The sequence below is a fragment of the Dyella acidiphila genome (genome assembly GCF_014863405.1).
Lineage (GTDB): Bacteria > Pseudomonadota > Gammaproteobacteria > Xanthomonadales > Rhodanobacteraceae > Dyella_B > Dyella_B acidiphila.
In genome coordinates this window covers 227,281-284,951 of the sequence record NZ_JACZZA010000012.1, presented here as the reverse complement: position 1 = coordinate 284,951, position 57,671 = coordinate 227,281, and the positions used below count along the sequence as shown (strand labels likewise).

Below are 57,671 nucleotides of genomic sequence, written 5' to 3'. Positions count from 1 at the left end.
TCCTTCGGAAGACCGGTCTGGTTTCTAAGCATCCGCAAGAGAGGCTTCTTTGCTATGGGGGATACGCTTCCTACTGACCACGAGCGAACTCCGTCCAACACAGCTCGAACAACCGCAGTATCCTTTTGAGTGTGGATCGTGCGTCGATACTGTTCGCTTCGTGCGACGAGCTTCGATGCAAGCATGGGAGCGTGGTAACGCAGCGCACCGACTGAAACACCCAGCTGCCGTGCAACTTCGCGCAAGGATACCGGTGTAACCCCATCGTCTAAGAACAGTTCCATCTGCTTTACCAGAATCGGCGCATCGATCACGCCTTGACGATGCGCTGCTCGCATAGACCGAGGCAATGGGCAGGTTGCCGCAAACCCGAATGATTGGTTGGCTCCGTCAACGCCTCGCAAAAAATCTGCTATCGGGATTTCGAGTTGGTAGGCAAGCCTGCGCACGACGCCCAAAGTCATCGGTTCCTCCGGATTGCAATATCTGATGCAGTCATCCCGGGGCACCCTGTTCCACAGTTCACCCTCTTTCTCATGTTGCCAGGCTTCGTCGAACACCCGGTTCAAGTACCGACATGCGGCGCCTACTTGGAACGGACCGGTCGCAACGGCTATTTCACCAACCAATGCGATCAGATCGGACGCCAGAAGCTCCGGGTCATGTGTAACCGCGTCCGAAGTGGTTACTACATCCATGCGCTCATTGCAGTTCTGACAACGATCGAAGCGAGTCCATTCGCTCCAAGGTTTTGGGCATTGCCCACAGTGCGGGCAGCAATCGCGCAGGATAATTCTATGCCGATCACATGCTCCTATGGCTGCGAGGAACCAGGCAAGCTTGAAATATGCATTTCCCGCCTCTAGCCGTTGCTCGCGGAAACAAGCAGGACACCAGCGTAATCGATGCGTAAAAGTGCTTGGTGACCGAGCTAATGCTGGGCTAAGCAACGCAAACGTCCCTCTTTCTAGGTTATAGATGTTTTCGGCGCGTGTTTCAGCGATGACCGAAGCGAAAAGTACGGACGTGGCATTGGGTCGCACTAGCGTGGAGATCGGCTGGCCGCGAGACGCCGCCACCAACGCATTCTCTTCCAGCGTGCCGCGGGCAACGTGTCGTATGAGGTCCCCGAGAGTTACGCCATGCACAGCCGCTAGCCGAAGCATGTACGAAGGCAATGCCTCAATGTCTTGGGTATGGCAGCCCTCCATCGCTAGTGGAAGCAGGCTTCGCACTCGCTAGGTCCGGCCACCCAAAGGATTGCGCCTGGACTTGCGCTGGAAGGGCTTACGCGCCTGCTCCTTGCGCTTGATTTCCTTTTCGTTACTCGCTTTCCTGGCGCCACCATCCTCAGTATGTGTTTCGCATTGTGCGGAGGCGCGCTTGACGCGTACCAACTGCAATTCACCCTTCACGATTTCTGCAAGAATCGACGCCTCTTGAGCCGCCGGTTTGCGCGTCCGCTCCAGCACGTCACGCGTCATCACCACTCCGTTGGTGGTCAAAAGGACAGTCAGAGCAGCTTTGAGCCACGATAGAAGCTGACCAACACATCCTTGGGAACCCTCGAACAAATAGTCACCCCAGTCAGACAGCGACTCATCGTTGTCGAAAGCCAGATGCTTGGAATAGGTCCGTAGAACCTGCTGCCACGCTGCGACATCATTGCGTACGTCCGCATGGTATCGAGGAAATTCGAGCGGAATCTGGCGACCCAGCAAATGTGGCGCAAGCACCAGCAGATCGAGCAATTGGTACGACCCGGTGAGAACGAGCTTTATGTTGGTACGGTTCGCAAGGCATTTGTAGGAATCCAAGATTCGTGCGGCGGCAGCATCTCCACCCGGCGCGTACCTGACGTGGTGAGCTTCATCGAAGACGATGAGTTCGGTTCGACGAAGTGCTATGGCTGTCTCGAACGCGGAACGAAGTGTACCTTCCGGAGTCCTGTGGATTTTTGCCTGCAGTCGCTCCTCCCAAGGATCATCTTCATCAGAAATGCCGTAGATAGGATGGTGAATCGCACGTAAGCACGCAGCCATGAAGGCTTTGGTGGAAAATTCGCCGTTCTTGCTGTCATTGCTGGCTTCGACTATCACGACAGGCATCCGTTGATCGTCGCTTGGCCAATTCGGTTCGTGAACGTTGAAGGCATCTTTCACACAGCGCGTTTTCCCAACGCGAGATGGCCCAACCTGAACAATGAGATCTCCCTTCATGACTGCATGGTGCGCTCCGGTGAGTTGTTTGCGTGCGAACTCGTAATTTCGGTGCAGAACCTTCGTCGTCTTCAATGCCTCGAGCGCTGCTGGGATCCAATCAGCCGCGATCACCATGTCGCCTCCGCAAGTTCCGGTAGCGAGTCGTCAAGCACATCCGCAAAAAAGCTGGAGGCTTCCGCGTTGTGTGAGATTCGCTGTGGTACGAAACCCGCCGCTTCCACCAAAGGTGTCGAAGGCCCGGTGCTGCGCCGCTGGATTGCCCTGGCGAGTAACCTATCCGAATCTTCACGAATAGCTTTGTTCAGCTCATATCGATCGAGTTGCAGCACGCCCTCAACTACTTGTTGCAAACCCGACTTCAGTGCATACGAGGGCTCGGGGGAAGCAAAACAAGCTACCCATGTACCGGCCACCTGCGCGTAGATGCGGTACGGATCTTGTGGATCGGGACGGACCGGAATCTTCGGTCGATCAGCCCGGACAAGTGTGGGACTCCAGTAGTGAAATGCACCTATGTGCAAGCCGCGTTGCGGATCGAGCGTGTACTCACCGGCGTCAACGGCCGTTGCGATCAGAAAGTTGTCGTCGAACGTCGTGGGGAGTCCCGAACAGCCAAATCTCTCAAGACCGCTTGTCATGCGCTCGGCCGGCGACCCAAGTGCGGAATCCGTCGCGTACCCTTTTGACCAATCGGCAAACGTCGAAAAATCCTGCCACAGATCGAACAAAGACATAGTGGCGACTGCCTCCGGGCGATGGGACCCCGAGACGCACCGGACCTCCTTGAGGTTCACCAAGTTTCCTGGGCGCGCCGCCAACCACAAGGTCTTGTACTGCCCGAAGAATCTTTCCGCCTCCGCCCCATATCGTGGGTGTCCGACGGGGCGGAATATCAAATTGAAGCCGCAATGAGCTGCAAGCGCTGAGAAGTACACCGACCGGAAATCGGAGCCGCTGTCCACCACGATGCCTTCTGGCAGGCGGCCGTGCAGGCGCACGCACTGGCGCAGAATCAGCGCAACGCTGCGCTTGCTCGGAGCGCCCAAGCGCAACCAAAACGCGAGCGGGAAGTCGCTATAGATGTCTCGAAGTATCGTAAGCCAGGGCCGCATCGCATATTCCATACCGTTTGCGGTAAGCACGACACAGTACTGGTCGCACAGATAGTGGTCACAAGTGGCCAGTTCGAACGGTCGCTCCGGTCGTAATGCGCGCATGGCGACATCCGTGGGCGGCTCGGCCGCATGACAAGCGCGATTGCCTCCGCGCTGGTACGCGAGAGATGGCCCGGCGCGATCCAGCAGGTTATAAAAGCTAACCTTCGACAACGGCTTCGCCATCGGCAGCGCTTCCTCAGCCGCCAGTTTGAAGCCGCGATACAGAGCAGGCGGGGACGGTTTTTCTTGTCCAGCCCATTGAGAGCGGATGTACTCAGTCGCGAGCTGAACTTGTTCGGGACGCTTTGGATTCCGGTTGCCACGCTTCATGTATTCCCGCGATAGCGCGACGACTGCATTAACCCCTTCAGCCTCGGCTTCACGGATCTTCAGCCGCCATCTACGCGCGGACCGACCGTTCTCGCCCGCTTTTAGTTTTTCTACGGCAGCCAAACCTTTCTCCAGATGCTTTTCCAGGGGGAAGTCATACTGCTGTGCTGTACCGTCGCACCGCCCCTGGAACTCAAGCTTGAGGTGCTGCCACGCCTCGACATAGTTTTCATTGAGCAGCGCCGGCTCGCGCGCGACGAGGCATGTCTCTGGATGGGTCAGTGAATATCGGCCAATGTCGGTGTAGAGGAGGTGGCGTGCCACCAATCTGATCAACGGAGTCAGATCGTGCTGACCGATCGCATGCGCGAGATCCGCCAACGGTGATAAACCTCTCTGTTCCATATGTGCTGAAACGCTCCTCTCCAGCACCGCCTCGTCAATGGCTACTTCGCGCATGGCGCGACGCATCAGACCAAGATTGGCTGCGCGTAGTTGATCCACTTCATCGATTGCCACCACGACGTGCGGAAGGCCCATAGTCTCGAACGCTTCTGCGGCGACCACGTCTTGGAATGATCCGTCCTCTTGCCTTACCCAGTCTTGCTTGTCGGCAAAGATGCGCTCGAGTTCGCTGCGCAGTTTGACCTGTACCACCCTGGGTCCGTCCTTGGTTAGCACGAGGAAGTCGGGTGTATATCGTGTGAGTCGCCGGTATCCGCGTTTGGTATGACGACTCACCTCGACGGCAGGCGGTTGTTCGTAGTACGCCAACACAGAGTTGTCGTAATCGAGCTCGAACGCGTACGGCAATTCGCCAGTTCGACTCTCTGTCGATACAGTGACGCCGTTTTTGAGCGACTGGAACTCCACCACACACGAAGAGTGCTTGCTGGGGCGCACATCACGCGATAAGCCTGCAGCGCTCCGCCGAATGTAATCGGATGCCGGCCCGATGATCTGCCACGTCAATAAGTACTGGTCCAGTTCCAACTCACCGAACGGCTTTGCTGGTATTGGCATGGCGCCGTGTTGCAATTGGCATATGTGCTCTTCGGCGTGTTCTGACGATTGACCTGTTTGAGGGCACTGCCCACGGTCTTGCGCAGTGAAAGACATCCTGAATCCTCCATGTGCCGAAATACGTGGCGGGGCGCACCGACCGCAGAACTGCCTGAGTTTCGGCGCGCACCTATCCCAGCACCGCTTACGCGGTGCTTGATTTCGAGAGAGAAAGGGGGCACAGTGGAATCAGGCGTGACTCGCAAGCGCTGATTTAGCAAAGCCCCGGTCTAGACACCGGGGTTTTGCATTTGTGGCCCCAGACGCACTTATGTAGTCATGGGGACACCTCCTTCTCTAACGTAGAAGAAACAACCAATGGCCCTGCTTCAGTTAAGAGAGGGCCATTCGTGTTGACGGGCCTTCGACCCTGTTGCCTACCTTTCAGTCCAAAGCCAAGTGATGCGTCCGCTTTCATCCCGAGCGCAATGGCGATTTGATGCCCGCGGCCGCGAGTGCAGCGCGACCGGCCTGATAACACCGCATACACGGCTTGCCGTGGGTAGCCGTGTTCTCTCGCCCAATCAGTCATCGAGACCCATAACCCTTCTTATGGCGCTTGGCCATGGAGTCGATTTTCGTGCGAAGACCGGCGAAGTACCAAGGCAGATGGTACGACTCGCTGTTGTTGCCGCCACCACCGCCTTCCAGAAACATGGCGGCCAGCTGTTCTGCGATACGCAGATCTGCTTCGAACTGAGTCACCTGCAGTGGCGCACGATCAAAGAACGCATCGCCCACGCCCATGAACATCAGGTGCGGATCGGTAACGGGCTTGCGACTGTAAACCTCTTCAATGAACGTACCCAGGCTGCCTTTGATCAGCGCCTCCGGAATCGTGCCCATCGATCCGGTGACATCGAGCGCAACGATCAGCGGCGTCGACTGTGGATTGACGTCGGAATCAACCGACTCGCGCATCGTTATCGTCTTTGGATCGAAAGCAGAATTCATCCCGCGCGAAGCGAAAATGGCATCGCGCGACTTGGTGCTGGTCGTGGCGGCGTAACGGTCCCAATCGGCAGGATTCCAACGTGCTGAGCCCATGTCAGTTCTCCGGATAAATGACGTTTGTGGGGAGGTCCCAGGCAGAAAACCGAGAGGGACCGAAAGTGGCCTCTACAGCCTTTTTCCAAGACCGGTATTGATCGACGGCGGTGCCCGCGGCAGGACTGCGAGCGAAGGCCACCAGTGGCGCGGGGGCAGATGGCGGCACAGGACCCATGCCGGTGATGTCGCCAAGCAATTCTCTTAGTAAGCGCCGAATCTTGATATGCCCCAGAGCGCTTCGTTGAACGGGATCAGCGCGCCAGACAGGTGTGACGTCCGCCAAAGCGTTCGCGGGAAGAGCCGCCCAGCGCTCTCCGATAGCGCCGGCGTATGCCCAGCCACCAAGCAGCGATACGCGATGGCGACCAACGTCGATCCACACCGTTGACCCGTCGATGACCGGATGCGCACGCTGCGCGTATTCCAGATAACAGGCCACATTCCACAGCCCACTGCCGATCCAGGCTACGTGTTCGGGAGGCACGGTGCCGACATGGGCCATCACGTCCGCAAGGCGCACCAAGTCTGGATCGCGCGGACGCACAACGAGTACCGAATCCGCGGTTCGATGCAGCGTGGCAGGCGCGGGCAGGCACGGACGGATCTGGCTCTCCATGTCGCTGGAGACGAACATCCAGCGAGCGGATTGCGCGGCGCTGCGTTCGGCCAAATCAGCAAGACCCAGCGGGAACACTTCTAACAACGTGCGTTGGCCAATGTAGACCGCGCCCAGCTCATCGGCATAGGTAGCCAGATAGCGCATGGTCCAATGTCGACCATCGACTGCCATCGTGCTTTCAAAAACCGGATGAGCCTCGGTTGCACAGCGATCGGAAGCAAGAACCCGTGAGGCTCCACCTAGCCGCCGGCGCTGCCATTGGATCCGGGAAAATACGGCGCCCGCATCAGGGTCAGCGCAATGATCGGGATGCCAACGGCCAGCAAGGCGACGCAGTGTTACCAGCCGATCGGAAGCCGCGGCAATAAGCCCCTCATCCCAAACCGCGTCGGAGGCGGCGAGTAAATCAGCAGCAGAGGCAGTAAGGAGGTCCATGGAGATATGCTATCAAATATTTGTTATTTGCAATTAAATAATTAATAGAGGAATATGCTCCCTAAAGCTGTTGTTTTAGTTACCAAAAGTACCCACTTCTTTGCAAAATGAAAGAAACTGGAGCGTCGTTCCATGATCGACGATTTCCCCAACCCGATCGTCACCACCGATGTGGTCGTCCTCACCCTGAAGGACGGGGTGCTGCGGTTGCTGCTCGCCCAGCGGGCGGCTGACGCGGCTGTTGCGCCCGGCGTTTGGACGCTTCCCGGCGGATTCGTTCACATGGATAAGGACCGTTCGCTGGAGGACACGGTACGCAGGGTGTTCCGTACCAAGACCGGCGGGGAAGTGGCCTATCTGGAGCAGCTTTGTACCTTCGGCAGCACCGATCGTGATCCGCGTGGCTGGTCGCTATCCGTGGCCTACCTAGCGCTGGTCCCGGAGCACAAGGTCACTGGGCTGGATGAGCAGCGCACCCGATGGGTGCCAGTGCGCCCTTGTCCAGATCTGCCTTTCGATCACCGAGCCATCGTGACCCAAGCGCTTGAGCGTGTTCGCGGCAAAGCTGCCTATTCGTCGTTGCCTGCGTTTTTGCTACCCGACACTTTCACCCTTCCCCAGCTCATGGCGGTATACGAGGCCGTGCTGGATCAGCAGCTGGATCAATCGACCTTTCGGCGTAAGGTGGCTGAGCAAGGAATGATCGTTAAGGCGCGGGGGGCACGAGCACATACGGGTGCAGGGCGGCCTGCCGCGCTTTATAAGCTTTCGAGGCCAGCACTTCAGGATTTTGGGCGAGTGTTGTTGAGTACACGGGACTAAAAGGGAAACGTTCACGAATGGCTTCGCCTTCCCTGGCACCCCCACCCGAGACCACAAGCAGCCTCACCATTTCCTGTTGCACCTTAGGCAAAGCAACAGCCAATGGCTCTGATCTTACGCTCGGATGTGGCCAAACTATGTGAGATCGCGCACACGGAACCATAGTTTGGCCGGCGCGGCCAAACTATGAGATTCGAGAAGCAAAGTTTGGCTAGAAAGCGTTTTGCCTCAATGGGCAAAACCAGGGCTTCTATTCCGGCAGGCTGACCACCGGCACGAAACCGCCAAAGATCATGCGCTTGCCATCGAAGGGCATCTCGCTGGCGGCGTCCATGCGTGGATCTTTCATGACTTTCTCCATGCCCGCATCACGGGTGGCTTTGTCGGGCCATTCAATCCAGGAGAACACCACGGCTTCGTCCTCCTTCGCCTGCACAGCGCGGCGAAAGTCGGTGAGCTTGCCATCGGGCACGCTATCACCCCAGCATTCCATCACTCGAATGGCGCCAAACTCCAGGAAAATATTGTCAAAAGCGCCGGCGTATCCAATGAATCGCTCGCGGTTGGCATTGGGTACGGCGATCACGAAACCATCGATGTAGGACATGGCAATTTCCTCAACGGGAAGAGGCGGCCGACATAGGCGCCTTCATGCATGCGACGAATTAGCCGGCCTGGAATCGACACAGGAGCATTCTTCGACTAATGGCCGCAGGAACGGCTAACGGACTCCTGTTTGCGGTGAAGACTCCCTTCACGGCGACGCGCCCGATCAAGCGGTTACGGCAGGTTGAATGCGCCCATGCCGCCACTTATTACGTAAGACGCAAAATTCCGGGACGAGAACGGTGCAACTTACCGCGCCTATGTCGCACCGGACGTAACACGCCTATATTCGCTGACTGTTTCCGTCCTGGCAGGGCCTCCGTTATAGGAATTCGCCACCTCTTCGTGGATGGCGTTGTGATCCTTGCTCATGGTGGCGCGTATTACGGTATGTACTTTCTCGCCGTTGGCCTCGCCATCCATTTCCACTGTCCAGGAGTTGCCATCGACTGCAGTGGTGAATTCCACGCAGCCTTGCATGTTGTCGCACCACACACTCTTGTACGCCTTCGCGTTGGCATCCCACCACGTGTAGCTTTGGCCTACGGTGTATCCGCCGGTTCCGCGCGACCAAAAGTCCTGGACGATAGAAAAACCACCGGGACCTTGCTTGATTGTCGCGACACCCTTATCAAGACCGCCCTTCGGAAGACTTTTGCTCGGCACGGTTCGAATGACCACCTGCCAGGTGCCGATTCGCGGATAAAGCAGGGACATTTGCGATGGAGCCGTGGCGCTTGTTGCCACTGGCGCGGTCGATGTATCCGTTCCACCGCCATGAGAGGCCATGGCGGCTGAGCACGCCGACATCACTAGGAGGCCGATAAGCGTCGTTGACGTCTTCATGCTTTCCTTCCCGTCGCGTGGTCGAGCGCGGAAGTCTAGGCCTGCCTGATCTTCGTGTTCAAGTGAACTAGTTGCCTAGCAGGCAAGTTGACCTAAGCAGGTCAGCGTCCCCTCTCTCCCTTGGATGCTGGAAGAACTATGCCATTAGGAACAGACAAATCGGGGCTGCTTCGCTCATTTGACGCCACGCTTGAGCCGGGTTGTCCAATACCCGAACAAGGTCGGGTGATACCACTGTCGAGACGGTCCCTCGCCGGCGCGCGACGTTAGGCGCCCCGCGGCAACATCGCGCAAAGCAGCCCGCATCAGCGGCACACCTTCTGCCAACTGCAATACCGGATAGGTAGCGAAGTTGTCCTCCATCTCCGGTTTGATCAGCGCTTGATACAGCACGCCGCCAGTATCGACACCTGGGTCCACCAGATGAACGGTCACGCCGCAGTGCGCGAGGTCATCGCTGGCCAAGGCCCAATAGCCGCCATGCACGCCGCGGTAGGTCGGCGTGATGCCCATATGCGTGTTGATAAAGGGCGCTTCCACCGAAGCAAGCAGCTTTTTCGACAGGATGCGCGTGCCATTCACTACCACGGCGTGCGGCGACAGTTTTTGCAGGCGCTTTGCCACCCCGCGCTCGTTGGCGCTGGCGATATGGGTAATCACCTGCTCGGGAATCGGCGCATCCGATAATTCATGCTTTTGCAGCAACTGCTCAATGCGTGCATGCGAAGCGCGACCTAGCAGCCGGCTGTAAATAATAAAGCCGAGCTGCCCCAGGGTCTGGAGGATGCCGAGGGTACGCGCACGATAGCGCAGCATCTTCAGCGCGGAGGGTTTCTGTTCGAGCACCACCGCGACGATATCGAATTCATCCTTCAGGCCGTGATACATCCCACGTGTAGACAATCCATCGCCGGCAAGCAGCACAATCCTTGTCTTAAGCGACATGCATGCGTTCCAGCGCGTGCGCTATCTCGCCCATATTGCACGACTGCATGCCGTAGCGCTTATGGAGCTCGTCGTAGTAAGCCAGGATCTTCTCCAGGAAGGCCAGGTTCTCGCTTACGTCGGCACCGAAATTATGCGGATGCCACCAAAGGTGGAACAGCCGGTTTCCGATCGCCGCATCGCGCATGGCGCGTTTGATGCGATGCAGACGCAAGCCATCCAGCGGCGCCAAGGAGCGTGAGTAGGGACGCAAGAAGCGGCTGGCGGGAACATTGAACGGGCGGCTATGCGCACATTCTTCCAGGTTGTAGGTGTTGTAGCCGCTCAAGTTTACGTAGGAATCGAGCAGGCGCAGCGCACGCACCCACGAGCTCTGTTCCTGCTGGTTTCTCGGCTTGTAAAACGATGCAGTCTCGTTGCCGCGATAGCAGGAGATACCCAGTTCCTCGAGCACCGCCAGATAAGAAGGATTGCCTTGGTTACGCGGAAATACCAGGCTGCTGGTGGGAATGCCCTTGGCCTTGGCGGCCTCCACGGCCGCCTGCAGATCCGCACGGAAGGATTCGATGGTCTGTCCGTCTTCCAGGCAGTAGTAATGCGAAAAGGTATGTGTGCCGATTTCCTGGCCGGGGCGGCTGCGTATCAATTCAATCATGTCGGGCGCGAAATGGTAGGCGTCATCATGGCCCCAGCTGCGCTCGTCGATATAAAGATAAGAAGACAATTGCCGGCGACGATAGTCGGGCAATACACCAGGCAGGTGTTGTCGCAATTCGACAATGTCGTTGAAGAACAAAAAGCCGATAGTGGCCCAGGTGGCATGCACGCCATGCGCATCGAACAGGTCGAGCATGCCGCGAATGGCTTCGCGCTCGCCGCTCAAGTTGGCTTCGTAATTCTCGAAGCTGCGGCTGTCGCGCACACCCCAATACAACTCAAGATCCAGCGAGATAGTAAATATGCCCGGCATATATAGGCCACGCCTCATTAGTCAGGATGCCACCCCCTTGAAGCATCGAATACCGACGCAGCATCAAGGGCGGACAGCCATCCTGGCAGCTCACCTTCCCTGGCTACCCTTGCGGTATGCGTCGAACGAATTGGACTGATTCTTATGTCAGAACTCTGAAGGGTTGATGAGGAAATGCGCCGAATTGGAGCAATGATGTTAAACAGGGAATATCAGCCAGCCTGGAGCTGGCTGAAGCAGTTATCGAAAGAGCTGCGAATATTCACGCTCTGCCTTGTAAGTAAATGATTTACATGGGTCCAGCAGGCCATTGCCAGCGGACCATCTCAATTGCCATCAGCAACATTCAAAGAGGACTGCCAAGCGCGGGCTACATCGAGCTGCAGTGCAGCAAGTGTTGTGGCCGACGATTCAGCTGCAGACAAGGACCGCAGCCCTCAGCCGTAATACTCGCGATACCAGTTCACGAAGTTCGCCACGCCCGCCTCCACCGATACCTGCGGGCGATAACCGACGGCCTCGACCAGGGCCGAGACATCGGCCTCGGTATCCGGCACGTCGCCCGCCTGCAGCGGCAACATCTCCATCTTTGCCTTGCAGCCGAGGCACTGCTCCAGCACTTCGATGTAGCGCAGCAGCTGCACCGGCTGCTCGTTGCCGATGTTGTAGATGCGATATGGCGCTACACCACTGCTGGCCGGATCGGGGTCGTTGCCGTTCCATGCCGCCGACTTGTCCGGCACCACGTCCAGCGTCCGCACCACGCCTTCGGCAATATCGTCCACATAAGTGAAGCTGCGCTTGTGCTTGCCGTGATTGAAGACCTTGATCGGCTCTCCGGCCAGCATCGCCTTGGTGAACAGGAATAGCGCCATGTCCGGCCTGCCCCACGGGCCGTATACCGTAAAGAAGCGCAGGCCGGTGCATGGAATACCGTAGAGATGCGCATAGCTATGCGCCATTTGCTCGTTCGCCTTCTTGCTGGCCGCGTAGAGCGTCAAGGGGTGCTCGGTGGATTCGTGCTCGGAGAACGGCATGGCCGTGTTGGCGCCATATACCGAGCTGGTGGATGCAAAGACCAGATGCTCCACCCCGTGATGCCGGCAGCCTTCCAGAATATGCAGGAATCCGGTGACATTGCTGCTTACGTAGACATGGGGATTCTTTGCGGCATATCGCACGCCGGCCTGTGCAGCAAGATTCACCACACGCTGCGGCTTGTGCGTCGCAAAGGCAGCTTCGATGGCGGCGCGATCGGCCAGGTCGGCATACACATGGGTGTAATTGGCCCGATCGGACAAGCGCGCCAGCCGCGCCTTCTTCAAATTGACATCGTAATAGTCGTTGAGATTGTCGATACCTATGACATGGTCACCGCGGTCAAGCAGTTTGGCGGCGACATGCGATCCGATGAAGCCGGCGGTGCCTGTGATGAGTACTTTCATGTTGGCTATCTCTATCCAGTTGTAGGTTTCGACACTTTTCCCCCTGGACTCGTGTAGCGATGTGGATTACCGCATCAATGTCACCGATCAAGCATGGATGGCGACGGAACGATTGCGCCGCGTGACGGCGCCTTGATCATGAATAAGCTGGTGTCGGCACGGCATACACTGCCGAAAAGCACGACGGCAGCATTCGCAGCAAAGTGCCACGCCCGGCCTTGGCTGATGCATGGCATACGCATTCATCTTGATGGCCAATACTTCTTGCGCATCGGCCTTGCGAATTCAACGCTCCGTCGAGTGTGATCTCTCAATGAAAGCACGACTCGCATCGCTACGGACGTCTATTTCTATTGTTCTTCCGATCTCATTTTCTCGTGGTTCACGTATGAGAAGACGCTTTGACCACGGCGCAAGTTGCATGCCGCATCGACGACATTTTTCCGCGAAGCGTAAATGCTCTGTTCACGACACCTATGGCATCAAGTACCGCCCTTTTGATATCCCGCTTACATACACGCGGTCGAAATCACTAGCGAAGGGACTCGGGGAAGTTTTTTGAAGCGCCGTTCGATTGTTGTCGACGGCGTGCTTCACAAAGCTGAACTCGATGGCAATTCACCGACATGCCGGTGAATCCTTGCCTTGGTGGCACACCTTCTCAAAAGGATCCCGCTAACCGTGAAAATCCTACCCCCCTTGCTCGTTCTCAGCTCTGCACTTCTGCTCCAGAGCTGCGCCATAGCGCCCGGACAATACGTAACAGACAAAGGATTGGTGCGCGGCACACCCACGGACAACAGCCAGGTTCAGCTGGTGATGATCACGCCGCAGCTGCTTGCGACGAACAGTCCCGTATCGCTGAGCGCAGCGGTACCTGACGCCTTGCTGTCGTATCGGCCAGAGCCCTATCACATCGGCGCAGGCGATACGCTTTACATCACCGTGTGGGATCATCCGGAGCTGACGTCGCCTGCCGGCGTGCAGCAGCAGACCGCTGCCAATGGCCGCCTCGTGCGCTCGGACGGTACGCTGTTCTATCCCTATATCGGCGCGGTCCATGTCGCCGGCATGACCATCGAGCAGCTGCGGCAATCCATCACCAGCAAGCTCTCCACCTTTGTGAAGGACCCCCAGGTAGATGTGAACGTGGTTGGCTACAACAGCCAGCACGTGATGATCCAGGGCGCCTTCATCAAGACGGATCCGCAGCCGATCAATGCCGTACCGCTGACGCTGTGGCAAGCGCTCGGTACCGCCAATATCAATATTACGCAGGCCAATATCACCGACTTGATCCTGAGCCGCGACGGCCACGACTACCATCTGGATCTGGCCGCCCTGAACGGTGCCAGGAGCCTCTCGCGCGATATCTACCTGAAGGATGGCGATCGCCTGTTCCTGCCCTACAACGACACCCGCGAGGTGTACTTGATGGGTGAAGTCATACGGCCGATGGCGGTCAACTTCGGTACCTCCGATGCGCTTACGCTGACCCAGGCCCTGGGCCGCGCCGGCGGCCTCAATCCACTCACGGCCAGCGGCAAGCAGGTCTATGTGATCCGTGGTGCGAACGATCTGGACAATGCACCCGCGAAAGTCTTTCAGCTCGATGCTCGTTCACCTGCCGCGTTCACATTGGGCGACGAGTTCAGGGTGAAGCCAGGCGACGTGGTGTTCGTCGGCCCTGCAGGCATTACCCGCTGGAACCGTGTGCTGAGCCAGCTGCTGCCGTCGGCCAGCCTGATCAGCAGCGCGGCCTACACCAACTATTCCGTGAGCGAGAGCCACTGATTTGCTGCAATCTCGTTACCAGCTGAGTACTGGAATCTTTTTAACAGCGCGTTGACCTAATCAACAACTAGATGGTTACGCACTGAACACATCCGTTTGCCGCAACACAAATTGATATCCAGAGGTGATAGGTTCCAGAAGTGGCGGTTAAAGCCAGGCCTGTTGTCGCAGCAGTCGATGCAGGCCTGTGTGCTTCAACCTCACATGTTTCATGCAGGAGATGGCAGCGATCTGATGATCGCGGATGGATAGACGCAGCTGGTTGTGCCTTGCAACGCTCGCTGGCTGTACCACTTACCAAGTAAATCGCGCAGGCCCGGGGGGACCTTCTGACCGCGACGGGAATCAAAGTGCCATGTTAGAGCCACGCGTAATTTTCGACTGTCTGGTCGGCGCCTGCACCTCGGCCATCGCCATCTTCATGCTGCGAAGATATGCCGTCATGCTTGGTCTGATGGACCATCCCGACCAACGCAAGCAGCACAACGGCGACGTCCCGCTGGTGGGTGGCATCGCCATCTTCATGGGCGTAATCGTGGGCGCCGCCGCCTACGGCCAGTTCCACTGGTTTGTGAAGATCCTGATCGACACCGCCATGATGCTGACCTTGCTCGGCGCGCTGGATGACCGCTTCGACCTCAGCGTGCGCGATCGCCTGCTGATCCAGGCGCTGGCCACCTTGACCGTCATTGCCAGCACCGGTGTCTACATTCACACGCTGGGGCACATCTTCGGCTATCAGGTGGAACTCGGCTGGTTCGGGCCGCCGTTGACGGTGGTTGCAGTGATCGGCCTGATGAACGCATTTAACCTGATGGACGGCATCGACGGCCTTGCCGGCAGCCTTGAGCTGGTGAGCATTGCAGCCATGGTCTTGTTCGCCCATCCGCCGGCACTGCAAGAGATGATGCTGCTGCTGGCCTTGCTGGCAACCGCTTCGCTGCCTTACCTGATCGCCAATCTCGGCTTCGCCGGCCGCAAGATCTTCCTCGGCGATGCCGGCAGCATGCTGATCGGCTATCTGCTGGCGTGGTCGCTGGTGCGCATCAGCCAGACCTCGCAGACGCATCTGTCGCCGGTCGATGTGCTGTGGTGCGTGGCACTGCCGGTGTTCGACACCTTCGCGGTGATGCTGCGGCGTATTCGCCAAGGCAAGTCGCCGTTCAAGCCCGATCGCGGGCATGTCCATCACGTTCTTATGGACGCTGGCCTGGGTCCGCGCAAAACCCTGCTGGCACTGATTGCCCTGGCCGTCGGCATCGCCACCATGGGCGCGCTTATCAGCCACTCGGCGACCTCTGCCGGCCTGAACCTTACGGCGTTCTGCCTGACCATGATGGTGTACATCCTGACCGTCACCAGCGTGCGGGCACGTCAGGATGCCCATCGGAATCGCCAAGCCACGCGCCTTGTCGCGCCCGCGCGGGTCAGCAACAAACCCATCCGTACCTAAACTGCGTTTTCCCCGATGACCCTCGACGCCGCAGCCTTTGCTGCGGCGTCGTTTTTCATGCGGCGCCTATCTCGTACCCATGAACTGGATATCCGCCGCATCCTCGATTTCCACAATGCCCTGCTGGATATCGTTGTCGTAGTTGAAGGATCCCTGCAGGCTCATATTGCCCTTGACCACCCGCAGCTGGTTGTTGGTACCCAGAAACGACATGGGAATGGCACGGCCTGAGCTGAGCGTGCCGGCACGCCGGACCTTGTTGCCGGAGATGATCACATCGCCGATATAGCGGCCGGCATCGTCGGATTCGTCTTCGGCGAAGCTCACACAGGGTCCGTAGATGTCGATAAAGGTGTTGCCTGCGCACACCAGCCCCTTCGCACCATACACGCCGATTGCCCCCATCTGCGGGCGTATGCCGTTGAAGGTGTTGCCGGTAATGACGGTGTTGATCGCGTTCTTGTTGGTTCGCCAAGTATTGGAGCCCAACCGGATCGAGTCCCCACCCGGCCCCGATCCCGGCGGCGAGCGCTCGAACGTGCATTTGCTGATCTGTGTATAGCTCAAGCCGCCGAGGGTGATGTCGAAGCGCACCGAATTGAGGAACTGGCAGTTCAATACCGAGAGATTGTCCGGCACATCTTCCGCTGTCTTCGGCTTGGTTGCGCAGCAGATACCCCAGTAGCAATTGGTGAACTGGCAGTTCGTCACCTTCCAGTCGTGGATGTTCTCGCCACTCTGGTGCCCGTTGAAGAATGTGATCCCCGCCGTGTTCACGGTATCGATGTCGGTGAACTTGCACTGCGAAATAAGTACGTTCCGGTAGATGCTCCAGTTGTGATCCGGCTCGAAATCGATCGCCCCGACCGAATGGGACAGCTTGCTGTTGCCGATATTGGTGAAGGTGCAACCGGTCACGGTCAGCTGATCGCAGTCGATGATCGACAAGCCGTTGCGGTTGTCCTTCACCGCCCCGTCGAACAGGCAGTCGCGCACGATGACGCGCTGATTGTGTCGTTCCGTGGTCTTCAGGGTCCCCGACCCTACGTACATGCCATCTCCGCGGAAGCCATAAAACACCACGCGCTCGACCGTCAGGTCCGAGGTGGCGTTGACGGCAAAGAGATAGAAGTACTGCGAGTAGGTAAATTCGCTAACGCGCCCGTTGAGCTTGAGATCATGCACGAGGATGTTGCGCATGTTGTCATCCACGTTGGGAGTGCCCCCATCGCGCACATAGGTAACCAGCATGAATTCGCAGGCTACCGAACTGTCATACGCGATCAACTCGCTGGTCGGCCCCTCGCCATACAGCTCCAGGTTGGATTTAAGATTCAGCTGCCTGACGTGATAAATCCCGGCAGGAATAAGCACCTTGTCGCCGCTGTCGATCGCCGCCTGGATGCCGCTCGTGCAGTCATAGGTGCTGGTGCCCGCGCGGATACTGGCGCGCTCGGCCTCCGGAAGAAAATTCAATACGTTGACCGTGTGTGGCGACGCTGGCATGGCAATTCCTCCCATTGAAGAAGACGTCGGCGGCAAGCGCGCCGACGAGTGACCTAATGCGATAGGTGCCTGCCCTGGCTGTCCGGCTCCGGCTGCTCCTGCGGATGGCAGAGTTCCGTGTAAACATCGATGGTGCATTGAATGACGATGCGTTCGTCGAACTGTGCACGCGCCTTGCTGCGCGCCGCTTCGCCCAGCTTCCGCGCCAGCGCAGGATCGTCCTGCAGCCGCCGGATCGCATCCGCCAGCGCCGCGCCGTCCTTGACCGGCACCAGCAAGCCGTCGACACCGTCGGACACCACTTCGCGGCATCCGGGCACATCGGTCGTAATCAGCGGCAAGCCGCAGGCGGCGGCTTCGATCAGGCTTCGCGGCAGGCCTTCGCGATAGCTCGGCAACACCGCAACCTGCACGGATCCGAGCAGTTGACGCATATCGTCGACATGACCCAGCCAGGTGATGGCGCCTTCGTCCACCCAGCGGCGCACGGTGGAATCCGGAATCGCTGCTGGATTGCCCGGATCCGAATTGCCCGCCAGCAGCGCTTCGATCGGCCGGCCTTGTTTGCGCAGTTGCCGCGCGGCCGCGACATACTCATCGACGCCCTTATCCCATAACAAACGGCACGCCAGCAGTACGCGCAGGCGTCCGCCGGCGGCAGGTTCGGGCGCAACGCCAGCAAATTGAGCACAGTCCACGCCCGAGCCGCGGATCAGGCGGATATGTGCCGGATCGACCAGACCGGCCTGCTTGAACAACGTCGCGTCATCCGCGTTCTGCAAGATCAGTCGCGCACCCTTTCCGCCAAGCGCCAGCCGCAGCAGGCGGCGCACCACCGGACGCAGAATCCGCGCCTTCAGCTGATTGCTGGTAAACACATAGCCCATTCCCGCCACCGCGTTCACACGTGCAGGAATGCCGGCCATGCGCGCTGCCAGCGAACCGTATACGGCACATTTGATGGTGAAGCCGTGCACGATATTCGGCTGCTCGCGGCGCAACAGCCGCACCAGGTACCCCAGCAAGGCCAGCTCACGGAACACATTCAGGCTGCGCCGCTCCATCGGCAGCGGCTGCCAGCGCAGGCCGAGATTGCGCAGCTTCCGGCCATACGGGCCTTCCGGCGAAATCAGCAGCACGTCGTAGCCGGCGCGACGCAAGGACAGCGCGAGCGAGCGCCGGAAGTTGTAGAGATACCAGTCGGTGTTGGCAAACAGAACGGCTTTCATACACCCTCTTCATGTCCTGGCGCTTCGCCTGAAGCGGAACGCGCTTGACCATGGCAGACAGTCATCACGCCGACTGCTGGCTGGCCTCCAGCCATGCCTGGAACATCAGCACCGTCCACAGTGCGTACTGCCAGTTGCGCCGGCCGCTCAAGTGTTCTTCCCATTTCTGCCGGATCGAATGCGGCTCGAAGTAGCCTTCCTGGCGCAGCCGGCTTTCACTGAGCAGGCTTTCCGCCCAGTCACGCAGGGGGCCGCGCAACCAGCGATCCAGTGGCACGGCAAAGCCCATCTTGGGGCGCTCGACCAATTCCTTTGGTACATGCCGGTACAGCACCTGGCGCAGCAGCCACTTGCCCTGCCCGTGGCGGATCTTCTGATGCAGCGGCAGCCGCCAGGCCAGTTCCACCACGCGGTGATCGAGCATCGGCACCCGCGTTTCCAGGCTATTGGCCATCGCGGCGCGGTCGACCTTCACCAGGATGTCGTCGGGCAGATAGCTCTGCGCATCCATCGCCATCATCCATTGCGCCAGATTGCTCGCTTCCGGCCACGCCTCTGCATCGGTCAGCAAGGTCGACGGTTCGCGCGAGCCGATCACCATATTGGCCGGCTCTTTCCAGCGGCTGGCGACGTTGAGAAAGAAGGCCTGGCCATTGGATGCCATCAGCGCTTCGGCCAGCTTGTGGGCCTTGTCGCCCGGCGCCGCCAGGCGCCATTTCTTGGGCAATAGCGGCCCGGCATGCTCCATCATCCGATCCCAGGCAACCGGTGGGATCGTGCGCAAGGTGCCGGCCACCGCCTTCCGCGCAAAGCGCGGCATATGCAACATGCGTTTCCAGGTGGTGCGTGCCGTCAGATAGCGGTTGTAGCCGCCGAACAATTCATCGCCGCCGTCGCCACTCAGTGCAACCGTCACTTCGCGCCGGGTCAATTCGCTGACCAGGAAGGTCGGGATCTGCGAGCTGTCGCCAAACGGCTCGCAGAAAATCGAAGGCAGGCGCGGGATAACCGCCAGGGCGTCTTCGGGGCTGACATACAGTTCGGTGTGTTCGGTGCCCAGATGCCCCGCCACCGCGCTGGCATGCACGGCTTCGTCGTAGCCGTTCTCGTCGAAGCCGATGGTGAAGGTTTTGACCGGGCGGTGGCTCGATGCCTGCATCAAGGCAACGATGGTGCTGCTGTCGATACCGCCGCTGAGAAATGCGCCCAGCGGTACGTCGGACAGCATCTGCGATGAAATGCTTGCACGCAACCGTTGCTCCAGCGCATCGGCGGCCTCGCTGTCGCTGCAAGCCAACGGCTCGCTCAGGCCCTGGCTCACCACATCGTTGTAATGCCAATACGGCGTCGGCTGCGCATCGCGCGGCGCGTCGAGAGAGATCTGCAGCAGGTGGCCCGGGCGAAGTTTCAGTACCCCCTGGTAGATGGTGTAAGGCGCGGGCACACAGTCATGGCGCAGGAACAGGGTCAGCGCATCGCGGTCGATCTGCGCGTTGAAAGCGGGATGCACTTTCAGAGCCTTCAATTCCGAACCGAACAGCAGCGTGTCCTTGCACCAGCCGTAATACAGCGGCTTCTCGCCCATGCGATCGCGTCCAAGCACCAGCGTGCGCTGCTGCCGATCCCAGGCGGCAAAGGCGAACATGCCGACGCTCAGCTGCAGGGTTCGCTCGATGCCCCAGGCGACAAAACAGGCCAGCATGGTCTCGGTGTCGGAGTGTCCGCGCCATGTCGGCGCCGCACCCTCCGCCGCCAGGCGCTGGCGCAGCTCGAGATGGTTGTAGATCTCGCCGTTGAACGCGATGACGTAGCGGCCGCAGGCCGAATGCATCGGCTGATGGCCGGCCTCCGACAGATCGAGAATCGAAAGCCGTCGCTGCGCCAGCACGATGCCGGCCGCTTCGTCGCACCACACGCCACTGTCGTCGGGGCCGCGATGCGTCAACTGCCTCGACATCTGTTCCGCTTGGCTACGCAGGATTTCACGGCTCGCGCCGCGCAAATGCCAGAAACCGGTCAAGCCGCACATGCGCCCTGCCCTGCGTTGCGCAGTACTTCTGCAAGTCGTGGTGCCTGTGCCTTGAGGCTGTATTCGTTCTCCACGCGCATGCGGCCAGACCTGCCCATGCGCGAACGCAAGGACCAGTCCGTAATCAACTGGCCCAAACGCTCTTCCCATGCGGACGGCTCGTCGGCGAGGAAGCCGTTTTCGCCATCCTGCACGATCGCGTTATTGGTGCCGACGGCCGATGCCACCACCGGCAGGCCGCAGGCCATGTACTGGATGATCTTGTAGCCGCATTTGCCGCGCTCCCACGGCCCGTCGCGCAGCGGCATGATGCCGATATCCATGCGGTTGATCAGCGCGACCTCGCTGTCTTCGGACCAGGTCGTCACTTCCGGATCCAGGCCGTTGAATTGCTGGGCAACTCCCGGATGCGGCCCGACCAGCATCAGGCGTGCACCGTGCTTGGTGCAGACACGCTCCAATACCTCGCGATTGTCCAGCACATAGCTTTCGGTGGCAGGCGAGCCGATCCAGCCGATCACCGGCTGCCGGTCATTGCCATGCGTCACCGTGGTATAGCGCTGGTCATCCACCACGGTGGGAATGATGGCCGTGCGGGTCGCGCCCGCCTGCAGGGCACGTGCGGCCAGATAGCCGTTGCCGGCGATCACGCAGGTGGCGCCGCGCATCACATGATCGATCTTTCTGCCCAGCATCCGCCTGATCAACGGGCTCTGCGAGAGATCGTATTTATGAAACAGTGCATCGTCGTAATCGACCACGTACGGCGTGACCGAGCGCGCCAGTGCCGATTCGATCCAGTTGGGCAGGTAGGGAAACAGCTCGCCTTCGATCCACGTCAAATCGTGGTCGCTGCGCCGGAGCAGCTGCATGAGGCGCTGCATGCCGTGCCACCAGGCGCGATACCAGGCAGCCGACGAGCTGCCGCGATAGAGCTCCTCCAGATAGGCATCCGGAAACAGCGCGTGCACCTGCACGTCGATGCCGTATTCCTGCAGTAATGGCAGATACTGCAGGCTGCGCAGCCGGGAACTTGGACCAAGCCTGGAATACTTGGAAAACAGCAGCACCTTGATGCGCTTCATTAGGACACCCGTCGCAGGATCAAAGGATATTCGATGTACCAGAGCACCAACGGGATGACGTACATCCACTGCAGCGCGAAGGCTTCGATATAGGGATTGGTATTGGTGGCGAGAAACGCACACACGAAGCCGCTGAACAGGAATTTGTGCCGCACCGGCAGCAGGCGGGCCAGCGCCATGCGGGTCACCCCGATGGCGTAGAGCAGGAATGGCATCACATAGATCAACGACCCCACGATGCCGACACGGTAGATGGTGGCCAGCCACACCACTTCGTAGCGCCAGGGATGCAGCGGATCACTGACAAACGAAACACCCACACCATGGCCAGCCCCAAGTCCCCCGTTGTCGAAAATACCCGCGTACAAGGAACGCGACATGTCGGCACGCGCCCTGCCGCCACCGGAGGCAACTTTGTCAAACACGATGTTGAGTACGGATGAAAGGCTGATCTGGGTATAAGCCTGCAGCAGATACAACGCTGCGATAAACGCGATCAGCAGCGGCAAGCCATATTGCAGAAGACGGGCCATCGCCGACTTGCCCACATGCTCGACCGTGCGCGACGACAGCATCCAGCCGATCAGCAGACCGATCGGAACCGAGATGATCAGAGCCGAGCGGCCGGAGGTGATCGCGCAGATCAGCAGCGCCATCAGCAGCGAGAATCGCAGCAGCTTGTTCTTGATCAGCTCGGGCGAACTGAAGAATCCGCCGGCCAGAAAGATCAGCGACCCGTATACATGCATGGTCGCACCGGAGAAGCCTTCGGCCAGATTGACGTTGGCGCCCTGGAAGAAGAACGATACCGCCGCTGCACCGCGGGTAAGGAACAGGTAGAAGAACGCCGCCACGCTCACCACGCACAGGATGCTGAGCACGATGAACCAATCGATCAGGCGCTCGGTACCAAGCTGGCGGTGCAACGCCTCGGCAATGACCATCCAGGCCAGCGGCGCGGCGATATAGACCGCCGATACCTCGACCATGGCCTGTAGCGGCGCACCGTGCAGACCGCCCACGATGATGTAGATGACGGTCACCATCACCGTGCAGGCATATAGCGCCAGCAGGTTCCTCAGCGACGCGCTGAAGCGGATGCCCGGCACGGCCAGCAGAAATGCCATGGCCATGGTCACCGCGGTGGTCACCGGCAGCGAGTTGGGCACCACCACGGTGAACAGCAGCAACAGCATCGCCACGCCGAGGAACATATGCCGCACGGTAAATTGATAGGCATTGGCCCTAGGCAAGCGCGCCTGCTGCATGGTTGGCGGCATCGGTGGCACCAGCGAGCGATTATCGGCGGGACTCATGTCAGCACCATTTGGGAAATCCAGTTATCCAGCATGCCGGCCTGTTCAACCTTGCTATAGGCCTTGATGTTGCGGCTTGCGCGTTCGGCGGGCGGCGCCAGCAACTTGCGCAAGGCGCCGGCATCGCCGGCAAGATCGCGGGTCAATAGCGTCTGTCCGGCGCCGGTCTCTGCAAGGATCTCGGTAGCCGCATTGCGTACCGCCGAAATGCACAGGATGTCGGCGCCGGCGGCCAGGTATTCGAAGATCTTGCCGGTGGCGCAACTTGCGCGCGAACCGGTGAGCAGCAACAGCTTGTCGCATTGCTTCATCAGCTGCAGCGCCAGCCTGCGTTCGACCGGCTCCAGTACGCTGATGGAAAACTTCGCCCGCTCCATCGACGCGCGCTCGGATGGCGTCAGTGCACCGACGAACATCACGTGGACATTCGCCATCCCGGCGACCGTGTTATTCATCGCATCGATAAAGCAGTCCAGGCTGGTCGATGCCGAGGCATCGCTGGCGCCGATCCGCCCGAAGTGCCCGATCAACGTAGCGCCCGCGGGCACATAGCGGGCCATGATTGCCGCCGCCTGCTTTTCGCTGTCGGCATCGTTGACCAGGCCGGCAAAATCCGACGGGTCGTAGCCGTTGGGCAGCACTTTCGAGGTTTTGTCCGGATAGCGGCGGCGAAAATCGTCGACCAGCGGACCGCTGACCGACGTGATCAGATCGCTGACTTCCACCACCCGGCGCTCGACCAGCTTTCTGATCGCGGTGCGCAGCCAGCCCGGCTTGCCCAGCGGCTCGAACACCAGGCCATCGCGGAAGTCCTGCAGGCAGACAATGCCATATCGATGCGCCAGGGTTGCCGCGGCAATCAGCGCGTCGATGGGGGAATAGGTACCGATCGCCACACAGCGTTCGCCCATGGCCAGCTTTTCGCGACACAGACGATCGGCTTCTTTCAACGCCGAGATAAACCAGGGACGCGACGGTGCATCGAAGCGCGCAAGCAGCAAGGGCAGCGGGCGTATGAAGGCGGCAGCCAGCATCAACAGCGACGACGACACCGAGGATTCGCTGCCTACGCAATGGCCGGCCAGGGGAAACACCGTGACATCCAGCCCGGGCGGCAGATCGGCAGCATGCGCAGCCGCGGCGGGCTCGCGCGTAAAGATAAACACCCGGTACTTGGCCGGATCGAGGTATTTCAGCAGCCCTTTGAAGCGCTGGGCCGCGACATTGTTCGACAAATGATGTGTCGCAAAGACAAATAAATTGATCCGCTTCATTGCCTGACCCTCAGCCAGCCTGCATGTCGCACCCCCTATGCGTCAGTGAAATGAAAGTTGGTATGCCGCGTTCCAGCACGGCGATGGGCTACGCTATAAACACCTCCGGGCGGGCGCCTGCAACGCGGCAGAGAATCGAATACTCAGGAGCGAACATTCGGCCCCCTACCCGCCAGCAAGGGCGTGCCTTCCGCACTCGCTGCCCGATGCAGCGAGCGATACATGTCCAGCCATTCGGCGCGAAAATGCCAGCCGACCAAAGGCAACATGGCCAGCCACACGAAGCCAAACGGCACCGGCAGCTTCGGACCGAACACCAGCGTAGCGATCGACAGCCCCACGGCAGCGGTAACAAATAGATAGAGCCGGGTGCGCGGAAACCGTCGCCACACATGGGCCGATGCCTCGGTCCTGGCGACGAAAAAAATGAGGAACGCCAGCGCATTCGCAACCACCGCGCCGGCCGCGCCATGCCTGGGCACGAGCCATACGCTGACGGCAACATTCACCACCAGCGCAGACAGCGTAGACCACAGCGACAGCATCGACTTGCGCGTGATGCCAATGCCTACACATGTCACCTCGGACAGCGTGTAGAGCAAGGGTTGTCCAATGCAGCACAGCATGAAGTACTTCACCTGCACGTAGCGCGCCGGAAGAATCAGATCCGCCACCCAGGAGAACACGCCGCTCAGAATCCATATCGCGCATACCACTGCAAGTGCCTGCTGGGCGATATGGTCGACCCGCCGCATGTCCACGCCATGCGCCACCCACTTATAGACCATCGGCGCCCACAGCACGGTAAAGATCGTCTGGAACACGATGCCTACACCGGCGAAGCTCATCGACACCGAATACACCGCCAGTTCCGAGAAATTGGATAGCGAACGGAGCACCAGGCTGCTGGTGGCATCCAGTCCCCAATAGGCGACGCCAGCGAAGATCAACGGCACGCCGAAATGAAGCAAACCACGGACCTCGCTGCGCGAGGCGGCGGCATTCAGCGCCGGCACCCAGTCACGCCGCGTGTTCCAGGTGTACAGGGACAGCACCGACAGCAGCGACACCAGATAGGCCACTTCCAGCTCGGCGAATGACTTGGCAAACGCCGGCCATGCCAACACGCAGAGTGTCAGCAGCAGCACGATCTTTGGCATGACCTGACTCATGGAAAAGGCGAGACCTCGACTCTGCATACGCAAGATGAGTGACAGGAACCGTGAAATGAAACTCACAATCACGCATGCAACTAAAACCCAGTAGTAGGCGACGTGATCCAGACCGAACAGCCACATCGAGATCCGTCGTTCGAACGGAAGCGTGATCAGCATCACCAGCAGAAGTAATGCGAAGCCGGGCGCGAAACAGGATTTCAACAGCGCGCCACGATCACTCCATTCGTGGTATTCCCGGACGTATGCCTGGTCCAGGCCGAGGTTGAAGAGTAGTACGCCAAACGATACCGAGATCTGAACAATATTCAGTCGACCTACGTCAGCCGGCGGAAAGATCCATGCAATGACGGGAACCGTCAACAAGCCGAGGCCTGCAGCAGCGACAGGGCCGAAAGCGAACGCCATGATTGTTTTTATATTCACGTATCTACCTTTCAAAACCTGACGTTTTCCAGCTGAATTTGCTTAGTCTCCATTTACGTATGTGGAAATCAGTTTCACCTTGCAACGCTGTCAACGCAGGTCAGCTCGCTCCGATCGCAAGCACGTTCGCAACAAATCCCGCATAGTTTTTGTCGGAGCTGAATTTTTCTTCGACCATCTTGCGCGCATTGGTGCGCAACACTTCTTTCTTGTCGCCAAGCGCCACTTTGGCGATCGCTTCGACAATGTCATCGATGCTCGGGCTCTTGCCGAGCAGCACGCCGCACTGGTTCGAAACCAGATTGGAAATACCGCCGACATCCGGCGCAATGGCCGGCACACCCGCGCTCATCGCTTCCATGATGGAAACCGGCACGCCCTCCGATTCGCTCATATTGATAAACAGATCGACAGGCGTATTCAGGTAGTACTTCTTGACCGTGCCATTCACCATCTCGCCGAGAAATTCGAAAGCGACATTGCTGACGCCGGCAAACTGAGCCGCGGCCAAGTCCCTGGTCTGCTGCAGCAGCGGGCCGCCACCGATATGCGTCCAGCTGAGGGCAACGTCTACATGCCGCTCGGCAAACAGGCGCAAGGCTTCGATGATCCGATCCAGGCGCTTGACCGGAACACAGAAGGACACCGATACGATATGCACCGTGCCTGAGCCGCTGGGCTTGGAAAGTGCCTCGGCCAGCGGCACTCCCAGCGGACTCACCGAAATACTGTCGGCTGACGCGCCGTAAGTCTGTTCCAGATAAGCCTGGGCTTCGCGCGAGGTGGTGAAGACCCGGTCATAGGCGTGAATAAACTGGCGCTTGAGCGGCATGTAGTTATGCGGTCTGCGCATCTCGTGCAGATCGATGCCGTGGATGCGCGAAATGACCTTGTTGACGCCACCCATGGCCCGGACCGTGATGGCGGCATAGGACTGCGTGTCGTTCCAATAGCAATAGGCCACATCGATATGGCCATGGCGCTCGATGTAGCGACGCAGGCTGGCGGCCTGCGCGACAACTTTCGATGTATGCAGCAAGGCACGCGCGATCGTATACAGGTCCAGTTTTCCCGAGCGTCGCAGATATGCCAGCTCACGCCAATACGTGGCAGAGAACAGCGCCGTCGACATGGCCAGCAGCCGCGCGCCAAGTCCGCCGTTTGCCATGCACAGATCGAGTGCCACGCCGTCCGGCAAGGACCGCGGCTCGCCCCGTGCCACCGCCGGCAATACGGTGACGTGCGCAGCCGGGTTCTTCGCCCAATATTGGATCTCGTCCTCGATAAATTGCTCACCGGGGTGATAAGGGTAGGCGTTGGTCAGCAGGGCGATTTTCATGACCTGACGATCGCTCGTGTCGTAGGCGGCGTGTGCATGCGAGTCAGTTCGCGGCCAGTTCGACCATCACGCCTGATACCAGCGCGTCGGCAATGACACTCTGCGTAGCGGCATCGAGATAGGGCGACATCGGCAGGCTCATTACTTGCTCTGCCGCTTCGTCGCTTTTCGCCATGTGCCAGGTGCGGCCGTCGGCGAGCGCCGGCTGCCGATGCAGGGGCAATGGATAGTGCACGGCCGTCGGAATGCCTTGCTCCAGCAGTTGGGCACGCAAAGGCTCCCGGTTGGGCACGCGCACGGTGTACTGCGCCCAGGCGCAGGTGTTATGCGCTTCGATGCGAGGCAGACCAATGTGATCGATGCCGTCGAGCAAACGCGCATAACGCTCCGCCACCTGATTGCGCAGCGCCATTTCTTCGTCGAGGATTTCCAGCTTGGGCAGCAGGATCGCCGCCTGCAAGGTATCCAGGCGGCTGTTCACGCCGATGCGGGAATGGTGGTAGCGGCGATCCTGGCCATGCCGGGCAATCAGGCGCAGTGCTTTGGCCAGGGTAGGATCGGCGGTGAAGATCGCCCCGCCATCGCCGTAGCAGCCAAGTGGCTTGCTGGGGAAGAAGCTGGTGCAGGCAATCGCGCTGAGGTTGCCGCTCTTGCGGCCCCTATAGGTCGCACCAAAACTCTGCGCACCATCCTCGATCACCGTAACGCCGTGCTTTGCCGCCATCGCGTTGATACGGTCGAAGTCGGCGCACTGGCCATACAGCGACACCGCGATGATCGCCTTGGTACGCGGCGTGATGGCCGCTTCCAGCACGTTGACATCGAGGTTGTAGGTGGCCGGATCGATATCCACATACACGGGCTTCGCGCCCAGCACCGGCACCACTTCGGCCGTGGAAATATGGCTGAAGCTGGGTGTGATCACCTCATCGCCCGCACCGACGCCGAGCGACATCAGCGCAATCTGCAAGGCATCGGTGCCGTTGGCGACTGAAATGCAATGCGGCACGCCCGCATAGGCCGCCAGTTTCTCCTCCAGCTCGGCCACTTCCGGCCCGAGGATGTACTGGCCATGGGCGAGCACGCGGGCGATGCCGGCGGCGATGCGATCCTTGAGGCGTACCTGCTGTGCCTTCAGGTCGATAAAGTCGATCATGTCTTGGGCTCCTCTTTGCTCAGCGTGCGCCCCCTCAATACGTAGCGAGTACCGGTATGCGGACAGATCTCTTCCGCATGGCCCTCCAGCGGCAGCTTCAGGCGTTCGCCGAACTCGCTCATCCAGCCGGCTTGCCGCGCGGGCACGCCCACCATCAAGGCGTAGGCCGGCACGTCGCGATTGATTACCGCGCCAGCGCCGATAAAGGCGAATTCGCCGATGGTGACGCCGCACACGATGGTGCAGTTGGCGCCCAGCGTGGCGCCGCGGTTGACCAGGGTGTCGCGGTACTCGCTCTTGCGATCAATCAGCGAGCGCGGCGAATAGACATTGGTGAAGACCATGCTCGGCCCGCAGAACACCGCTTCCTTGAGTGTCACATTGTCGTAGACCGACACGTTGTTCTGGATCTTGCAGTTGTCGCCGATCTCCACCTTGTTGCCGACGAAGACGTTCTGGCCGAGCGATACGTTCTTGCCGATGCGTGCGCCACCGCACACATGCACGAAATGCCAGATGCGCGAACCCTCGCCGATCTGGGCGCCTTCGTCGACGATCGCCGATGGATGCTGGTAGTAGTCCATATCGCTCATTTCTTCCTCAAGAACGGATGACCATTGTCCGTCGGGGCAACCACCTTGCTGCCGCGGATTGCCGCCACGGTCTCGATCGCAGTGCGGTTCTCCTCCAGGCTGAAGCCGCGGCCGGCGAGGATCTCCTCGTAGCTGCGGTTGTGCAGTTCAGTGAAGCCGCCGGAAAACTCGATCTCTTCGCCATCGACCGTGATCGAGCGGAACGTGCGCTGGCCGCTTTCGCGCTGCGCATCCGGCACGTCTTCGAGGTCCACCGATAGAAACCAGCGTACGCGGGCGTTCTGGTATTCCAGATAGCCGGCAGCCTTGGTGTCGTCGTACCGATGCACCACGTTGTCCTGCAAGTCACCGAAGATGTAGTGCAGCATGTCGAAAAAATGCACGCCGATATTGGTGGCGATGCCGCCGGACTTCTTCGCATCGCCCTTCCAGCTCTGCAGATACCAGTGGCCACGCGAGGTGATGTAGGCGAGGTTCACTTCATGCTTGCGCGCACCCGGCGCGCTGCGGACCTTGTCGCGCAGCGCGATGATCGACGGATGCAGGCGCAGTTGCAGAATGGAACTCACCTGCTTGCCGGTCTCGCGCTCAAGCTCCTGCAGGCCGTCGATATTCCAGGGGTTGAGCACCAGCGGCTTTTCGCAGATGGCATGGGCGCCGGAACGCAGGGCAAAGCGTACGTGCGAGTCGTGCAGATAGTTGGGCGAGCAGATCGAGACGTAATCGATCCTGCCGCCGTTTTTCGCGCGCCGGCGCATGTCCACATGCCGGTCGAAGCGCTCGAACTCGGTAAAGAAGTCGGCATCCGGAAAATGACTGTCGATGATGCCCACGGAATCGTTCGGATCCAGCGCGGCCACCAACCGGTTGCCGGTGGCCTTGATGGCCTGCATATGGCGTGGCGCGATGTAGCCGCCCACCCCGATAAGCGCAAAGTTCTTGACCTCAGACATTCAAACCGCTCCCGATCTCGCCTAATCCCGGACACCGCTGGAGATGCGCACGCGCTTGCTGCGCAATCAGCCTCATGTATTGCTTCGTCGGTTTGTGGCCCGTTTCTGTGCAAAACGGCAAACCGGAGAATCCAGCCTGCTTCAGAGTGACGACGATCGGCCCATGCTTGAGGCCGATCGTCAGGTTCTGCTCTCGTATGTGCTCTGAGCTGTGCGTCGTCCTCATGTAGTCGCCGGGTCGACAGCGTAGTAGGCATACGAGTAGTAACCCGTACTGCGCTTCTCCACGGCATTGAAGATGGCGCCCTTGATGGCGACGCCGTTCTGTTCGAAACGTTGCTTGGCCAGACTGAGTTCGCGCGGCTGGTTGACGCCGAAGCGGGCCACCATCAGGCCGGTGCCGGCGTGATTGCCGATGATCGCCGCATCGGTCACCGCCAGGATCGGCGGCGTATCGATGATGATCAGGTCGTACATCGGCTTGAGGCGATCGAGCAGCATCGAGAAGCGCGCATTCATCAGCAACTCGGAGGGATTCGGCGGCACTCGGCCGCGGCTGATGAAGTACAAGTTGTTCAGCGGCGCAACCGGCCGCATCACTTCCATCAGCTCGGCCTGTCCGGAAATCAGTTCCGACAGGCCGACATCGGCGCGACCGCCCACCACCGAGTGCAGCGTGCCCATGCGCAGGTCGCCGTCGATCAGCAGAACCTTCTGGCCGCTCTGCGCGACCACCGCAGCAAGATTGGCGGAGACGAAGGTCTTGCCGGTATCCGGGCTGGCGCCGGAGATCATCAGCACATTGTTTTTGGCTTCCAGGCGCGCGAAGTGCAAGCTGGTGCGCAGGCTTCGCAGCGCTTCGGCGGCCAGGTCGGCGGGGGCGTCGGTCACCAGCAGATGCTGCCTGGAGCCGCCGTGGCTGCGCTTGCTCTCCAGCGCCAGTTCCCGCGTGCTGACCGGGATGGTGGCGTACACCGGCAGGCCCAGGTTTTCGATGATGGCCGGATCTTCGATGCCGCGGTTGAGCACCTGGCGGATGAAGACGTACATCAGTGCGATCACGAAGCCGAGGATCGCGCCGCCCAGCACCACGATGATCTTCTTCGGCCACGCCGGGTTGGAAATATCCACCGCCGCATTGTCGACAATGCGCACATTGCCCACGGTGCCGGCGCGCGCGATGTCCAGCTGCTGCGCCTGGTTCAGCAGGCTGCTGTAGGTCTGGTTGGTGACCTGCACGTCGCTGTTGAGCTTCAGCAAGGTCTTCTGCGCATCCGGCAGGCTGTTGATCTGCTTGTCGATCTGCGCTTTCTTGCCTTCCATTTCGCCGATCTGCTGCGCCAGCGCCTTGTACTGCGGATGCTCAGGCGTGAATTGGCGTTGGATGTCGGCCTGTTGCAGACGCAGCTGCTCGATGCTGGCCTGGATGGAAACATTCTGGTTCAACAGCGCCTGGGTCTGCATGTTGATGTCGACCGAATGCATCTGGTTCTGGAAGGCATTCAGCGCGGTGGTGGCCTTCTCCAGCTCCATCCGCACGCCAGGCAGCTGCTCCTTCACGAACTTCAGGCTGTTGGTGGCTTGCGCGGAATTGCGGTCGACGTCCTGGCGTACGTACAGCTGGCCGACCTGTTCAAGCACATCGGTGGCCAGCTTGGGATCGGGATTGCTATAGGTCATGCGCAGGATGCCGGAATCCTTGCCGTCTTCCTTCACATCGATTTTCTTCTGCAGATCGCCGATCACCGTCAGGTCGCGATGGCGCAGAACACGGAAACGCATGCCCGGATTGGCAGCCAGCGTCTGCACTTCGATGGTCACGCCGTGGCCGCGTGAAGGTTGGCCCACCCGGCCGATCACCAGCACGTTGTGGTCGTCATCCTGCAGCACGTAGATGCCGCCTTCGCCAGCAGTCAGTTCCAGCGGCTTGTCCAGCAGGTCATCCGGAACATCGAGCTGAAAGATCTCCAGCTTGGAGCCGCCCCAGTCGTAGCCGGACAATCCCCACGGTGCGGGGGCGACCTTGCCGGGATTGTTTTTGGCGTAGCGGCGCGCGAAGTAATTGCCGAACAGCGGAAAGCGCCGCGGATTGCTGTCGATGGCCAGCTTGAGTTTTTCCACCGCCGCACCGACCACCATGCGCGAAGTGATCAGATCCGACTCGGTCGTTGCCACCGGATTTTCCGCGCCCAGCATCTGGGTCAGCGCACTGAGCCCGGGCAGGTCCGGCACCTTCTGCTCGACCTGCACCATGGCAGTCGCCTGATAGATCGGCGTGGCCACCAGGGCGTACACGATGCTGAGGCCGATGAATACGGCCGTGATGATGGCGATGCGCCAACGGTTGTCCTTGAGCGTACCGAGCACTTCGCCCAGTCCGATCTCACCGTCACGCTCCAAAGGGATTTGAGTATTGAACATGCGAGCGATCAATCCATCACGTGAAGGAAAAGGGGAATCACAAATAGGCCGCCCAACTATCCACGCCGCCGCTGATCATTTCGTAAACGCGCTCGAAGATGGAGCGGGAGTGGCCGTAGGGATCGGGAACGTCGCGTCCACCCAGCCACTTGTCGAGCAGGTAGACCTTGCCGCGCGCTTCGGGCGCAAGTTTGACGATCGCATCGACATGCTTCTGCTCCATGCCGAGCACAAGATCGGCCTGAAGCAGCATCGAAGGCGTCAGTTGATGAGCGCGGTGCGGCGTGCCGTCGACGCCGCTTTCACGCAGAAGTTGCAGTACGGTCTTGTCCATGGGATCGCCGACCATCGCCACGATCCCTGCACTGCAGAGCTCGATGCCGCGTTCGCCCATGCGCTCGCGGAAGAGGTACTCCGCCGCGGGACTGCGACAGATGTTCCCCATGCAAACGATCAATATCCGCTTGAACACGATGCTGGCACACTCCCGGACTTAGGCCGATCGGCGCCATGACGACGCCAACGATTGAAGCCCCCTGTCCGATCTGGAATCCGCGTGCTTGGATGGATTCCGGAATCGCGCTAGCTACTGCAAAGAACATGTGCATCGACCTTGAAGCGGCTTGCGTCCTGGCACTCGCGGAACAGATGTGATGCACGCCATCCGTTACAGGAGCCATTGCCAGAACAACGCATCAGGGACTTTTGAATCATTGCATGATCGAACAGCTTCACAGTGAACAGCGCCGAAACGTTCACCTGCTGACACCACGCAGAAACATCATTCAGGTCAGCATGACATTGGCAAGACATCGGCCACGCGATGCGTGCAATGTGCGCGAGTTCACATCGCGCAATTGTCGCGCCAGCTTTCGACAGAATGGCGTCAGACAACGGCAAGCAATTACGATTAACAGCCGATTTATGTTCATCAAATTCACATACACAAACAGCGCCGTACATCGACTACTCGACAGTTACGGACTTGGCCAGATTTCGCGGCTGATCCACATCGGTGCCACGCAAAACCGCAACGTGGTACGCGAGTAGTTGTAGTGGCACGGTGAAGACAGCCGGTGCGATGAAGTCGCCGCCTGCGTCGATGCGCAGGATGCTGCCGCCCGCGGTCGCGCCATCAATATGCGCCGCCTTGTCGGCGAACACGATCAGCTCGCCGCCACGTGCACGTACCTCCTGCAGATTGGATTTGAGCTTGTCGAGCAGCGGGCCATTCGGCGCCACTGCAATCACCGGCATGTCCTCATCGACCAGCGCCAGCGGCCCATGCTTGAGTTCCCCCGCCGGATAGGCTTCGGCGTGGATGTAGGAAATTTCCTTCAGCTTGAGCGAGCCTTCCAGCGCTACCGGATGATGCATGCCACGGCCGAGGAACAGGGCGTGGCGGCGATGGACGAATCGCTCGGCCAGTTGCACGATCTGCGGCTCGATCTGCAAAGCCTCGTCGATCGCCCGCGGCAGACGTTGCAGCTGTTCGCATAGTTCGCTGTAGCGCGCAGCATCCATACCTTGCTCGTTGGCCAGATGCAGGGTCAGCAAAGCCAGCGCCGCGAGTTGCGTGGTAAACGCCTTGGTGGATGCCACGCCGATTTCCGGGCCAGCCCGCGTCATCAGCTTCAGATCCGCTTCGCGCACTACCGAAGATTCGGGCACATTGCAGATGGCCAGCGTGCCCAGGTAACCGCGTCGACGCGACTCGCGCAAGGCGGCCAGTGTGTCGGCGGTCTCGCCGGATTGAGAAATGGCGATCAGCAAGGTGCCTTGCGGCACCACCGCTTCGCGATAGCGGTATTCGCTGGCCACCTCGACACTGACCGGCAGCCGCGCGTAGTCCTCGATCCAGTATTTGGCCACCATGCCGGCGTGGTAGCTGGTACCGCAGGCGATGATGTGCAACCCCTTCACCTTCGCCAGCAGTTTTTCACCATCCACGCCGAAGATATTGGACAGCACGCCGCCGGAGCCGATGCGTGCTTCCAGCGTGTCGGCCACCGCACGCGGCTGCTCGAAGATTTCCTTCTGCATGTAGTGGCGGTATTCACCGCGTTCCACCGCATCGGCCGAAAGCTCGCTCTCGTGCACCGCGCGCTTCACCGGCATGCCGTCGCCGGTATAGATCTGTGCGCTGGCGCGACTGATCTCCACCACATCGCCTTCTTCAAGATAGACGATCTTGCTGGTGACCTGGATCAGTGCCTGCGCATCCGAGCCGAGGAAATGTTCGCCGATGCCCATGCCGACCAGCAGCGGCGCACCGCGACGGGCGCCCACGACGCGCCCTGGCTCGTCGCTGCTGATCACGGCGATGGCGTAGGCGCCTTCCAGTTCCTGCACCGTGGCCAGCACTGCTTCGCGCAGGCACATGCCCTTGGACAGATGCGCATCGATCAGCGCCGCCATCACTTCCGTATCGGTCTCGGAAGTGAATGCATAGCCCTTCGCCTGCAGCCGGGTGCGCAGCGATGCGTGGTTTTCGATGATGCCGTTATGCACCAGCGCCACCCGCCCGATCATATGCGGATGTGCGTTCTCTTCATTGGGCACGCCATGCGTGGCCCAGCGCGTATGGGCAATGCCGGTGCTGCCGGCAAACGGATCGGCGAGATAGAGAGCCTCCATCTCGCGCACCTTGCCCTTGGCTCGTACGCGGCGAAGTTGCTGGTCTTCCTGCACGGCCAGGCCGGCCGAGTCGTAGCCACGGTATTCGAGGGCCTTGAGGCCGGCGATCAACAGCGGTGCCGCATCTCGTTGAGCGGCCGCGGCGATGATTCCACACATGAGCCGTCACTCCTCAGTGCGCGCAATGGACAACGGAAATGTCGATGAACCGGGCAGCCCTGCCGGCTTGCCGCTTCGACAGGCTTGCGCCTCAGCGGTCAACCGCCGCGTTCATCTTGCTGCCGCAACGAAGAAGCGATCGCGTCAATTCTTCAAAGCGGGGCACATATCTACACTTTCCCGGACGCGCCTCGCAAGCCGGGCAAGTGTTCAGCGTCAGGTAGCGTTCTGGCTTGTGAATCGGCGCGACGTTTCGCGACGAAGGCACGCAAGCCGCACCTGAACAAGGTGACCTTATGATGAATTCGCGTATTCTTTGGACGGCTAGCCACAAAAGCATTGGACTCCACCATGAGCAAGCTTGGTCGAATGGCAGCAAAGGGCGCTGACACACAAAGCCAGTCACCCCGCACGGAAACAGAAGCGCTGCGGGCGCTGGACATGACCGCAGACGAACTGAAGGTTTATGAAACCTTGCTTGAACGACCCGGTTCCAGCTCGGCCGATGTAGTCGCCGCCAGCAACTTTTCGGCCGTGCATAGCCGCCAGTTGCTGGGCGAACTGGAGGCCAAGGGCCTGGTCACCCGTTCACCGGAACGTATTGCGCGATACCAGCCGGTTGCACCCGAACTGGCCTTCGGCGCCCTGGTCGCCTTGCGGCAAAGCGGCCTGCAGGCTGCGCTGGGCCTGGCCGAACGACTGGCCAAGATACGGCCGTCCAGTGGCAGCGACAAAGGCGATGAATTGAGTGTCGAGCTGATTACCGGACGCGAGACGCTGATGCGCGTCATCGGTCAGTTCTACGAAAGCGCCAAGCACGAGATCCTGGAATTCGACCGCCCGCCGTATGTGAACCCGTTCGAATCGCACAACGCCATGCATGTCTCCATGCGCGACCGCAACGTGATCTGCCGCACCATCTGCGATACTACCAAGCTGGATTGGCCAGGCGGCCCGCAGCATATTCAGGAATGTCTGGCCGCCGGAGAAGAACAACGTCTCTACGACGGGGTACCGATCAAGGCGGCGATCATCGATCGGCGCATGGGCCTGGTGCCCTTGCATCTGAAGAGCGCCAACGATTCGGGACTGCTGCTTCGCCCATCCCTGCTGCTCGACACGTTGTGCGCGCATTTCGAAATGCTGTGGCAGCTGGCCGCGCCAGTCGGTAGCGACAACTCGCTGGATATTCACGCGCGCAACGCCGAATCGGCGGAACTGGAACAACTCATTGCGCTGTTGGCCAATGGCCTGAAAGATCAAGTGATCGCCAGTCGTCTGAAAATTTCCGAGCGCACGTTCGAACGCCGCATCTCTTTGCTGCAGAAACGGCTCAAGGCGAACACGCGATTCCAGGCCGGGTGGAACGCAGCCATGCGTGCAACGCGCCGATCCGGCAACTGATTCCGCCGCGTACTGACGGAAACCCGACACGGCGCCATCCCGCCAGTAAATGGCGGAAATTTGTCATGGCCAATCCCCGCCAAAAGTTCCTGCTATTTGTTCTCGCGGAGCGATGACTGCCAGGGGTTTCGCTTCGGGGCCATCAATGTCTTACGCCGGCTTATCGCCACCACGTGTGGAGGGGTTTGCGACGGCCTCGCACCAGAGCTTGCCAAATCAGGGGGATCACACCTTTTCTTTCGACCTGAGTGGGGAGATCCAGATGAAGATCCAGCACGCTTTGAGCGGAGTGGCGATGACGGCAGCCCTTGCGGCCTTGCCTTCGCTCACCCTGGCAGCCACCGTCAATGCCGCACTCGCCGGCATCAATACGGCGGAAATGCCGCGCGTAAACCAGGCGGTCAACAACAATCTCGTCAGCACGCTGAGCCATACGCATGTGGCTTCGCTGGCGCAGATGAAGCTCGCGGGTGCCGCCGACGACACGTTGCAGATGCCGCATATGCAGCTGATATTGAAGCCCAGCGCCAACCGCGCATCGGCGCTGAAGGCACTGATCGCCGCGCAGCACAATCCTTCCTCGTCCAAGTTTCACCAGTGGATTACCCCTGCCGAATTCGGCAGCAATTTCGGTATTACCGATGCCGACGTCAATGCGGTGAGTGCATGGCTCAGCGCACAAGGCTTCACCGTCAATGGCGTGTATCCGAACAAGATGCAGATCGATTTCAGCGGCACCGCCGGCCAGGTGCGCCGTGCCTTCCATACGCAGATCAATCATTACGTGGCGCGCGGCCAGGATCCCGCCACCAGCGAAAACCATATCGCCAATGACAGCGACATCAGCGTGCCCAGCGCGCTGGCGCCGGTGATCACCGGCGTGGCCGGCCTGACCGACTTCCATCCGACCCACATGGGTCATTCGGCCACCGCGCAATACGATCGCAGCTCGCATCAGTTCAAGCTCAGCAATGCGTACCTGAGCAGCGCGAAGGCACAGGCGGATGCGGCCATTCGCGAAGCCATCACCGGCAGCAACAACGTGCGCGGCCTGGTGCCGTTCGACATGCAGACCATCTACAACACCAGCCCGCTGTATGCCTCCGGCATCACCGGCAGCGGCATCACCATTGCAGTGGTGGAAGACCAGGGCATGCTGCCGTCGGATTGGACCAACTTCGTCAGCCAGTTCTCGCTGGGAGGCTACGGCGGCACCTACCAGCAGTTCGAACCGCAGCCCACCTCGCTGCCGACCAACTGCACCGATCCGGGCGGTGAATCGGCCAGCGGCGAGAGCATCGAGACCGTGCTCGATTCGGAATACGCCACGGCCATGGCGCCCGGCGCGAACATCTGGGTTGCCATCTGCTCGGACAGTGCCACCAAGAACTTCTTCGGCGGTGTTTACCTGGCGGCAGATAATCTGATCAACAATCCGGATCCGAGCGGACGTCCAAACGTGATCAGCGCCAGCTATGGCTATGGCGAGTTGAAAGTCGATGCGGCGAGCAAAGCTGCGATCGACACCATGTGGGCGCAAGCCGATGCGGAAGGTATCTCGGTATTCGTCTCCAGTGGCGATTCCGGCTCCAACCCGAGCTTCAATGGCTCGCCCATCACCGACATGATCGCGGTGGATGCCAATGCCTTTGCCACGTCGCCGAACGATACCGGCGTCGGCGGCACGGATACGGCAGACGTGCTGGACGGCACCAGCAGCCAGTACTTCAACACCACGCCGAATGCGGTCTACGGTACGGCCAAGTCGTATGTGCCGGAGCTCACCTGGAACGAGTCCTGCGGCAACACGCTGGCGGCCAAGAAGGTGTTCAACCAAAGCGTGCTGCAGGTGTGCAAGAACATCCTGCTGTTTGGCGCGGCACCGACATCCGAAGGCGGTAGCGGCGGCCCCTCGTCAATCGACGCCAAGCCTTCGTGGCAGCGCATCGTCCACGGCGCAGCCAAGGATCAATCGCGCGATCTGCCGGATGTATCGCTGTTCGCCGGCTCGTTCGGTGGCTACACCTGGGCCGTGCTGTGTACGGGTGCCGCACCCTGTGCGCCCGGCTTCCCCACCGCGGTGACGCTGGAAGGGGGCACTTCGCTGTCCGCGCCGATGTTCGCCGGCATCCAGGCCTTGATGGACCAGGCCTTGCTGCAGGCCGGAGCGTTCTCCGCCAATCAGGGCAATGTCGCCCCGACGCTGTATCAGCTGGCCGCGACCGAATATGGCGGCCCGACCGGCAGCGCACCGGCCACGCTCAGCCGCTGCAATGCCAGCAATGGCTCGAAGAACACCGGCAGCTGCGTGTTCTACAACATCACAGACGGCGGCAATTCGTCCAACTGCATGCAGCTGACCTCGGTGCTGGGCATTGCCATTCCCAATCCGCCTGCCGTGCCGGACTGCTACATGTACGGCAGCGCATCGGTGTTGTTCGGGCTGGCTACGGGCAATGTCGGTATCACCTCGCTGAGCAGCACCTCGTATGTGCCGGCTTATCCGGCGCAGGCCGGCTGGAGCTTTGCCAACGGCCTCGGTTCGGTCAACGCGGCCAATCTGCTGGGCGCATGGAAGAAGTTCGACGCCCTGCACTGACTCCCCAGGAAGCTGCATGGTCATGGCATGACCGCGATGAGTTGAAAGCGTGGTTCCCCCTGGTCTGATGGCCAGGGGGAACCCACGCCAGATGGCACGGAGAGTTATCGCGAGCGCTTGCGGCGTTTGGGAGATTTTTTGGCGGCCTGCGTATCCGACGCGATTCGTGCAGCCACTTCGCGCAGGCCCAGGCGGATGCGCTCCATCACGCCCTGATCGGCCTTGGCCGAATGCACGGCATACGCCGAATAGGAAAATTCAGGACTGCCGGGCACCAGCGCGAGTTGCCCGTCTTGCAGATACCGGCGCACAAAACCCTGGCGAAAATAACCGCTGCCGCCCATGGCCAGTATGTAATCCAGCGCCAGCGGCCCATAGCTGATCGACATCACCGGATTGGGTTGATCCGGAAAGGCTGCCTGGTAGCCGGCCGCAAACGCGTCGCCCCAATCGATGCGCACGTGATCTTCCGCTTGCCGGACATGCTTGCGTCCGGCCGAGGTGGTGCTGACCATCACCAATTTCTCTTCGAACAGCAGCTCGGCAATCACGCCGGGCCGTTGCGGTGCCGCGTAGACAATCGCCACATCCAGCAAACCGGCCTGCACACGGTCCACCAGGCGATCTGCATCATCGATCTGCGCATGCACCGCGAAATCCGGACACGACTTGCGCACCCAGAGCAGCCAATCGCGCAGCAGCGGATCCCACAGACTGAGTTCCGCACCGATGCTTACGACCATCTCGCGGCCTGGCGGCAGCGCCACCGCCTTACGCGCCCGCTCCCACACTTGCACCATGGTGGCAGCGAAGCGCAGAAATTGTTCGCCGGCGCTGGTCAACTTTGCGCCGGCCTTGTTGCGCACGAACAGCGGCTGGTCCAGCTGTTCTTCCAGCACCCGGATGCGGGCGCTGACGGCGGTCTGGGTGAGGTTGAGGCTGCTGGCGGCGCCGACAAAGCTGCCGGTCTTGACGATTTCCAGGAACGTGCGCGCGGCGTTGATATCCATCAAGCAATTTTTTGTTATTGATCGATGGAACAATTCTAATATTTTTCTGGACGCGGCGGCATCCCAACCACCCTCCCGCACACCGCATCGCCATGCTTAAGCGCATTTTTCTTGCTGATATCCAGCAATAATTTGATCTGAGCTTCAGCGGATTTATGCGGCAAAATGCCCGCGCCCGCTCGCATCGCCTGCTTCACGGCAGTTGCGGCAGCTCCCGTCCCCGCCCTTTCGTCCTGTTGCACATGCCTGCTACCGCCCGGACGGCGTCTTTGCCGTGGTCCCTGTTATTGCTGGAACCACAGAAACTGCTGTTCTCGTTGAGCAGTTTTATTGCCGCCGCGATCACTCTCAGCATCGCTTTTGAATTCAGCCTGCCGCGGCCGTGGTGGGCCTTGCTAACCGTGTACGTAACGGCACAGCCGATGGCCGGTGCTTTCCGCCCCAAAGTGCTTTACCGGCTGGGCGGCATCCTCACCGGCGCCACGGTTTCCATTCTGGTGGTACCCAATCTGCAGCATGCGCCCGAACTGCTGGTGCTGTGCATGGCAGCGTGGACCGGCCTGTGTATTTACCTGGCGGTGCTGGATCGCACACCGCGCGCCTTCCTGTTCCAGATGGCGGCCTTGAGTTCGGCGGTGATCAGCTTCCCCTATCTGGACGATCCGGCCGATGTGTTCACCACCACGATATCCCGCGTGGAAGAAATGGCGGTGGCGATCGTCAGCGTCACTGTTGTGCATAGCCTGCTGCAACCCTGGAGCGTGACGCCGGTGATCCAGGACCGCGCGCATGCGTTTCTTGCACATGCCTCGCGCTGGACCCGCGAGGCGCTGGGACAACGCCATACCCGGCTCGAATACGAACATCGCCGCATGCTCGCCGCAGATGTCGCCGAACTGGGCATGATGGCCATCCATTTGCCGAGCAATCCGCGACCTGCCAGCGCAGGCCGGCGCATGGTGTTGGGTGTGCAGAAGCAGCTGGCCACCATTCTTCCGCTGGCCTCGGCGGCGGCCAATCGCCTGGACATGCTCAGCGCGCTCGCTCCGCTCGATCCGGAGTTGGCGCGCCTGGTCGAAGCGACGCGCACATGGCTCAGCCAGCCCGCCAGCGTGCAGTACGCCAGCGGTACCGATCTGGCGCAGCGCTGCCGCCAGCTGGCCGAGCGCCAGGAAACCTCGCCCTCCTGGCGTGATCTGCTGCGTGCCAGCCTGTGCGTGCGCATGGCGGAGTTTGTTGAGGCACAGGTGGAAGCCTGTGGCCTGGTGCAGCAACTTGGCAGCCCCGTGTCGACGTCGGGCGATTGGCCGCAGCGCCAAGGCGAACAAGCGTTTCCGCTGGCGCGCGATCACGGCCTGGCCTTGCTGGCCGGGCTGGCGACGGCCACCGCCATCATGCTGTATTGCGCGGTGTGGATCCTGCTGGCGTGGCCCAGTGGTTCGGCTACCGCGGCGTTTGCCGCGCTGATCACCTGTTCCTTCGCGGCCCAGGACGACCCGGCGCCGGTGCTTAGCCGCTACCTCGGCGCGACCTTGCTGACCTTTCCGCTCGCCGCGCTCTATCTGTTCGCCGTGCTGCCGCGCGTAGACGGTTGCGGCATGCTGATCGTGAGCCTGGCGCCGGCCTTGCTCGGCATCGGTTATGTGCAGGCCATGCCGGCATGGTCGGCGCGCGCGCTGCCGATGTTTTCCTGCTTGATCGTGGCACTGGGTTTTCTCGATCGCTTCATCGCCGACTTCGCCACCTTTATTAATGTCGGCCTCGCGCAAGTCGGCGGCATCATCGCGACGATCGCCGTGGCCAAGTTGTTCCGCTCGGTCAATGTGAGCTGGACAGCACGACGGATGATCCGCGGCAACTGGATCGAGATCGGCCAGATGGCCTCGATGGCGCGGCCGTTCCGCCCCGTGCACTGGACCAGCATGGCAGTCGATCGCCTGGGCCAGACTGCCGCGCGCATGGCGATTGCCGAAGGCAGCGATGCGCTGCATGCGGCCGATGGGCTCGCAGATCTGCGCATCGGCCGCAATGTGATTGCGATCCGCCGCAGCTTGCCGGCGTTGCCGGCTCCGGTCCAGGCGGCTTTGCGCGACGTGCTCGAAGGTATCGCGCAGCTCTTCCAGACACGCGGACGCGCAGGTGAATGGCTGCCGCCGCCAGCATCGCTGCTCGCCAACATCGATGTCGCCATGGCCAGCATGAGCGCCGCAGCGCATGCCGAGCCAGCGCATCCCGCCTTGCTCGCGCTGGTCGGCATGCGCTGCAACCTGTTTCCCTTTGCAGCGGTGCCGAGGATGGCTGGCGATGCTTGAAGAACTGCATGTGTTCGGGGTGTATCTGCCCGCCGCCTTGGTCTGGGCGGTACTGGCCGGTGTGCTGGCGCATTTGCTGCGCAGGTTATGGCAACGCCTGCCCTGGTCCTCCGCGCTCGGGCATGCGGGCATCTGGGAGCTGGCCTGGTTCGTGCTCCTGTGGTGGGGCTTGACCGCCGCTGCCGACAGTTTTTTCCATTATGGATAAGGCCTTGAAATCCTGGATCATGAAAATCGTGCGCTTGTTGTGCACGCTGCTGGCCATCGCACTGCTGTTGTTCGCCGTGCGTGCCTTGTGGATTCGCTATCAGGTCGAGCCGGTCACGCGCGACGGCAAGGTGCTTGCCGATATCGTACCGATCGCTCCCGACGTGGCCGGACTGGTTACCGAGGTGCACGTGCACGACAACCAGACGGTGCGGCAGGGCCAGGTGTTGCTGGTGATCGACCCGTCGCGCTACACGCTGGCGTTGCAGCAGGCGCAGGCAACGCTGGGCAGCGAGCGTGCCGCGCTGGCCGAAGCCATACGCGAAGATCAGCGCAATCGCATGATGTCCAACGTGGTGGCCAGCGAAGTGATCGAGCAGGGCCAGACCAAGGTCGCGCAGCTGCGCATGGCCGTGCAGCAGGCCACAGCGGCACGCGATCTGGCCCAGCTCAATCTGGATCGCACGCAAGTGCGCGCGCCGGTAAGCGGCGAGGTGGCCAATGTAACCCTGCAGCCCGGTACCTATCTCACGGTCGGCAAACCGGCGCTGGCGCTGGTGGACATGCCGTCCCTGCGTGTTGAAGGGTATTTCGAAGAAACCAAGCTACAGCGCATCCATCCCGGCGACCGGGCCAGTGTGCATTTGATGGGCGTGCCAGGCGATATTCGCGGACATGTGGAAAGCATTGCCTCGGCGATCGAAGATCGCGAGCGCAGTGGCGACGCTTCCAAGCCGGCCGACGTCAATCCAGCCTTCACCTGGGTACGGCTGGCGCAACGCATTCCGGTGCGCATCGCCATCGACGATGTACCCAAGGGCATTCGCCTGGTGCCGGGCCAGACTGCGACGGTGGTGGTTCATTCGCCCGGTCAGCCGCGAGGTCTGCTGCCATGGTGAAGCTGCACGTGGTAGCCACTGCATGGATCTGCGTTGCCCTGGCGTGCTGCGCCGAAGTGGGGCCGGACTATCACTTGCCATCGCAAGCGGCGATCAATGCACCGGCGGCGCAGGGCCATTTTGTTTCCAGCTCCGCCGCCACCAGCGCGGCCCCGTTGCCGGATCGCTGGTGGCAACTCTATGACGATCCGGTGCTGAATCGCCTGATCGCGCAAACCCTCGCCGCGAACACGCAATTGCGCTTTGCCCAGGCCAATCTCGAACACAGCGATGCCTTGTTGGAGGAAGCCGGTTCACAACAATTTGCCGCCAGCGTGGATGCAGCTACCGCCTGGAATCATCCCTCCGAAGAAGCGGTATTGAAGCGTGTCGGTGTGACGCCTTATGAGAATTACAACGGCGGCGTATCGGTCAGCTACGACCTCGATCTGTTCGGTGCCATTCGCCGCGGCGTGGAAGCCGCGCGCGCGGACGATGAAGCGGCTGCGGCAGCGCGCGATCTGGTGCGTGTCAACGTGGTCGCGCAAACCGCGCTTGCCTATGCCGATGCCTGCAATGCGGGATACCAGATCGAGCTGGCGCAACAGCGCATCGGCATCGAACAGGACAGCATGCACATGACGGCGCTGCTGGTATCGCATGGACGCGCTTCGCCGCTGGACGGTACGCGACAGCAGGAAACACTGGCCACGCTGCAAGCACAATTGCCGCCGTTGCAGGCGGCTCAGCGCAATGCCTTGTTTCGTCTCGCCACCCTGGCCGGACAAGCGCCGGCGCAGTTTGACCGCACGCTGCTCGCCTGCCGCGCACCGCTACGGCTGGATCGGGCGTTGCCGGTCGGCAATGGCCAGGAACTACTCAAGCGCCGCCCCGATGTACGGGCGGCGGAACGGCACGTGGCCGCCGCTACCGCCCGTATCGGCGTGGCCACGGCTGCGCTGTATCCCGATATCCGGTTCGGCGTTTCGGTGGGATCGACCGGCAAGGCGATCGATGCGCTGAGCGGATACACCAACCGTTTCGCGGTCGGGCCGCTGGTAAGCTGGAACCTGAATAGAAATGCGGTGCGTGCGCGCATGCAACAAGCCGACGCGCAAAGCCATGCCAGCGTGGCCGCATTCGACGGTACGGTCCTGAACGCGCTGCGTGAAGTCGAAACGGCGTTGGACACATACGCGGCGGATCTCGACCGGCAACAGCAATGGCAAGCCGCCCGCGATCAAGCCGCGCAGCACGCGGCGCAGGCCGAAGAACTGCAGCAAGGAGGCCGCATCGACCGTATCTCACTGCTGGCCGCACAACGGGAGCGCTGGGCGGCCGAACAGGTACTTGCCACCGGCACGGCAACGCTCAACCGCGACCAGATCGAGGTGTTCCTGGCCCTGGGCGGCGGCTGGCACTAGGGCGGTTTTGTATCCGAATGTATCCGGCCGGCGCTCTGTTACACGGCCTTGCAATTCCGGCGTCTGCGCACACGCAGGCGATACACGGGCGTGGTCTTCTATGTCCACGCCAACCAGCCGGGAATATCGCCATGTCCGACCAGATCGATCAGAAACGCAGAAGCTTCCTCGGTGCCTCGGCGCTGGGCCTTGCACTCGCCCCCTTCGGCATCCGCTCCCTCGCCCATGCCGAGACCCCGCCGGCAGCAGCGCCCGGCGGCAAGCATGTCACCAGCGGCGGGCATACCTCGTTCAAGTCGATCAAACATGTAAAGGCCGGCGTGCTCGACGTGGCCTATGCCGAAGACGGTCCGGCCGACGGCAAGCCGGTGCTGTTGCTGCATGGCTGGCCGTATGACATCTACAGCTTTGTGGATGTGGCGCCGATCCTGGCCGCTGCCGGCTACCGCGTGATCATTCCCTACCTGCGCGGCTACGGCGATACCCGTTTTCTGTCTGCCGAGACCAAGCGCAACGGCCAGCAGGCGGCGCTTGCGGTGGATGCCATCGCCTTGCTGGATGCGCTGAAGATCGAGCGCGCCGTCGTCGCCGGCTTCGACTGGGGCGCACGCACCGCCGATATCCTGGCTGCGCTATGGCCGGAACGCTGCAAGGCGCTGGTCTCGGTCAGCGGTTATCTGATCGGCAGCCAGGACGCCAATCGCGCGCCGCTGCCGCCCAAGGCCGAGCTGCAATGGTGGTATCAGTTTTACTTCGCCACCGAGCGCGGCGAAGCGGGCTACGCCAAGTACACCCACGACTTCGCCCGCCTGATCTGGGAACTGGCTTCGCCGCAATGGGGCTTCGACGATGCCACTTTTGCCCGTTCGGCCGCCGCCCTGGACAACCCCGATCAGGTCGCCGTCGCCATCCACAACTACCGCTGGCGCCTGGGCCTGGCCGAAGGCGAAGCGCAGTACGACGCGCTGGAAAAGAAACTCGCCACGCTGCCTGCGATCAACCTCCCCACCATCACCATGGAAGGCGATGCCAACGGCGCTCCGCACCCGACCCCGGCCGCTTACGCCAAGAAATTCACCGGCAAGTACGAACACCGGCTGGTCACCGGCGGCATCGGCCACAACCTGCCGCAGGAAGCGCCGCGCGATTTCGCCCAGGCGGTGATCGACGTCGACCGCTTCTAAGCGCCCCTGACACTTATCACTGGTTGGCCCACCTGCCGGCGGCGCATACTCCGCCGGCACTAGCGCGATGGCCGGCAACACGCCAGGCACGGGGCGCGCGCCATGCAAACGCAACACGCAGGCGCGACGCTATCGATGCATGGGCGGGGGGTTCCATCGCCACGTGACCATCTGGGCGGATACACACATATATATGTCGGGGAGCTAAGCGATGAAGACGCGTACCGTAGGCACCACCTTGCCCGTGCTGGAAGTGGGCCTGGAGCAAGGCGACCGGATCATTTCCGAGCCTGGCCGGTTTTCCTGGATGACCCGCAATATCGTGCTGCAGACCACCGCCCGCACAGCCGGCGCCAGCGGGTTTCTCGGCGTCATCGGGCGCGCGCTGTCGGGCGGCGGCCTGTTCATGAACGAATATGAGAGCTCCGGCTCGCCGGGCATGGTTGCTTTCGCCGCGCACGTACCCGGCTCGATCGTCGAAGTACAGGTGAATGCCGGCCAGACCTATTTCATCCATCGTCACGGTTTTCTGTGCGGTACGCAGGGCGTGGAACTGTCGATCGGCTTCCAGCGCTCGCTGGGCGCCGGCATCTTCGGCGGCGACGGCTTCATCCTGCAGAAGTTGGCCGGCAATGCGCGTGCCTGGGTGGAATTGGGCGGCGAGATCGTCACCTACACGCTCGCACCGGGCGAAACGCTGCAAGTGCATCCCGGCCATGTCGGCATGTTCGAGAGCACCGTCAACTTCGATATCAGCCTGCTTCCCGGCATTAAAAACAAGCTGTTCGGCGGCGACGGCCTGTTTGTCGCCAACCTCACCGGCCCCGGCCAGGTCTGGCTGCAGACGCTGACCATGCCGAACCTGGCGCATGCGCTGGAACCGTACCTGGCGCGCGAGGGCAGTTCGAACACCGTGCTGAGCGGTGATTCGGGTTCGTCGCTCGGCGGTGCGATTGCCGGCGGCGTGATCGGGTCGGTGCTTGGCGGCTTGTTCGGCAAGGACGATTGATCGTCGAACCTGAGTCATCCAGCGCCGCGTTGCTGCGCGGCGCTGGTTTGCTAAGCATCAATGCTTAGCGTGTTACGCCCCGACACTTTGGCCTGATAGAGCGCACGATCGGCACGCACCATAAGCTGATCCAGGCTCTCGCCCGGTAATCTGATCGCCAGACCGCCGCTGAGGGTGTAGGTACAGGTGCCATTCTCGGTAACAACAGCATGGCCCATGGTGGCATGGCGCAGGCGTTCGGCCAGGGATTGTGCGTGGCCGAGCGCGACGCCTGGCATCAGCACCACGAATTCCTCACCGCCGACGCGGCCCAGCGCATCGCCTGCGCGCAAGGTGGCACGCACCAGGCTCACAAACTCGCACAACACCTGATCGCCACCGGTGTGGCCGTAAGTGTCGTTGATGGATTTGAAGTGATCCAGATCGACGATCAGGCAGGCCAGCGGCGAACGGTTGCGATCGGCTTGCGCAAGCATGGTTTGCGCCACGGCAGCAAAGCCTTCGCGCGACAGTGCACCGGTAAGGAAATCGCGATTGACGGCGTCGCGTGCATCGCAAAGCAACGCATCGTGCACCATCATCATGCCGCACATCAGCAGCACGGGCATCATCGCGGCGCCCACGCACAACAGCACCACATTGATAAAGGTGTTGAAGGTCAGCGCATTGGCGACGTGGTTGAGCCCGAGGAAATACAGCCCTCTGGCCGACTGGCACGCCGCAAAGATGATCGCCACCACCATCGTGGTCACATACGGATAGCGCGACCGGCCGGGCTGTCGACCGCGCGCCACCACCACCGCTACCGCCAGGCAGATTGCCGCGGTGAAGGCCATCGCCGTCACCACGCGCATGGGAATGCTATCCACCACGTAGCGCCAGTAGAGAAGGGGCGGCAGCGTGATCGCCACGCAGGCGATCAGCAGCGGCCAGCGCGGCGCTCGCTGCAGGAAACGCGCAAAGCCGGCATACAAGCTGACACCGGCCAGTGACAGCACCAGATTGGCGAAAATAATCGAGACAAGATCGGGAATATGACCGCGCAGCAACAGCAGCGGCATGCTGACGATCAGCGCGACGTCCGCCATCAGCCATTCCCGCACACCCGGCACGCGCGAGCGCAGCAGCGAACCGAGCAGGGGCAACATCAACAGGCCCAGCAGCCAGGTGATGGCGATTGCTACCGATACGGCGGACATCGTGGGTATAGGCGTCAGGATGAACGAAGCGCTGTGCCGCAGCAGCCAACAGCAGCTTTCAGCCAACGCTCGCCATGTGCAGCGGCCGCGCTATGCGGGCCTACGCTGCTCCGTTCCTCCACCTTCCCACCCTCCTGTTGGTTCCGCCGCTGGCCGATCGTGCACCAGGAACCGGGCAATGGCCGCAAGGTTAGCCGCAATGGCAAGGGTGCACCAGCAAGCGCCGCGCGACGAAACGTCACGAATAGGTGAATAAGCATTACCTCTCAGGTAATTGGCGGGCTGCAGCGATCTGCCTAAGGTGTCCTCACCAGGATCGATACCGGTCCGCTTATTCCAAGAGGACAAAATCATGACGACGTTTCCCATGCATACGATGCAATCCGCTCCGGCCCAATCCAAGCCCGCGCTGGAGTCCCTGCACAGCGCCTTTGGCGTCATTCCCAACATCGCCGGCGCCATGGCCACGTCGCCGGTGCTGATCGGCAGTCTGGTCGGGCTGTTCGGCAAGGTACACGGCGGCAGCTTTTCCGAAGCCGAAGTACAAGTGGTGCTGCTCACCAATGCGGTGACCAACGCCAGCTCGTGGGCGATGGCTTTCCACTCCTGCCTGGCCGAAAAAGAAGGCCTCGATACAGCCGATGTGGAAGCGATCCGCGCACGCCAGATGCCCCGCCACGTGAAGCATGCTGCGCTGTCCACGCTGGCGCGCACCCTGATCGAGAAGCGCGGGCATCTGGACGACGCGGATATGTCTGCGTTCCTCGCCGCGGGCTTTGGCCAGGATCATCTGCTGGAAGTGATTGGAATCGTGGCTGCCTCGACCATTACCAATTACACCGGCAGCGTTACCCAGCCACCGCTGGAAGAGGCGTTCCAGTCCTACCGTTGGCAGGCACCGGGCGAGCATCGCTAATATCGGCGATCGGCTGCACGCGGAGAGAGTCGCATGGGCGCTATGCATTCGGAAGATCTGGGCGGGCTGTTGCGGCATTGGCGCGGCCTGCGCGGCGCCAGCCAATTGGGGCTGGCGCTGGATGCGGGGATTTCGCAGCGGCATCTGAGTTTTATCGAGAGCGGCCGCAGCGTGCCAAGCCGGCAGACCCTGACCAGCCTCGTGCAGTCACTGGAGGTGCCGCTGCGTGAACGCAACGCGGCATTTCTGGCCGCCGGCTATGCACCGGTCTATTCGGAAGCCTCGTGGAACGCGACCGAGCTGCAGGGCATAAACCGCGCGCTGGAACGCATGCTGCGGCAGCACGAGCCGTTTCCCGCACTCGTGATGGATCGCTATTGGAATGTGCTGAGCACCAATGCTTCCGCGCCGCGCTTTTTTGGATCGTTTATCGATATGGCCGCGCGCGAGGGGCCGCGCAACATGTTGCATCTATTGTTCGATCCACGGGGCATGCGGCCGTTTGTAGTTGACTGGGAGGTGGTCGCCAAAAGCCTGATCCAGCGCGCCTATCGCGAGACCATCGGACGCGTGCTGGACGAGCAGACGCGCGGCTTGCTGGATGCATTGCTGGCATATCCCGGGGTGGACCCGGCGTGGCGTCTGCATGGCGCCGCGGGAGCGGCACCGAACTTGCCCATGATTCCGATCGGCTTTCGCAAAGACGGGAAAACCCTGAGCTATTTCTCGATGATAAGCACCGTCGGCACGCCGCAAAGCGTGGCGGCGCAGGAGCTGCGGCTGGAATCGATGTTTCCCGCAGACGAAGAAACCGAACAGCTGCACCTGCAATGGAAGCTAGGCGGCTAGTACGCATTTGCTCGGGGCACGCGGCCTTTACATCGCGAAGACGATTTATTGTCGTCGCCACGACATTCGGCCTCATCGAAGGCCGGCTCCACGCAAAATGCGTACATCGGTTATACCCATCATCCACGTTTGCCTGTCGATACTGCCGGTAAATCAGCGGCAGCTGCACGCCGGCACGCCCGTGCCAACCCTGGCGCGTCAGCAGACGAGGCATCCGTGGAGAGAGCGAGGCAGAGGTTTCCCGACATAGTGTTCGCGACATCCCTGATCGAACCGGGGATGAGGACAGCCACTTACGAGCGCTGGATCCGGCCCATCGCGCAGCTTGAGCCATGCAACGACCAACCCGTGGACGCCTCCATCGTGGCCTATCGGCTGGGCGAGATCATGCTCGCCCAGTCCGCCTCGGGCATGGCGCATTATCTGCGCGACCAGCACACCATCGCCCACAGCCACTTCAACGATTGCCTGTTCATGCGCCTGCTGCTGCAGGGCCGGCTGCGCGGGCGCTTCGGCGACGAGCAAGTGGACATCAAACGCGGCGATATCTATCTCACTGACATGGCTCAGGTCTCGGAGCTGTGGCTGGCGGAGGATTGCAGACATATCAGCGTGATGCTGCCGCGCAGCCGTGTGGACGATATGGCCGTACACGGCAAGTTGCTGCATGGCGAGTGGCTGCCATGCCGCATGCTGCGCGAACATCTGATCGCTTTTGTCGAGGTGCTGCGCGACTGCAGCGACGACACCGTAACGGAAATGATCAAGGCCACCCTGGAACTGCTGCGCTTCTGCCTGCGCACAGGTGAGACCAGCAGCGACAGACAGCCGGCCGAGGATGCCAGGGAACGCATTGTGCGCTACATCGACCAGCACTTGGCCGACGGCAATCTCGGTGCGCTACGCCTGCAGCAAGTATTCGGCATATCGCGCGCCCAGCTCTATCGCCAGTTCGCCGAACTGGGCGGCGTCAAGCACTACATCCTCAACAAACGCCTGCAAGCAGTGCTGCACGACCTCTGCCACGAACCGCACCAGAACATCGTCACCATTATCGGGCGTTACGGCTTTTCCAGCGAACGGCAATTCCAACGTGCCTTTCGTGGACGCTTCGGCATGACCGCCAGCCAGGTGCGGGCTGGTTGGCAGTACAAGGCTGAGGCTGATGATGTCGATGGCGGCAGCGAGGAATAGTGTGGCCGCACCGTGCGGCCTCCTGTGATGTGCCGCGGCGCCGCCCGCCAAATCCGGCCGGGCGGCGCCATGCGCCATGGCGGCTGGCGTCAGTGCGGAACGATGCCGTTGGCGGTTGCACCGATCACTCTCCAGCCCGAAGGAATCGCGAAACTCGGGCAGGTGTTCGGCATCGGCGCCGGTGTGCTTTCATAACCCGCGCCACCCAGCGGAGGACACACTTCGATCTTGGTGGCACCGTGCTGATAGATCATGCCGGTCATATTGCTGCCACGGCCTTCGATCAGGAAGCCAGCCGAACTCCACGGCAGGGTGTAGCTGTCGTCCGCCCACCAGTCCACGGGCTGCCAGCTCGTTTGTTGGCCGCTGCTGTTGAAGTAACGATCCAGTTCGAGGCCGAAGGCTACCGTGCTGGAATTGGTGTAGATCAAGCTGGTCTGCGATCCCTCATAGCCTCCGCCCAATGCAATCAGCGTGCTGCCTGGTCCGAAGGTACCTAGGCTGTAGGGCGTGAACTGATTGCCGGCGCTGTCCCAGATCTGCAGATCCTGCGCAGCGCTGGTCCAGATGATGGAGAGTCGGTTCGAGGGCGTGTAGTAACCAATCGAGATCGGGTAATAACCACAGGTGATGCTGGTAGTCACAGCGTTGACCTTCACCCCGTTCTGGATTGTCCAGTAACTGAATTGACACGTCGTTGGATTCAGCCAGAGCAGATCGTCCTGGCCATCGCCATTTACATCGCCGGCGCCAACCAGGATCCAGCCGCTGTCATACGTACCCAGCGATGAGGTGGTAAAGCCGCCGCTACCGTTATTGGTCCACAGCACGAGATCGCGGTTGCTGCTGGTCAACACCATGTCGGCCAGGCCATCACCGTTGAAGTCGCCGATCGCGCCGACGAAGTAGCCCGGCGTAACACTATAGGTATACGTGTCGAGCTTGGTCACCGCTCCCGTCGCATCGTTCGTGTCCATCAACCAATAGCTCACCTGGCTGCTGGACGTGTTGAACAGAAAGATGTCGGACACCCCATTCCCGTCCGCATCGCCCGGCACGTGCAAGCCGGACGGAACCGGCGTGGTAACCCGCAACGCCGGCAGATTGTTGAAGCTGACCGTCTGCGCCTGCGCCATGGCCGACACAAAACCGGCCATGACAAAACCCGCCACTGCTAACCATCGATAGCTGCGCATGTTTCCCTCCTGGTTGAATGCAAGTTTCCTGATACTTGCGGTTGGCTTGCGGCAGCCTATTCTCCGGGAGTTGATCGCAAGGCCTGAGATTCCCCAACAAAAATGGCAGCGGCAGTACGATCGGCGATTCTCAAGGTTTGACATTGGCATTGATCGGATCATTGCCCACGACAAAGTCGCATCGCGCGCAATGACTTTTAGCGGAGTTATCACATCAGCCGCATGGAAAGCTCTACGTCCTCCGCAAAGGGAATGGATAGATAACCGTTTGCAGGAGCGCGCACACGTGCGAGATATTCAGGACTGAAATCGGCGTTGTCGGCCACGATCAACGCACCAGGACGTAGATGGCGCTCCACCAGGCTGAGGATCTCCGGATAGAGTGATTTCGCACCGTCGAGCAGCAGCAAGTCGATGGCATCAGGCAGTTGGGTGCTCAGGGTTTGCAGCGCATCGCCTTCGCGAATTTCGACCAGGTCGAGCAAGCCGCCTGCAGCGAGGTTCTGACGCGCACGCACCACCTTGGACGGCTCGAACTCGCTGGTGATCAACTTGCCGCCGCCGTTGTCGCGCAGGGCAGCCGCCAGATGCAGTGTGGAAATGCCGAAGGAAGTACCGAATTCGACGATGCTGCGGGCCTTGCAGCTGCGCGCCAGCATATACAGCAGCGTGCCGGTTTCGCGCGAAACCGCCAGCGGGAAGTCTTTCAGCTGGCCATAGAAATCGCGGTATTCGGTTTTGCTGCGCATCAGGCGCGCGTGATCCGCGCTGGACAGACTGGCCATGCTGGGGCTGTTCATCGGCGAGGACTCGTCAGCCTCCTTGAATAGACGCTCCAGCAGGGGCGACAGCGGGGTAGTGGTAAGGGTGCTCATGGATGACTCCGGTTTTTAAGTGCTTATGGGCAGGTGCCGGATTAGAATGCGATGGATTCGTCAGGTTTTCTATTCGCATTCCGGAGCCCCCATGACGCCTCCTCGAAACAGCCGGCTTTCTTCGCGAAAACAGCCGCAGCAGGCGCGCTCGACCGAACTGGTCGCAGCGATTCTTGAGGCGGCTACTCAGGTTTTGGCCAAGGAAGGGGTGCATCGTTTCACCACCGCGCGGGTAGCGGAAAAGGCCGGAGTGAGCGTGGGTTCGGTGTATCAGTACTTCCCGAACAAGGCGGCGATTCTGTTCCGCCTGCAGAGCGACGAATGGCGGCAAACCACGGCGCTGCTGTGCGAGATTCTCGAAAACCGGCGCAAGCCGCCGCTAGAGCGGCTGCGCATTCTGGTGCATGCCTTTATCCGCTCCGAGTGTGAGGAAGCCGCGATGCGTGTGGCCCTCGATGACGCCGCGCCGCTTTATCGCGACGCGCCCGAGGCACAGGAAGCGCGTTCATCGGCCGACGCCACCATGCAGGCGTTTATGCGCGAGGCTTTGCCCAAGGCGTCCGACGACACCCGGGCGCTCGCCAGCGAACTGATCATCGCTACGCTTGGCGCGGTCGGTAAGGAATTTTCGGAACGGCCGCGCACCGCCGCGGAAATCGCCGCGTATGCCGATGCGCTGGCCGACATGTTTTGCGCGTATCTTGCGCAATTGCGGCGCAAGGCTGGCGCGAGTAAACCTGCTTGAAGCACAGCCGCAGCCATGCGTAACCACGTCGTCGGGAGAACCCAATGAAAACATCGAACACCATGGCAGTCTTGTTTTTCGCCGCCGGCATCGCGCTGCCAGCGCTAACCCAGCAGACCGGCGTGCACCGCACCGATCTACAGCGCCACGACCTCAGCATTCCTGGCTGGGAAACCATCCAGGCGCGGGTGGATATCGATCCGGGCAAGCTGGCGCCCAATCATCGCCATCCGGGCGAGGAAATCATCTATGTGCTGGCAGGCACGCTGGAATATCAGCTGCAGGGCCAGCCGCCGCGCACACTGAAGCCGGGCGATGTGTTGTTCGTGCCGAAGGGCGTGATCCACAGCGCGCGCAACGTCGGCAGCACCGAGGCATCGGAGCTGGCAACGTATGTGGTCGAAAAGGATAAGCCGCTGGTGGAAGTGATCAAGTAGACGGCGATTACACCAAGGTGATGATGGCGGCCAGGCCGCCGCCCTCGCGATTGGCCAGTGTCAGTTCGCCGCCGATGGCACGCACCAGTTGCGAGGCGATCGCCAGGCCCAGGCCGGCGCCGCCGGTATCGCGGTTGCGCGAGGCTTCCAGGCGGTAGAACGGCTGCAGCACGTGTTCCAGTTCCGCCTCGGGAATGCCCGGGCCGCGGTCGCTTACCGCAATACACAGCCCATCGCGTTCATTGCGCCACGCGCTTACTTCGGCGCTGCCACCGTACTTGATGGCGTTGTCGATCAGGTTGCCGAGCACGCGTCGCAGGGCTTGTTGGCGCAGCGTGGCGGTACCGTCGACGGAAGCGGTGAGCTGCGCCGGGCGGCCCATGTCCTGGTAATCGAACACCAGGCTTTCCAGGAATGCGGCCACATTCATGCGCACCGGTGTTTCCGCGCCGCCGTGCGCGCTGCGTGCATACGCCACGCCTTCGCGTACCAGATGTTCCATCTCGCGCAGGTCGTTGAGCAGTTTCTGCCGCTCCTCACCCTCATCCAGGGCCTCGGCGCGCAGACGCATGCGTGTGATCGGTGTCTGCAGATCGTGCGAGATGGAAGCGAGAATGTGCAGACGCTCCTTCAGATGACGCGCGATGCGCTCCTGCATGGTGTTGAAGGCGATGGCGGCCTGTGCCACCTCGATGGGACCGTCTTCGCTCAGGCGCGGACCATTTGCGGTGGGCGTGATGCCTTCGGCGGCCTGTGCCAACTGAGACAGCGGCCGCGTGGCCAGGCGTACGGCGAGCCAAGTAGCAGCCAGCAACAACAGCAATTGCAGTATCAGCACGATCGGCAGCCATTGCGCCACCGGCTGGATCTGCGGCGTGACTTCCAGTGTCAGCGGCGAACCGTCGTGCAGGGTGAAGTGCACCTGGTAGCGCTCCGGCTTTACCGAAATGGTGTCGGCATGCACGCGGTAATCGGGGCCGACTTCTCTTGCGATACGCCGCACCACTTCATGCGAGCGGCCGGGGATCAGCGGCATGCCGGGCTGGCCGGCGCCGAGCAGGAAGCGATAGTTGTCGCGCTGCAGGCGGCCCAGCCAGTCAGGGCGTTCTGCCGCGGGCAGGCGATCGAGTACGGCCACCGAGGTGCCTACGTCGTGCTCCACGGTATTGAGCATCACGTTCACCGTGCTCTCGTAGCGCTCGTATTCCATAAAGGCGAACGAGAGCCCTTGCGCCAGCATCAGGCCGGCAAAGATGATCAGGTACAGCCGCGAGGCCATGCTGCGCGGCAGCCAGCGTCTGGGTCTATCGGTGCTCATGTGTCGTCACCGTTTACCGTCACCGGCATGCTGAAGACATAGCCTTCGCTGCGCACGGTCTTGATGTACGACTGATCCTTGGCCTTGTCGTCCAGCCGCGTGCGCAGACGGCTGACCAGCAGGTCGATGGAACGATCGAACAGCTCTGCGTCGCGACCCTGGGTAAGGTTGAGCAGCTGGTCGCGCGAGAGCACGCGCTGCGGATGATCGAGGAACACGCGCAGCAGTCGAAATTCCGCGCCGCTGAGCGGCACGATGGTGCCGTCCTGGTCGAGCAGGTGGCGCGCGGTGGTATCCAGGCGCCAGCGGCCGAAAGAGAGCATGTCGGCGCTTTCGGTAATGCGCAGGTTGGGCGGCAGCATGCGCGTGCGGCGGATCACCGCCTTGATCCGCGCCAGTAGTTCGCGCGGCGAGAACGGTTTCACCACGTAGTCGTCGGCGCCCATCTCCAGGCCGATGATGCGATCGGTTTCGTCATCGCGCGCGGTGAGCAGCAGTACCGGCACCGCGCGGTGCTTGCCGCCGCGCAGAGTGCGGCACAGCACCAGGCCGTCGTCGCCGGGCATCATGATGTCGAGCACGATCAGGTCGAAGGCGGAGGTGTCCAGCTGCGCGAACATGTCGCGGCCATCCACCGCGGTGCTGGCGCGCAGACCGTTTTTGCGCAGATAGTCGACGACGCCGGTGCGGATCTCGCGGTCGTCGTCGACGACGAGGATATGGTCGATATGGTCCATTGCCGTGCCCTGAAAGTATTTATGCCTTGCCGAGCAGCTCGCGCACGCGCTGCTCCGTCTCGCCGTAGTTTCCCTCACCTATGTGGCTGTACACCACACGGCCGTTGCGATCGATGAGATACAGCGCCGGCCAGTAGCGGTTGCCGTAGGCGTTCCAGATGCGCGATTCATTGTCCATCGCCACCGGCCAGCTGATCTGGTAGTGCTGGATGGCGGCCTGCAGTGCGGCAGGGTCGCGCTCTTCGTCGTATTCAGGCGTATGCACGCCGACCACCACCAGGCCGTCCTTGGCGTATTGCTGGTATAGCGCCCTGGTATGCGGCAGCACGTTCAGGCAGTTGATGCATTCGCGCGTCCAGAACTCCACCAGCACCACCTTGCCGCGCAAGCTGCCCATGCTGAGCGGGGCGGAGTTGTACCAGCGGTCGGCGCCACTGAAGTCGGGGGCCGGCGCGCTCACGGCGGCTTCCTGGGCGGTGGCGTCCGCACTCGGCCAATAGGCGGACAGGGCCGAACCCAGGGCCAGCATGGCGATGGCGGTGTACAGGTATTTCATGGGGGTGCCTCTCAATCGGTGATGGGCGGCGCGGGGGCGCGGCCATGGACGCTATTGGAAGGCGGTGAGTTGTACCGGGCGTGTCTGCCGGGATGGGTTTTTGTATCCGTTTGTACAAAGCGGCTGCGCGCTTCGGTCTGAGTGCCTCAAATCCCTGTCTTGACCCATCGTCATTCCGGCGCAGGCCGGAGTGACGGTGAGGCTTGGACGAGATTCGCGCATAGGCCTGGATCTTTGTATCCAAACGTATCCAGCCCCGCCCGCTACACATTGCGATGCGTTTCCGCGCTTGCCACGACACAGACCGGATACGTCGCCGCGGTTTCCTATGCACACCGGCCAACGCTGCTTCGCCAATGGCCACTCCTCAGGAAACCTCAGCCATGTCCAACCGCACTGTTCTGTATACCGGCAAGACCTTCACCACCGGCGGCCGCGAAGGCCGCGCTCATAGCAGCGACAACCGCCTCGATATCGAACTCTCCCCGCCGGGCTCGCGCGGCAACGGCACCAATCCGGAACAGCTGTTCGCCGCCGGCTGGTCGGCCTGCTTTATCGGCGCGATGGG

At 61.0% G+C, this 57,671-nt stretch carries 50 protein-coding genes and 1 pseudogene (2 of these 51 only partly in view); 17 read left to right on the top strand and 34 right to left on the bottom strand.

What is annotated here, in order from left to right; translation table 11 throughout:
* The 7 genes and pseudogenes from IGX34_RS22155 to IGX34_RS18075 all read right to left on the bottom strand — a co-directional run.
* A protein-coding gene (locus tag IGX34_RS22155) for a TetR/AcrR family transcriptional regulator (RefSeq protein WP_225737584.1) crosses the window boundary here: on the bottom strand, positions 1 to 698 show its 5' portion. It extends 49 nt beyond the left edge of the window; the window shows 698 of its 747 coding nt (coding positions 1-698); its start codon is at positions 696 to 698; its stop codon lies beyond the left edge, outside the window.
* Positions 699 to 800: 102 nt separating this feature from the next.
* Positions 801 to 1,211 (bottom strand): annotated as a pseudogene (locus IGX34_RS22525) (TniQ family protein); the annotation flags it as partial.
* Between the two features lie 27 nt (positions 1,212 to 1,238).
* Positions 1,239 to 2,336 carry an ATP-binding protein gene (locus IGX34_RS18095; protein WP_192557133.1) on the bottom strand — a complete coding sequence of 366 codons (1,098 nt, stop codon included), beginning with the start codon at positions 2,334 to 2,336 and terminating at the stop codon, positions 1,239 to 1,241.
* Positions 2,330 to 4,828, bottom strand: a complete 2,499-nt coding sequence (locus tag IGX34_RS18090; protein ID WP_192557132.1) for a TnsA endonuclease N-terminal domain-containing protein — start codon at positions 4,826 to 4,828, stop codon at positions 2,330 to 2,332. The genes IGX34_RS18095 and IGX34_RS18090 overlap by 7 nt, the downstream gene beginning before the upstream one ends.
* Before the next feature lie 220 nt (positions 4,829 to 5,048).
* The gene (locus tag IGX34_RS22520) at positions 5,049 to 5,303 is read right to left on the bottom strand and encodes a helix-turn-helix domain-containing protein (protein WP_192557131.1); all 255 of its coding nucleotides are present in this window, start codon (positions 5,301 to 5,303) and stop codon (positions 5,049 to 5,051) included.
* Positions 5,300 to 5,818, bottom strand: coding sequence for a hypothetical protein (locus IGX34_RS18080; RefSeq protein WP_192557130.1), 519 nt, complete (start codon positions 5,816 to 5,818; stop codon positions 5,300 to 5,302). Before IGX34_RS18080 ends, IGX34_RS22520 begins: the two co-directional genes overlap by 4 nt.
* A gap of 1 nt (position 5,819) precedes the next feature.
* The gene (locus tag IGX34_RS18075; protein ID WP_192557129.1) at positions 5,820 to 6,875 is read right to left on the bottom strand and encodes a hypothetical protein; all 1,056 of its coding nucleotides are present in this window, start codon (positions 6,873 to 6,875) and stop codon (positions 5,820 to 5,822) included.
* Positions 6,876 to 7,007: 132 nt separating this feature from the next.
* Here IGX34_RS18075 and IGX34_RS18070 point away from each other — a divergent pair, with 132 nt between their 5' ends.
* Entirely contained in the window at positions 7,008 to 7,697 is a 690-nt protein-coding gene (locus tag IGX34_RS18070; protein WP_192557128.1) for an NUDIX hydrolase, read from the top strand.
* 250 nt (positions 7,698 to 7,947) lie between these two features.
* Here IGX34_RS18070 and IGX34_RS18065 read toward each other — a convergent pair whose 3' ends face one another.
* From IGX34_RS18065 to IGX34_RS18045, 5 genes are all read right to left on the bottom strand, one after another.
* Entirely contained in the window at positions 7,948 to 8,304 is a 357-nt protein-coding gene (locus IGX34_RS18065) for a DUF1428 domain-containing protein (protein ID WP_192557127.1), read from the bottom strand.
* 257 nt (positions 8,305 to 8,561) lie between these two features.
* A complete protein-coding gene (locus IGX34_RS18060; protein ID WP_192557126.1) occupies positions 8,562 to 9,149 on the bottom strand; it encodes a hypothetical protein in 588 nt (195 codons plus the stop codon).
* 174 nt (positions 9,150 to 9,323) lie between these two features.
* Positions 9,324 to 10,094: a formyl transferase gene (locus IGX34_RS18055; RefSeq protein WP_192557125.1), complete on the bottom strand. Its 771-nt coding sequence runs from the start codon at positions 10,092 to 10,094 to the stop codon at positions 9,324 to 9,326.
* Positions 10,084 to 11,064 carry a polysaccharide deacetylase family protein gene (locus IGX34_RS18050; RefSeq protein ID WP_192557124.1) on the bottom strand — a complete coding sequence of 327 codons (981 nt, stop codon included), beginning with the start codon at positions 11,062 to 11,064 and terminating at the stop codon, positions 10,084 to 10,086. Before IGX34_RS18050 ends, IGX34_RS18055 begins: the two co-directional genes overlap by 11 nt.
* A 437-nt stretch (positions 11,065 to 11,501) precedes the next feature.
* On the bottom strand, positions 11,502 to 12,509 hold the full coding sequence (locus IGX34_RS18045) for an NAD-dependent epimerase (RefSeq protein WP_192557123.1): 1,008 nt from the start codon (positions 12,507 to 12,509) through the stop codon (positions 11,502 to 11,504).
* 777 nt (positions 12,510 to 13,286) lie between these two features.
* On the opposite strand from IGX34_RS18045, the gene IGX34_RS18040 reads away from it, so the two are divergent.
* Together IGX34_RS18040 and IGX34_RS18035 are read left to right on the top strand one after the other, a co-directional pair.
* Positions 13,287 to 14,303, top strand: coding sequence for a polysaccharide biosynthesis/export family protein (locus IGX34_RS18040; protein WP_338015503.1), 1,017 nt, complete (start codon positions 13,287 to 13,289; stop codon positions 14,301 to 14,303).
* A gap of 355 nt (positions 14,304 to 14,658) precedes the next feature.
* Entirely contained in the window at positions 14,659 to 15,756 is a 1,098-nt protein-coding gene (locus IGX34_RS18035) for an undecaprenyl/decaprenyl-phosphate alpha-N-acetylglucosaminyl 1-phosphate transferase (RefSeq protein ID WP_192557122.1), read from the top strand.
* Positions 15,757 to 15,822: 66 nt separating this feature from the next.
* Here the strand turns inward: IGX34_RS18035 and IGX34_RS18030 are convergent, their stop codons facing one another.
* The 14 genes from IGX34_RS18030 to glmS all read right to left on the bottom strand — a co-directional run bounded on the left by IGX34_RS18030 (position 15,823) and on the right by glmS (position 35,054).
* Complete coding sequence (locus IGX34_RS18030) at positions 15,823 to 17,262, bottom strand: polysaccharide lyase domain-containing protein (protein ID WP_192557121.1); 1,440 nt, start codon at positions 17,260 to 17,262, stop codon at positions 15,823 to 15,825.
* A gap of 53 nt (positions 17,263 to 17,315) precedes the next feature.
* On the bottom strand, positions 17,316 to 18,491 hold the full coding sequence (locus tag IGX34_RS18025; protein WP_192557120.1) for a glycosyltransferase family 4 protein: 1,176 nt from the start codon (positions 18,489 to 18,491) through the stop codon (positions 17,316 to 17,318).
* Between the two features lie 64 nt (positions 18,492 to 18,555).
* Entirely contained in the window at positions 18,556 to 20,520 is a 1,965-nt protein-coding gene (gene asnB, locus IGX34_RS18020; RefSeq protein WP_192557119.1) for an asparagine synthase (glutamine-hydrolyzing), read from the bottom strand.
* A complete protein-coding gene (locus IGX34_RS18015) occupies positions 20,508 to 21,605 on the bottom strand; it encodes a glycosyltransferase family 4 protein (RefSeq protein ID WP_192557118.1) in 1,098 nt (365 codons plus the stop codon). The genes asnB and IGX34_RS18015 overlap by 13 nt, the downstream gene beginning before the upstream one ends.
* Entirely contained in the window at positions 21,605 to 22,921 is a 1,317-nt protein-coding gene (locus tag IGX34_RS18010) for a hypothetical protein (RefSeq protein ID WP_192557117.1), read from the bottom strand. The genes IGX34_RS18015 and IGX34_RS18010 overlap by 1 nt, the downstream gene beginning before the upstream one ends.
* Positions 22,918 to 24,195 carry a glycosyltransferase family protein gene (locus IGX34_RS18005; protein WP_192557116.1) on the bottom strand — a complete coding sequence of 426 codons (1,278 nt, stop codon included), beginning with the start codon at positions 24,193 to 24,195 and terminating at the stop codon, positions 22,918 to 22,920. The genes IGX34_RS18010 and IGX34_RS18005 overlap by 4 nt, the downstream gene beginning before the upstream one ends.
* A 143-nt stretch (positions 24,196 to 24,338) precedes the next feature.
* Entirely contained in the window at positions 24,339 to 25,778 is a 1,440-nt protein-coding gene (locus tag IGX34_RS18000; protein ID WP_192557115.1) for a lipopolysaccharide biosynthesis protein, read from the bottom strand.
* Positions 25,779 to 25,896: 118 nt separating this feature from the next.
* Positions 25,897 to 27,135 (bottom strand): glycosyltransferase, encoded by a 1,239-nt coding sequence (locus IGX34_RS17995; protein ID WP_192557114.1) that lies wholly within the window; start codon positions 27,133 to 27,135, stop codon positions 25,897 to 25,899.
* Positions 27,136 to 27,178: 43 nt separating this feature from the next.
* The gene (locus IGX34_RS17990; RefSeq protein ID WP_192557113.1) at positions 27,179 to 28,291 is read right to left on the bottom strand and encodes a DegT/DnrJ/EryC1/StrS family aminotransferase; all 1,113 of its coding nucleotides are present in this window, start codon (positions 28,289 to 28,291) and stop codon (positions 27,179 to 27,181) included.
* Positions 28,288 to 28,875 carry an acyltransferase gene (locus IGX34_RS17985; RefSeq protein WP_192557183.1) on the bottom strand — a complete coding sequence of 196 codons (588 nt, stop codon included), beginning with the start codon at positions 28,873 to 28,875 and terminating at the stop codon, positions 28,288 to 28,290. Before IGX34_RS17985 ends, IGX34_RS17990 begins: the two co-directional genes overlap by 4 nt.
* A 5-nt stretch (positions 28,876 to 28,880) precedes the next feature.
* Positions 28,881 to 29,837 (bottom strand): Gfo/Idh/MocA family protein, encoded by a 957-nt coding sequence (locus tag IGX34_RS17980; protein WP_192557112.1) that lies wholly within the window; start codon positions 29,835 to 29,837, stop codon positions 28,881 to 28,883.
* Between the two features lie 222 nt (positions 29,838 to 30,059).
* Positions 30,060 to 32,258: a polysaccharide biosynthesis tyrosine autokinase gene (locus IGX34_RS17975; RefSeq protein WP_192557111.1), complete on the bottom strand. Its 2,199-nt coding sequence runs from the start codon at positions 32,256 to 32,258 to the stop codon at positions 30,060 to 30,062.
* A gap of 37 nt (positions 32,259 to 32,295) precedes the next feature.
* The gene (locus IGX34_RS17970) at positions 32,296 to 32,730 is read right to left on the bottom strand and encodes an arsenate reductase/protein-tyrosine-phosphatase family protein (RefSeq protein ID WP_192557110.1); all 435 of its coding nucleotides are present in this window, start codon (positions 32,728 to 32,730) and stop codon (positions 32,296 to 32,298) included.
* Positions 32,731 to 33,224: 494 nt separating this feature from the next.
* On the bottom strand, positions 33,225 to 35,054 hold the full coding sequence (gene glmS / locus IGX34_RS17965; RefSeq protein WP_192557109.1) for a glutamine--fructose-6-phosphate transaminase (isomerizing): 1,830 nt from the start codon (positions 35,052 to 35,054) through the stop codon (positions 33,225 to 33,227).
* Between the two features lie 351 nt (positions 35,055 to 35,405).
* On the opposite strand from glmS, the gene IGX34_RS17960 reads away from it, so the two are divergent.
* The gene (locus tag IGX34_RS17960) at positions 35,406 to 36,458 is read left to right on the top strand and encodes a helix-turn-helix domain-containing protein (protein ID WP_338015502.1); all 1,053 of its coding nucleotides are present in this window, start codon (positions 35,406 to 35,408) and stop codon (positions 36,456 to 36,458) included.
* 295 nt (positions 36,459 to 36,753) lie between these two features.
* Positions 36,754 to 39,057, top strand: a complete 2,304-nt coding sequence (locus IGX34_RS17955) for a S53 family peptidase (RefSeq protein WP_192557107.1) — start codon at positions 36,754 to 36,756, stop codon at positions 39,055 to 39,057.
* Between the two features lie 104 nt (positions 39,058 to 39,161).
* On the opposite strand, the gene IGX34_RS17950 is transcribed toward IGX34_RS17955, so the two are convergent.
* Positions 39,162 to 40,067, bottom strand: coding sequence for a LysR family transcriptional regulator (locus IGX34_RS17950; RefSeq protein ID WP_192557106.1), 906 nt, complete (start codon positions 40,065 to 40,067; stop codon positions 39,162 to 39,164).
* A 35-nt stretch (positions 40,068 to 40,102) separates the two neighbouring features.
* Positions 40,103 to 40,264: a hypothetical protein gene (locus IGX34_RS17945; RefSeq protein ID WP_192557105.1), complete on the bottom strand. Its 162-nt coding sequence runs from the start codon at positions 40,262 to 40,264 to the stop codon at positions 40,103 to 40,105.
* Between the two features lie 72 nt (positions 40,265 to 40,336).
* On the opposite strand from IGX34_RS17945, the gene IGX34_RS17940 reads away from it, so the two are divergent.
* The 6 genes from IGX34_RS17940 to IGX34_RS17915 all read left to right on the top strand — a co-directional run bounded on the left by IGX34_RS17940 (position 40,337) and on the right by IGX34_RS17915 (position 47,081).
* Positions 40,337 to 42,379 carry an FUSC family protein gene (locus IGX34_RS17940; protein WP_225737571.1) on the top strand — a complete coding sequence of 681 codons (2,043 nt, stop codon included), beginning with the start codon at positions 40,337 to 40,339 and terminating at the stop codon, positions 42,377 to 42,379.
* Positions 42,372 to 42,587, top strand: coding sequence for a DUF1656 domain-containing protein (locus IGX34_RS17935; protein WP_192557103.1), 216 nt, complete (start codon positions 42,372 to 42,374; stop codon positions 42,585 to 42,587). The genes IGX34_RS17940 and IGX34_RS17935 overlap by 8 nt, the downstream gene beginning before the upstream one ends.
* 4 nt (positions 42,588 to 42,591) lie before the next feature.
* Complete coding sequence (locus IGX34_RS17930) at positions 42,592 to 43,485, top strand: efflux RND transporter periplasmic adaptor subunit (RefSeq protein WP_225737570.1); 894 nt, start codon at positions 42,592 to 42,594, stop codon at positions 43,483 to 43,485.
* Positions 43,479 to 44,888, top strand: a complete 1,410-nt coding sequence (locus IGX34_RS17925; RefSeq protein WP_192557101.1) for an efflux transporter outer membrane subunit — start codon at positions 43,479 to 43,481, stop codon at positions 44,886 to 44,888. Before IGX34_RS17930 ends, IGX34_RS17925 begins: the two co-directional genes overlap by 7 nt.
* Positions 44,889 to 45,019: 131 nt before the next feature.
* Positions 45,020 to 46,072 (top strand): alpha/beta fold hydrolase, encoded by a 1,053-nt coding sequence (locus tag IGX34_RS17920; RefSeq protein WP_192557100.1) that lies wholly within the window; start codon positions 45,020 to 45,022, stop codon positions 46,070 to 46,072.
* A gap of 211 nt (positions 46,073 to 46,283) precedes the next feature.
* Entirely contained in the window at positions 46,284 to 47,081 is a 798-nt protein-coding gene (locus tag IGX34_RS17915) for an AIM24 family protein (protein WP_192557099.1), read from the top strand.
* A 50-nt stretch (positions 47,082 to 47,131) separates the two neighbouring features.
* Here IGX34_RS17915 and IGX34_RS17910 read toward each other — a convergent pair whose 3' ends face one another.
* Positions 47,132 to 48,280 carry a GGDEF domain-containing protein gene (locus IGX34_RS17910; protein WP_192557098.1) on the bottom strand — a complete coding sequence of 383 codons (1,149 nt, stop codon included), beginning with the start codon at positions 48,278 to 48,280 and terminating at the stop codon, positions 47,132 to 47,134.
* A 352-nt stretch (positions 48,281 to 48,632) separates the two neighbouring features.
* On the opposite strand from IGX34_RS17910, the gene IGX34_RS17905 reads away from it, so the two are divergent.
* From IGX34_RS17905 to IGX34_RS17895, 3 genes are all read left to right on the top strand, one after another.
* Positions 48,633 to 49,196: a carboxymuconolactone decarboxylase family protein gene (locus IGX34_RS17905; protein WP_192557097.1), complete on the top strand. Its 564-nt coding sequence runs from the start codon at positions 48,633 to 48,635 to the stop codon at positions 49,194 to 49,196.
* Positions 49,197 to 49,229: 33 nt separating this feature from the next.
* A complete protein-coding gene (locus IGX34_RS17900) occupies positions 49,230 to 50,045 on the top strand; it encodes a helix-turn-helix domain-containing protein (protein ID WP_192557096.1) in 816 nt (271 codons plus the stop codon).
* Between the two features lie 279 nt (positions 50,046 to 50,324).
* Positions 50,325 to 51,239, top strand: coding sequence for a helix-turn-helix domain-containing protein (locus IGX34_RS17895; protein ID WP_225737569.1), 915 nt, complete (start codon positions 50,325 to 50,327; stop codon positions 51,237 to 51,239).
* 89 nt (positions 51,240 to 51,328) lie between these two features.
* Here IGX34_RS17895 and IGX34_RS17890 read toward each other — a convergent pair whose 3' ends face one another.
* Entirely contained in the window at positions 51,329 to 52,435 is a 1,107-nt protein-coding gene (locus IGX34_RS17890; protein WP_192557094.1) for an FG-GAP repeat domain-containing protein, read from the bottom strand.
* A gap of 209 nt (positions 52,436 to 52,644) precedes the next feature.
* Positions 52,645 to 53,310 (bottom strand): O-methyltransferase, encoded by a 666-nt coding sequence (locus IGX34_RS17885; protein ID WP_192557093.1) that lies wholly within the window; start codon positions 53,308 to 53,310, stop codon positions 52,645 to 52,647.
* A 25-nt stretch (positions 53,311 to 53,335) separates the two neighbouring features.
* On the opposite strand from IGX34_RS17885, the gene IGX34_RS17880 reads away from it, so the two are divergent.
* Together IGX34_RS17880 and IGX34_RS17875 are read left to right on the top strand one after the other, a co-directional pair.
* On the top strand, positions 53,336 to 54,055 hold the full coding sequence (locus IGX34_RS17880; RefSeq protein WP_225737580.1) for a TetR/AcrR family transcriptional regulator: 720 nt from the start codon (positions 53,336 to 53,338) through the stop codon (positions 54,053 to 54,055).
* Between the two features lie 44 nt (positions 54,056 to 54,099).
* Complete coding sequence (locus IGX34_RS17875) at positions 54,100 to 54,492, top strand: cupin domain-containing protein (RefSeq protein WP_192557092.1); 393 nt, start codon at positions 54,100 to 54,102, stop codon at positions 54,490 to 54,492.
* A gap of 7 nt (positions 54,493 to 54,499) precedes the next feature.
* Here IGX34_RS17875 and IGX34_RS17870 read toward each other — a convergent pair whose 3' ends face one another.
* Genes IGX34_RS17870 through IGX34_RS17860 form a run of 3 tightly spaced genes read right to left on the bottom strand, consistent with a single transcriptional unit; the run spans position 54,500 to position 57,103 of the window.
* Positions 54,500 to 55,810, bottom strand: coding sequence for a sensor histidine kinase (locus tag IGX34_RS17870; protein ID WP_192557091.1), 1,311 nt, complete (start codon positions 55,808 to 55,810; stop codon positions 54,500 to 54,502).
* Complete coding sequence (locus IGX34_RS17865; RefSeq protein WP_192557090.1) at positions 55,807 to 56,547, bottom strand: response regulator; 741 nt, start codon at positions 56,545 to 56,547, stop codon at positions 55,807 to 55,809. The genes IGX34_RS17870 and IGX34_RS17865 overlap by 4 nt, the downstream gene beginning before the upstream one ends.
* A 19-nt stretch (positions 56,548 to 56,566) precedes the next feature.
* Positions 56,567 to 57,103 carry a redoxin domain-containing protein gene (locus IGX34_RS17860; RefSeq protein ID WP_192557089.1) on the bottom strand — a complete coding sequence of 179 codons (537 nt, stop codon included), beginning with the start codon at positions 57,101 to 57,103 and terminating at the stop codon, positions 56,567 to 56,569.
* 383 nt (positions 57,104 to 57,486) lie between these two features.
* Here IGX34_RS17860 and IGX34_RS17855 point away from each other — a divergent pair, with 383 nt between their 5' ends.
* Positions 57,487 to 57,671 carry the beginning of an organic hydroperoxide resistance protein gene (locus tag IGX34_RS17855; protein WP_192557088.1) on the top strand. Its footprint extends 247 nt past the window's final position, so only the first 185 of its 432 coding nucleotides appear in the window; it begins with the start codon at positions 57,487 to 57,489; the stop codon falls past the right edge of the window.

Bases quoted from the DNA above. Each gene is read 5' to 3' on its own strand.
- IGX34_RS18095 (WP_192557133.1), bottom strand. From the start codon at position 2,336: ATGGTGATCGCGGCTGATTGGATCCCAGCAGCGCTCGAGGCATTGAAG.
- IGX34_RS18090 (WP_192557132.1), bottom strand. From the start codon at position 4,828: ATGTCTTTCACTGCGCAAGACCGTGGGCAGTGCCCTCAAACAGGTCAA.
- IGX34_RS22520 (WP_192557131.1), bottom strand. From the start codon at position 5,303: ATGACTGATTGGGCGAGAGAACACGGCTACCCACGGCAAGCCGTGTAT.
- IGX34_RS18080 (WP_192557130.1), bottom strand. From the start codon at position 5,818: ATGGGCTCAGCACGTTGGAATCCTGCCGATTGGGACCGTTACGCCGCC.
- IGX34_RS18075 (WP_192557129.1), bottom strand. From the start codon at position 6,875: ATGGACCTCCTTACTGCCTCTGCTGCTGATTTACTCGCCGCCTCCGAC.
- IGX34_RS18070 (WP_192557128.1), top strand. From the start codon at position 7,008: ATGATCGACGATTTCCCCAACCCGATCGTCACCACCGATGTGGTCGTC.
- IGX34_RS18065 (WP_192557127.1), bottom strand. From the start codon at position 8,304: ATGTCCTACATCGATGGTTTCGTGATCGCCGTACCCAATGCCAACCGC.
- IGX34_RS18060 (WP_192557126.1), bottom strand. From the start codon at position 9,149: ATGAAGACGTCAACGACGCTTATCGGCCTCCTAGTGATGTCGGCGTGC.
- IGX34_RS18055 (WP_192557125.1), bottom strand. From the start codon at position 10,094: ATGTCGCTTAAGACAAGGATTGTGCTGCTTGCCGGCGATGGATTGTCT.
- IGX34_RS18050 (WP_192557124.1), bottom strand. From the start codon at position 11,064: ATGCCGGGCATATTTACTATCTCGCTGGATCTTGAGTTGTATTGGGGT.
- IGX34_RS18045 (WP_192557123.1), bottom strand. From the start codon at position 12,509: ATGAAAGTACTCATCACAGGCACCGCCGGCTTCATCGGATCGCATGTC.
- IGX34_RS18035 (WP_192557122.1), top strand. From the start codon at position 14,659: ATGTTAGAGCCACGCGTAATTTTCGACTGTCTGGTCGGCGCCTGCACC.
- IGX34_RS18030 (WP_192557121.1), bottom strand. From the start codon at position 17,262: ATGCCAGCGTCGCCACACACGGTCAACGTATTGAATTTTCTTCCGGAG.
- IGX34_RS18025 (WP_192557120.1), bottom strand. From the start codon at position 18,491: ATGAAAGCCGTTCTGTTTGCCAACACCGACTGGTATCTCTACAACTTC.
- asnB (WP_192557119.1), bottom strand. From the start codon at position 20,520: ATGTGCGGCTTGACCGGTTTCTGGCATTTGCGCGGCGCGAGCCGTGAA.
- IGX34_RS18015 (WP_192557118.1), bottom strand. From the start codon at position 21,605: ATGAAGCGCATCAAGGTGCTGCTGTTTTCCAAGTATTCCAGGCTTGGT.
- IGX34_RS18010 (WP_192557117.1), bottom strand. From the start codon at position 22,921: ATGAGTCCCGCCGATAATCGCTCGCTGGTGCCACCGATGCCGCCAACC.
- IGX34_RS18005 (WP_192557116.1), bottom strand. From the start codon at position 24,195: ATGAAGCGGATCAATTTATTTGTCTTTGCGACACATCATTTGTCGAAC.
- IGX34_RS18000 (WP_192557115.1), bottom strand. From the start codon at position 25,778: ATGGCGTTCGCTTTCGGCCCTGTCGCTGCTGCAGGCCTCGGCTTGTTG.
- IGX34_RS17995 (WP_192557114.1), bottom strand. From the start codon at position 27,135: ATGAAAATCGCCCTGCTGACCAACGCCTACCCTTATCACCCCGGTGAG.
- IGX34_RS17990 (WP_192557113.1), bottom strand. From the start codon at position 28,291: ATGATCGACTTTATCGACCTGAAGGCACAGCAGGTACGCCTCAAGGAT.
- IGX34_RS17985 (WP_192557183.1), bottom strand. From the start codon at position 28,875: ATGGACTACTACCAGCATCCATCGGCGATCGTCGACGAAGGCGCCCAG.
- IGX34_RS17980 (WP_192557112.1), bottom strand. From the start codon at position 29,837: ATGTCTGAGGTCAAGAACTTTGCGCTTATCGGGGTGGGCGGCTACATC.
- IGX34_RS17975 (WP_192557111.1), bottom strand. From the start codon at position 32,258: ATGTTCAATACTCAAATCCCTTTGGAGCGTGACGGTGAGATCGGACTG.
- glmS (WP_192557109.1), bottom strand. From the start codon at position 35,054: ATGTGTGGAATCATCGCCGCGGCCGCTCAACGAGATGCGGCACCGCTG.
- IGX34_RS17960 (WP_338015502.1), top strand. From the start codon at position 35,406: ATGAGCAAGCTTGGTCGAATGGCAGCAAAGGGCGCTGACACACAAAGC.
- IGX34_RS17955 (WP_192557107.1), top strand. From the start codon at position 36,754: ATGACGGCAGCCCTTGCGGCCTTGCCTTCGCTCACCCTGGCAGCCACC.
- IGX34_RS17950 (WP_192557106.1), bottom strand. From the start codon at position 40,067: ATGGATATCAACGCCGCGCGCACGTTCCTGGAAATCGTCAAGACCGGC.
- IGX34_RS17935 (WP_192557103.1), top strand. From the start codon at position 42,372: ATGCTTGAAGAACTGCATGTGTTCGGGGTGTATCTGCCCGCCGCCTTG.
- IGX34_RS17925 (WP_192557101.1), top strand. From the start codon at position 43,479: ATGGTGAAGCTGCACGTGGTAGCCACTGCATGGATCTGCGTTGCCCTG.
- IGX34_RS17920 (WP_192557100.1), top strand. From the start codon at position 45,020: ATGTCCGACCAGATCGATCAGAAACGCAGAAGCTTCCTCGGTGCCTCG.
- IGX34_RS17915 (WP_192557099.1), top strand. From the start codon at position 46,284: ATGAAGACGCGTACCGTAGGCACCACCTTGCCCGTGCTGGAAGTGGGC.
- IGX34_RS17910 (WP_192557098.1), bottom strand. From the start codon at position 48,280: ATGTCCGCCGTATCGGTAGCAATCGCCATCACCTGGCTGCTGGGCCTG.
- IGX34_RS17905 (WP_192557097.1), top strand. From the start codon at position 48,633: ATGACGACGTTTCCCATGCATACGATGCAATCCGCTCCGGCCCAATCC.
- IGX34_RS17900 (WP_192557096.1), top strand. From the start codon at position 49,230: ATGGGCGCTATGCATTCGGAAGATCTGGGCGGGCTGTTGCGGCATTGG.
- IGX34_RS17895 (WP_225737569.1), top strand. From the start codon at position 50,325: ATGAGGACAGCCACTTACGAGCGCTGGATCCGGCCCATCGCGCAGCTT.
- IGX34_RS17890 (WP_192557094.1), bottom strand. From the start codon at position 52,435: ATGCGCAGCTATCGATGGTTAGCAGTGGCGGGTTTTGTCATGGCCGGT.
- IGX34_RS17885 (WP_192557093.1), bottom strand. From the start codon at position 53,310: ATGAGCACCCTTACCACTACCCCGCTGTCGCCCCTGCTGGAGCGTCTA.
- IGX34_RS17880 (WP_225737580.1), top strand. From the start codon at position 53,336: ATGGGCAGGTGCCGGATTAGAATGCGATGGATTCGTCAGGTTTTCTAT.
- IGX34_RS17875 (WP_192557092.1), top strand. From the start codon at position 54,100: ATGAAAACATCGAACACCATGGCAGTCTTGTTTTTCGCCGCCGGCATC.
- IGX34_RS17870 (WP_192557091.1), bottom strand. From the start codon at position 55,810: ATGAGCACCGATAGACCCAGACGCTGGCTGCCGCGCAGCATGGCCTCG.
- IGX34_RS17865 (WP_192557090.1), bottom strand. From the start codon at position 56,547: ATGGACCATATCGACCATATCCTCGTCGTCGACGACGACCGCGAGATC.
- IGX34_RS17860 (WP_192557089.1), bottom strand. From the start codon at position 57,103: ATGAAATACCTGTACACCGCCATCGCCATGCTGGCCCTGGGTTCGGCC.